At 71.0% G+C, this 56,495-nt stretch carries 49 protein-coding genes and 2 pseudogenes (2 of these 51 cut by a window edge); 16 read left to right on the forward strand and 35 right to left on the reverse strand.

Annotated features, from left to right (window positions below; all coding sequences use genetic code 11):
* On the forward strand, nucleotides 1–153 hold the 3' end of the coding sequence (locus ACFQVC_RS22270) for a DUF3533 domain-containing protein (RefSeq protein WP_381832942.1). Its footprint begins 948 nt before the window's first position; 153 of the gene's 1,101 nt are visible here — the last part of the coding sequence; the start codon falls outside the window, past its left edge; its stop codon occupies nucleotides 151–153.
* Nucleotides 150–812: an acetate uptake transporter gene (locus ACFQVC_RS22275; protein WP_381832945.1), complete on the forward strand. Its 663-nt coding sequence runs from the start codon at nucleotides 150–152 to the stop codon at nucleotides 810–812. Before ACFQVC_RS22270 ends, ACFQVC_RS22275 begins: the two co-directional genes overlap by 4 nt.
* 60 nt (nucleotides 813–872) lie before the next feature.
* On the opposite strand, the gene adhE is transcribed toward ACFQVC_RS22275, so the two are convergent.
* The 6 genes from adhE to ACFQVC_RS22305 form a co-directional block, all read right to left on the reverse strand.
* The gene (gene adhE / locus ACFQVC_RS22280; protein WP_381832949.1) at nucleotides 873–3,494 is read right to left on the reverse strand and encodes a bifunctional acetaldehyde-CoA/alcohol dehydrogenase; all 2,622 of its coding nucleotides are present in this window, start codon (nucleotides 3,492–3,494) and stop codon (nucleotides 873–875) included.
* Between the two features lie 268 nt (nucleotides 3,495–3,762).
* Nucleotides 3,763–4,845 (reverse strand): S1 family peptidase, encoded by a 1,083-nt coding sequence (locus tag ACFQVC_RS22285; RefSeq protein ID WP_381832952.1) that lies wholly within the window; start codon nucleotides 4,843–4,845, stop codon nucleotides 3,763–3,765.
* Between the two features lie 286 nt (nucleotides 4,846–5,131).
* Nucleotides 5,132–6,124, reverse strand: coding sequence for a slipin family protein (locus tag ACFQVC_RS22290; protein WP_381833173.1), 993 nt, complete (start codon nucleotides 6,122–6,124; stop codon nucleotides 5,132–5,134).
* A gap of 174 nt (nucleotides 6,125–6,298) precedes the next feature.
* Nucleotides 6,299–7,201, reverse strand: a complete 903-nt coding sequence (locus ACFQVC_RS22295) for a S1 family peptidase (protein ID WP_381832955.1) — start codon at nucleotides 7,199–7,201, stop codon at nucleotides 6,299–6,301.
* Nucleotides 7,202–7,519: 318 nt separating this feature from the next.
* Nucleotides 7,520–8,353: a DUF1684 domain-containing protein gene (locus ACFQVC_RS22300; protein ID WP_381832958.1), complete on the reverse strand. Its 834-nt coding sequence runs from the start codon at nucleotides 8,351–8,353 to the stop codon at nucleotides 7,520–7,522.
* Nucleotides 8,354–8,470: 117 nt separating this feature from the next.
* Nucleotides 8,471–9,697 carry a DUF5685 family protein gene (locus tag ACFQVC_RS22305; RefSeq protein WP_381832961.1) on the reverse strand — a complete coding sequence of 409 codons (1,227 nt, stop codon included), beginning with the start codon at nucleotides 9,695–9,697 and terminating at the stop codon, nucleotides 8,471–8,473.
* 276 nt (nucleotides 9,698–9,973) lie between these two features.
* Between ACFQVC_RS22305 and ACFQVC_RS22310 the strand changes: the two genes are divergently transcribed.
* On the forward strand, nucleotides 9,974–10,420 hold the full coding sequence (locus ACFQVC_RS22310) for a cell division protein SepF (RefSeq protein WP_381832964.1): 447 nt from the start codon (nucleotides 9,974–9,976) through the stop codon (nucleotides 10,418–10,420).
* A gap of 12 nt (nucleotides 10,421–10,432) precedes the next feature.
* Here ACFQVC_RS22310 and ACFQVC_RS22315 read toward each other — a convergent pair whose 3' ends face one another.
* Nucleotides 10,433–11,623, reverse strand: a complete 1,191-nt coding sequence (locus ACFQVC_RS22315; RefSeq protein WP_381832967.1) for an acyl-CoA dehydrogenase family protein — start codon at nucleotides 11,621–11,623, stop codon at nucleotides 10,433–10,435.
* Nucleotides 11,624–11,786: 163 nt separating this feature from the next.
* Entirely contained in the window at nucleotides 11,787–13,520 is a 1,734-nt protein-coding gene (locus tag ACFQVC_RS22320) for an MFS transporter (RefSeq protein WP_381832970.1), read from the reverse strand.
* A 227-nt stretch (nucleotides 13,521–13,747) separates the two neighbouring features.
* Here ACFQVC_RS22320 and ACFQVC_RS22325 point away from each other — a divergent pair, with 227 nt between their 5' ends.
* Nucleotides 13,748–14,905, forward strand: a complete 1,158-nt coding sequence (locus ACFQVC_RS22325; protein WP_381832973.1) for a hypothetical protein — start codon at nucleotides 13,748–13,750, stop codon at nucleotides 14,903–14,905.
* 308 nt (nucleotides 14,906–15,213) lie between these two features.
* On the forward strand, nucleotides 15,214–16,242 hold the full coding sequence (locus ACFQVC_RS22330) for a phosphatase PAP2 family protein (RefSeq protein WP_381832976.1): 1,029 nt from the start codon (nucleotides 15,214–15,216) through the stop codon (nucleotides 16,240–16,242).
* Nucleotides 16,243–16,362: 120 nt separating this feature from the next.
* Here ACFQVC_RS22330 and ACFQVC_RS22335 read toward each other — a convergent pair whose 3' ends face one another.
* Nucleotides 16,363–16,578, reverse strand: coding sequence for an I78 family peptidase inhibitor (locus ACFQVC_RS22335; protein ID WP_381832979.1), 216 nt, complete (start codon nucleotides 16,576–16,578; stop codon nucleotides 16,363–16,365).
* A 417-nt stretch (nucleotides 16,579–16,995) separates the two neighbouring features.
* On the opposite strand from ACFQVC_RS22335, the pseudogene ctaD reads away from it, so the two are divergent.
* Nucleotides 16,996–18,687 (forward strand): annotated as a pseudogene (gene ctaD, locus ACFQVC_RS22340) (aa3-type cytochrome oxidase subunit I); the annotation flags it as partial.
* Here the strand turns inward: ctaD and ACFQVC_RS22345 are convergent.
* The 5 genes from ACFQVC_RS22345 to ACFQVC_RS22365 all read right to left on the reverse strand — a co-directional run bounded on the left by ACFQVC_RS22345 (nucleotide 18,569) and on the right by ACFQVC_RS22365 (nucleotide 23,948).
* Entirely contained in the window at nucleotides 18,569–19,612 is a 1,044-nt protein-coding gene (locus tag ACFQVC_RS22345; protein WP_381832981.1) for a helix-turn-helix transcriptional regulator, read from the reverse strand. The pseudogene ctaD and the gene ACFQVC_RS22345 overlap by 119 nt on opposite strands.
* 141 nt (nucleotides 19,613–19,753) lie before the next feature.
* Complete coding sequence (locus ACFQVC_RS22350) at nucleotides 19,754–20,590, reverse strand: hypothetical protein (protein WP_381832984.1); 837 nt, start codon at nucleotides 20,588–20,590, stop codon at nucleotides 19,754–19,756.
* Nucleotides 20,587–21,849 (reverse strand): glycosyltransferase family 4 protein, encoded by a 1,263-nt coding sequence (locus ACFQVC_RS22355; protein ID WP_381832987.1) that lies wholly within the window; start codon nucleotides 21,847–21,849, stop codon nucleotides 20,587–20,589. Before ACFQVC_RS22355 ends, ACFQVC_RS22350 begins: the two co-directional genes overlap by 4 nt.
* Before the next feature lie 225 nt (nucleotides 21,850–22,074).
* Nucleotides 22,075–23,394, reverse strand: a complete 1,320-nt coding sequence (locus tag ACFQVC_RS22360) for an ABC transporter substrate-binding protein (protein ID WP_381832990.1) — start codon at nucleotides 23,392–23,394, stop codon at nucleotides 22,075–22,077.
* Entirely contained in the window at nucleotides 23,394–23,948 is a 555-nt protein-coding gene (locus ACFQVC_RS22365) for an MTB12 C-terminal domain-containing protein (RefSeq protein ID WP_381833176.1), read from the reverse strand. The genes ACFQVC_RS22360 and ACFQVC_RS22365 overlap by 1 nt, the downstream gene beginning before the upstream one ends.
* A 141-nt stretch (nucleotides 23,949–24,089) precedes the next feature.
* Between ACFQVC_RS22365 and ACFQVC_RS22370 the strand changes: the two are divergent.
* From ACFQVC_RS22370 to ACFQVC_RS22380, 3 genes and pseudogenes are all read left to right on the forward strand, one after another.
* A pseudogene (locus ACFQVC_RS22370) lies at nucleotides 24,090–24,557 on the forward strand (hypothetical protein); the annotation flags it as partial.
* A gap of 163 nt (nucleotides 24,558–24,720) precedes the next feature.
* Nucleotides 24,721–27,450, forward strand: a complete 2,730-nt coding sequence (locus ACFQVC_RS22375) for an ABC transporter permease subunit (RefSeq protein WP_381832993.1) — start codon at nucleotides 24,721–24,723, stop codon at nucleotides 27,448–27,450.
* The gene (locus tag ACFQVC_RS22380; RefSeq protein ID WP_381832996.1) at nucleotides 27,447–28,169 is read left to right on the forward strand and encodes an ABC transporter ATP-binding protein; all 723 of its coding nucleotides are present in this window, start codon (nucleotides 27,447–27,449) and stop codon (nucleotides 28,167–28,169) included. The genes ACFQVC_RS22375 and ACFQVC_RS22380 overlap by 4 nt, the downstream gene beginning before the upstream one ends.
* On the opposite strand, the gene ACFQVC_RS22385 is transcribed toward ACFQVC_RS22380, so the two are convergent.
* Nucleotides 28,120–28,701: a transglycosylase family protein gene (locus ACFQVC_RS22385; protein ID WP_381832999.1), complete on the reverse strand. Its 582-nt coding sequence runs from the start codon at nucleotides 28,699–28,701 to the stop codon at nucleotides 28,120–28,122. The two genes, ACFQVC_RS22380 and ACFQVC_RS22385, sit on opposite strands and share 50 nt — an antisense overlap.
* A gap of 208 nt (nucleotides 28,702–28,909) precedes the next feature.
* Nucleotides 28,910–29,536 carry a LysM peptidoglycan-binding domain-containing protein gene (locus tag ACFQVC_RS22390; RefSeq protein ID WP_381833002.1) on the reverse strand — a complete coding sequence of 209 codons (627 nt, stop codon included), beginning with the start codon at nucleotides 29,534–29,536 and terminating at the stop codon, nucleotides 28,910–28,912.
* Nucleotides 29,537–30,061: 525 nt separating this feature from the next.
* Here ACFQVC_RS22390 and ACFQVC_RS22395 point away from each other — a divergent pair.
* Both ACFQVC_RS22395 and ACFQVC_RS22400 read left to right on the forward strand, forming a co-directional pair.
* Entirely contained in the window at nucleotides 30,062–30,853 is a 792-nt protein-coding gene (locus ACFQVC_RS22395) for a hypothetical protein (protein WP_381833004.1), read from the forward strand.
* 119 nt (nucleotides 30,854–30,972) lie between these two features.
* Nucleotides 30,973–31,257 carry a hypothetical protein gene (locus ACFQVC_RS22400; protein WP_381833007.1) on the forward strand — a complete coding sequence of 95 codons (285 nt, stop codon included), beginning with the start codon at nucleotides 30,973–30,975 and terminating at the stop codon, nucleotides 31,255–31,257.
* Between the two features lie 138 nt (nucleotides 31,258–31,395).
* On the opposite strand, the gene der is transcribed toward ACFQVC_RS22400, so the two are convergent.
* The 6 genes from der to ACFQVC_RS22430 form a co-directional block, all read right to left on the reverse strand.
* Complete coding sequence (gene der, locus ACFQVC_RS22405) at nucleotides 31,396–32,898, reverse strand: ribosome biogenesis GTPase Der (RefSeq protein ID WP_381833009.1); 1,503 nt, start codon at nucleotides 32,896–32,898, stop codon at nucleotides 31,396–31,398.
* A gap of 40 nt (nucleotides 32,899–32,938) precedes the next feature.
* On the reverse strand, nucleotides 32,939–33,637 hold the full coding sequence (locus tag ACFQVC_RS22410) for a lysophospholipid acyltransferase family protein (RefSeq protein WP_381833012.1): 699 nt from the start codon (nucleotides 33,635–33,637) through the stop codon (nucleotides 32,939–32,941).
* The gene (gene cmk / locus ACFQVC_RS22415) at nucleotides 33,595–34,290 is read right to left on the reverse strand and encodes a (d)CMP kinase (RefSeq protein ID WP_381833015.1); all 696 of its coding nucleotides are present in this window, start codon (nucleotides 34,288–34,290) and stop codon (nucleotides 33,595–33,597) included. The genes ACFQVC_RS22410 and cmk overlap by 43 nt, the downstream gene beginning before the upstream one ends.
* Before the next feature lie 221 nt (nucleotides 34,291–34,511).
* On the reverse strand, nucleotides 34,512–35,597 hold the full coding sequence (locus ACFQVC_RS22420; RefSeq protein ID WP_381833018.1) for a prephenate dehydrogenase: 1,086 nt from the start codon (nucleotides 35,595–35,597) through the stop codon (nucleotides 34,512–34,514).
* Complete coding sequence (gene aroH, locus ACFQVC_RS22425; protein ID WP_381833021.1) at nucleotides 35,594–35,956, reverse strand: chorismate mutase; 363 nt, start codon at nucleotides 35,954–35,956, stop codon at nucleotides 35,594–35,596. The genes ACFQVC_RS22420 and aroH overlap by 4 nt, the downstream gene beginning before the upstream one ends.
* A gap of 119 nt (nucleotides 35,957–36,075) precedes the next feature.
* On the reverse strand, nucleotides 36,076–36,534 hold the full coding sequence (locus ACFQVC_RS22430; protein WP_465270598.1) for a YidB family protein: 459 nt from the start codon (nucleotides 36,532–36,534) through the stop codon (nucleotides 36,076–36,078).
* A 199-nt stretch (nucleotides 36,535–36,733) separates the two neighbouring features.
* Between ACFQVC_RS22430 and ACFQVC_RS22435 the strand changes: the two genes are divergently transcribed.
* Genes ACFQVC_RS22435 through ACFQVC_RS22450 form a run of 4 tightly spaced genes read left to right on the forward strand, consistent with a single transcriptional unit; the run spans nucleotide 36,734 to nucleotide 39,293 of the window.
* A complete protein-coding gene (locus ACFQVC_RS22435) occupies nucleotides 36,734–37,411 on the forward strand; it encodes a hypothetical protein (RefSeq protein WP_381833027.1) in 678 nt (225 codons plus the stop codon).
* A 17-nt stretch (nucleotides 37,412–37,428) separates the two neighbouring features.
* Nucleotides 37,429–38,025 (forward strand): DUF6529 family protein, encoded by a 597-nt coding sequence (locus ACFQVC_RS22440; protein WP_381833030.1) that lies wholly within the window; start codon nucleotides 37,429–37,431, stop codon nucleotides 38,023–38,025.
* A complete protein-coding gene (locus ACFQVC_RS22445) occupies nucleotides 38,022–38,537 on the forward strand; it encodes a Rieske (2Fe-2S) protein (protein ID WP_381833033.1) in 516 nt (171 codons plus the stop codon). The genes ACFQVC_RS22440 and ACFQVC_RS22445 overlap by 4 nt, the downstream gene beginning before the upstream one ends.
* A 24-nt stretch (nucleotides 38,538–38,561) precedes the next feature.
* On the forward strand, nucleotides 38,562–39,293 hold the full coding sequence (locus ACFQVC_RS22450; protein WP_381833035.1) for a nucleotidyltransferase domain-containing protein: 732 nt from the start codon (nucleotides 38,562–38,564) through the stop codon (nucleotides 39,291–39,293).
* A gap of 28 nt (nucleotides 39,294–39,321) precedes the next feature.
* Here the strand turns inward: ACFQVC_RS22450 and ACFQVC_RS22455 are convergent, their stop codons facing one another.
* The 12 genes from ACFQVC_RS22455 to ACFQVC_RS22510 all read right to left on the reverse strand — a co-directional run bounded on the left by ACFQVC_RS22455 (nucleotide 39,322) and on the right by ACFQVC_RS22510 (nucleotide 53,135).
* Nucleotides 39,322–40,143 (reverse strand): nucleotidyltransferase domain-containing protein, encoded by an 822-nt coding sequence (locus tag ACFQVC_RS22455; protein ID WP_381833038.1) that lies wholly within the window; start codon nucleotides 40,141–40,143, stop codon nucleotides 39,322–39,324.
* Nucleotides 40,144–40,157: 14 nt separating this feature from the next.
* Nucleotides 40,158–41,162, reverse strand: a complete 1,005-nt coding sequence (locus ACFQVC_RS22460; protein WP_381833041.1) for an ADP-ribosylglycohydrolase family protein — start codon at nucleotides 41,160–41,162, stop codon at nucleotides 40,158–40,160.
* A complete protein-coding gene (locus ACFQVC_RS22465) occupies nucleotides 41,162–41,881 on the reverse strand; it encodes an NUDIX hydrolase (protein ID WP_381833044.1) in 720 nt (239 codons plus the stop codon). Before ACFQVC_RS22465 ends, ACFQVC_RS22460 begins: the two co-directional genes overlap by 1 nt.
* A gap of 106 nt (nucleotides 41,882–41,987) precedes the next feature.
* Nucleotides 41,988–43,103: a pseudouridine synthase gene (locus tag ACFQVC_RS22470; protein WP_381833047.1), complete on the reverse strand. Its 1,116-nt coding sequence runs from the start codon at nucleotides 43,101–43,103 to the stop codon at nucleotides 41,988–41,990.
* An 11-nt stretch (nucleotides 43,104–43,114) separates the two neighbouring features.
* Nucleotides 43,115–43,798 (reverse strand): SMC-Scp complex subunit ScpB, encoded by a 684-nt coding sequence (gene scpB, locus ACFQVC_RS22475; RefSeq protein ID WP_381833050.1) that lies wholly within the window; start codon nucleotides 43,796–43,798, stop codon nucleotides 43,115–43,117.
* Entirely contained in the window at nucleotides 43,795–44,973 is a 1,179-nt protein-coding gene (locus ACFQVC_RS22480) for a segregation and condensation protein A (protein WP_381833053.1), read from the reverse strand. Before ACFQVC_RS22480 ends, scpB begins: the two co-directional genes overlap by 4 nt.
* A gap of 85 nt (nucleotides 44,974–45,058) precedes the next feature.
* A complete protein-coding gene (locus ACFQVC_RS22485; protein ID WP_381833056.1) occupies nucleotides 45,059–45,670 on the reverse strand; it encodes a hypothetical protein in 612 nt (203 codons plus the stop codon).
* The gene (locus ACFQVC_RS22490; protein ID WP_381833059.1) at nucleotides 45,655–46,809 is read right to left on the reverse strand and encodes a ParA family protein; all 1,155 of its coding nucleotides are present in this window, start codon (nucleotides 46,807–46,809) and stop codon (nucleotides 45,655–45,657) included. The genes ACFQVC_RS22485 and ACFQVC_RS22490 overlap by 16 nt, the downstream gene beginning before the upstream one ends.
* 377 nt (nucleotides 46,810–47,186) lie before the next feature.
* Nucleotides 47,187–48,302 carry an alanine dehydrogenase gene (gene ald / locus ACFQVC_RS22495; RefSeq protein ID WP_381833062.1) on the reverse strand — a complete coding sequence of 372 codons (1,116 nt, stop codon included), beginning with the start codon at nucleotides 48,300–48,302 and terminating at the stop codon, nucleotides 47,187–47,189.
* Nucleotides 48,303–48,447: 145 nt separating this feature from the next.
* Nucleotides 48,448–50,544, reverse strand: coding sequence for a tetratricopeptide repeat protein (locus ACFQVC_RS22500; RefSeq protein ID WP_381833065.1), 2,097 nt, complete (start codon nucleotides 50,542–50,544; stop codon nucleotides 48,448–48,450).
* A 206-nt stretch (nucleotides 50,545–50,750) separates the two neighbouring features.
* Nucleotides 50,751–51,377: an NUDIX domain-containing protein gene (locus tag ACFQVC_RS22505; protein ID WP_381833068.1), complete on the reverse strand. Its 627-nt coding sequence runs from the start codon at nucleotides 51,375–51,377 to the stop codon at nucleotides 50,751–50,753.
* A gap of 96 nt (nucleotides 51,378–51,473) precedes the next feature.
* Nucleotides 51,474–53,135, reverse strand: a complete 1,662-nt coding sequence (locus ACFQVC_RS22510) for a CTP synthase (protein ID WP_381833071.1) — start codon at nucleotides 53,133–53,135, stop codon at nucleotides 51,474–51,476.
* Between the two features lie 414 nt (nucleotides 53,136–53,549).
* Between ACFQVC_RS22510 and ACFQVC_RS22515 the strand changes: the two genes are divergently transcribed.
* On the forward strand, nucleotides 53,550–55,376 hold the full coding sequence (locus ACFQVC_RS22515; protein ID WP_381833074.1) for a glycoside hydrolase family 15 protein: 1,827 nt from the start codon (nucleotides 53,550–53,552) through the stop codon (nucleotides 55,374–55,376).
* Here ACFQVC_RS22515 and ACFQVC_RS22520 read toward each other — a convergent pair.
* On the reverse strand, nucleotides 55,373–56,495 hold the 3' portion of the coding sequence (locus tag ACFQVC_RS22520) for a flavin monoamine oxidase family protein (RefSeq protein WP_381833076.1). The gene runs 494 nt beyond the window's last position; only the last 1,123 of its 1,617 coding nucleotides appear in the window; the start codon falls outside the window, past its right edge; it ends in the stop codon at nucleotides 55,373–55,375. The two genes, ACFQVC_RS22515 and ACFQVC_RS22520, sit on opposite strands and share 4 nt — an antisense overlap.

Raw genomic sequence — 56,495 nt, forward strand, 5'->3', positions numbered from 1 at the left:
AACGGCGCCGGCGGCCCGTTCCTGATCCTGGCGGCCTGGGCGGTGGGCGCGGCGGCGGTCACGCTCGTCCTGTCCTTTCTGCGCCAGGACAAAAAGGCCCTGGACGACCGGCTCACCGAGGCGGCGACGGCTCCGAGGAGGGACCCCTCATGAACCTCCTCAACCGCTCGGGTCCCATCGCCCAGGCGCTCTCCGTCAAACGGATGGAGCCCTCGGCCCAGGCCCAGCTCGGACCGCTCGGCCTCACCGGCTTCATCGTGGTCACGATGATCGCCACGGGCATCGACGCCGGCGTCTTCCCGGAAAAGCTGCTGCACTCCGTGCTGCCCATGGTCGGCTTCTTCATCGGCGGCCTGGCCCAGCTTCTCGCCGGTCTCTTCCAGGCACAGCGCGGTGACACCTGGCACGCCACGGTCTTCGGCGGCTTCGGTCTGTTCTGGATGGCGAAGGCACTGATGCTCCAGTGGGTGCTCCCCGGCCTCGACCCGTCCCTGCGCGGCGACACGATGGGCCTGTTCACCCTCCCCTGGGTCTTCGTGGTCTTCGTCCTGTGGCTGGCCACCTTCCGTATCCATGTGGCCCTGCTCTTCACCTTCACCTGCGTACTGATCGTCTTCATCGCGATGACCTGCAACGGCTTCACGGGCAGCGTCGGCTGGAACCGCGTCGCGGGCTGGGCGGGCCTGTGTGCGGCAGCCGGCGCGCTGTATCTCCTGGCAGGCCAGGTCCTCGCCTCCACCTGGGGCCGCAACGTCCTCCCCATGGGCCGCTTCATCGCCCCGGCCCTGCACGAGGAGCACCCGGAGCCGTAATAAGAAGGGCCCGCCCGGCGCGGACGAATCCGCACCGGACGGGCCCCAGCCCTCAAAGAGCTACGCGGCCTCGGCGGGCGCCCCCTCCACGTTCCCGTAGTACGCCTGCCGCATCAGCTGCTGCATGTCGTCGATCATCGGCATCCGCGGGTTCGCGGGCGCACACTGATCGGCGTAGGCGTTCATCGCCTGCTGCGGCAGAGCCGCGATGAAGGCCGCCTCGTCGACACCCTCCTCGGCGAAGGACGAAGGAATCCCGCACCGCGACCGCAGCTCCTCGACGGCCCTGGCGTACGACTCGACTCCCTCTTCCGGCGTGCCCGCCTTCAGGCCCAGCATCTTCGCGATCTCCTGGAACCGCTCAGGCGCCCGGTACACCTCGGCCTTCGGCCACGGCGTGGCCTTGTGCGAGACGGTGCCGTTGTGCCGGATGACATGCGGCAGGAGCAGCGCGTTGGTGCGGCCGTGGGCGACATGGAAGGTGTTGCCCAGGGTGTGCGCCATGGCGTGCACCAGCCCGAGGAAGGCATTGGCGAAGGCCATACCCGCCACCGTCGAGGCGTTGTGCATCTTCTCGCGCGCCTCGGGGTCGTTCGCCCCGTCGACGACGCACCGCTCCAGGTTCTCGAAGATCAGCTTGATGGCCTGCAGGCAGAGGCCGTCGGTGTAGTCGTTGGAGTACGCGGAGACATACGCCTCGGTGGCGTGCGTCAGGGCGTCGAAGCCGGAGTCCGCGGTCACCTTCGCCGGGAGCCCCATCGGAAGGACCGGGTCGACGATCGCGACGTTCGGGGTGAGCGCGTAGTCGGCGAGCGGGTACTTCTGCGCGGCCTCCGGGTCGGAGATGACCGCGAAGGGGGTGACCTCCGAGCCCGTGCCCGAGGTGGTCGGGATGGCCACCATCTGCGCCTTCTTGCCGAGCGCCGGGAACTTGAAGGCGCGCTTGCGGACGTCGAAGAACTTCTCCTTCGTGTCCGCGAACTCGACCTCGGGGTGCTCGTACATCAGCCACATGATCTTCGCCGCGTCCATCGGCGAGCCACCGCCGAGGCCGATGATGGTGTCGGGCTGGAAGTCCCGCATCATCGCGGCGCCGGCCCGCACGGTGGCGAGTTCCGGGTTGGGCTCGACGTTGTCGATGATCTGCAGCACGACGCCCTGTTCGCGCGACTGCAGGATGTCGACGGCCTTCTGCACGAAGCCGAGGGTCGACATGGTCTTGTCGGTGACGATCGTGACCCGCTTGATGCCGTCCATCTCACCGAGGTAGCGGATGGAGTTGCGCTCGAAGTAGATCTTCGGCGGGACCTTGAACCACTGCATGTTGTTGTTGCGCCGTCCGATCCGCTTGACGTTGATCAGGTTGACCGCGGTGACGTTGTTCGACACCGAGTTGTGGCCGTAGGAGCCGCAGCCGAGAGTCAGCGAGGGCATGAAGGCGTTGTAGACATCGCCGATGCCGCCGAAGGTCGAGGGCGAGTTGGCGATGACGCGGATCGCCTTGACCCGCTTGCCGAACTCCTCGACGAGCTTCTCGTCCTCGGCGTGGATGGCGGCCGAGTGGCCGAGGCCGTGGAACTCGACCATCCGCGCGGCCAGTTCGATGCCGAGCTCGGTGGATCCCGCCTTCAGGGCGGCAAGCACCGGGGAGAGCTTCTCGCGGGTCAGCGGCTCGTTGTCGCCGACCTCGGCGCACTCGGCGAGCAGGATCGAGGTGTCCTCGGGCACGGAGAACCCGGCCTGCTCGGCGATCCACTGCGGGGACTTGCCCACGACGGCGGCGTTGAGCTTGGCGCCCGCACAGTTCTCGGCGTACGCGCTGGTGCCGAAGACGAAGTTCTCCAGCTGGGTCTTCTCGGCGCCCGAAACCACGTACGCGCCAAGGCGCTTGAACTCCTCGATGCCCTTCGCGTACACCTCCTCGTCGAGGATGACGGCCTGCTCGGAGGCGCAGATCATGCCGTTGTCGAAGGCCTTCGACAGCACGATGTCGTGGATGGCGCGCTGCAGCTTGGCGCTCTTGTGGACATACGCGGGCACGTTGCCCGCGCCGACGCCGAGGGCCGGCTTGCCGCACGAGTAGGCGGCCTTGACCATCGCGTTGCCGCCGGTGGCGAGGATGGTGGAGACGCCGGTGTGGTTCATCAGGAAGCCGGTGGCCTCCATCGACGGCTGTTCGATCCACTGCACGCAGTTCTCCGGGGCACCGGCCTCGATCGCGGCGTCGCGCACGATCCGGGCGGCCTCTGCGGAGCACTCCTGTGCGCTCGGGTGGAAGGCGAAGATGATCGGGTTACGGGTCTTCAGGGCGATGAGGGCCTTGAAGATCGTGGTCGAAGTCGGGTTGGTCACCGGGGTCATGGCGCAGACGACACCGACCGGCTCGGCGATCTCGGTGATGCCGTTGAGCTCGTCGCGGGCGATGACTCCGGCCGTCTTCAGGCCGCGCATCGAGTTGACGACATGCTCACAGGCGAACAGGTTCTTGACGGCCTTGTCCTCGAAGAGGCCGCGCCCGGTCTCCTCGACGGCGAGCTTCGCGAGCTCGCCGTGCCGGCTGAGAGCCGCGAGCGAGGCCTTCTTGACGATGTGATCGACCTGCTCCTGGTCATACGTCTCGAACAGATCGAGGGACTTCAGCGCCCCTTGGACGAGTCCGTCCACCATCTCCTGGGCCTGCATGGCAACGTCTCCTTCAGCGCGGTTGCGACCTTTTTCGCTCACGAATTAATTGCACACCCGGAGCGCGCCGAGAAGATGCCGATAAGGGCCCCATCCGCAGGGAAAGAAGTCCCTTCAAGATCCAGTAGCGGCTACAGAAAGCCGCTCTGACCTGCAGGAACATCGAGGGCCAGAAGTCCCTTGCGAGCTTGTGAAAACTTTCACAAGAAATTCGAAAAAGCTCGGCCCACCGAGGTGGGCCGAGCCTTCAAGCGGGAAAAAGAGTGCCTCAGCCGATCTCCGCCCCGAAGGCCTCGAGGGCCTCGGGCACCGGCTGGAAGAAGGTCTCGCCGCCCGAGGAGCAGTCACCGCTGCCGCCGGAGGTCAGACCGAGCGCGGTGTCGCCCGCGAAGAGCGCGCCGCCGCTGTCGCCGGGCTCGGCGCAGACATCGGTCTGGATGAGGCCGTTGACGACATCGCCGCCGCCGTAGTCGACCGTGGCGTCAAGGCCGGTGACCTTGCCGTCGTGCAGCTGCGTGGTGGAGCCGCTGCGCTGCACCTCCTGGCCGACCGTGGCGTCGCCCGCCTTGGCGATGGCCTGCGTCGAGCCGTTGTAGAGGTTGACCTCGCTGGGATGCGCGGTGTCGCCGGTGTACTTGACGATGCCGTAGTCGTTGTCCGGGAAGCTGGAGCCGGCGTTCTCGCCGATGACGGCGCCGCCCTGCTCCTCGGACCAGCTCTGGATGGACTCGGTGCAGTGGCCCGCGGTCAGGAAGTGCGGCTCACCGCCCACGGTGACGTTGAAGCCGAGCGAGCAGCGCCCGGTGCCGCCCCAGATGGCGTCGCCACCCGCGATGAACCGCTTGAACTCACCCTTGGAGCGCTTCAGTTCGACCTGGGAGCCGAGCGCGTCGGCGGCCTTGGTGAGCTTGCTGAGCGCGGCGCCCTTCACGGTGCGGTCGGCGGTGACGACGACCTTGTTGCTCGTGGGGTCGATGACCCAGGAGACGCCCTTGGTGCTGGCCTTCTCGATCAGGTCGCTGCGGGTGCTCTTCAGCTTCGCCATCGAGTGCTCGACGACCTTGGCCTTGGCGCCGGCCTGCTCGACGGCGTCGGCCGCCTTCTGGTCCAGGACGTTCACGACGAGCGCCTTGGACTTCGCGTCGTAGTAAGCACCAGCGGCGTCCGCACCGAGGTCCTTGCCGAGGGTGCCGCCGAGCTTTCCGGCCGCGGCCGCGGTGAGGCTCTTGAGTTCGGGGGTGGGAGCGTCGCTCGCGTTGGCGGTCTGGAAGGTGACACCCGCGGCGACGAGGGCGGCGATGCCCGCACCTGCTACGGCGACACGGCGCTTAGGTATGCGTCGGTGCTTCAACTTACGTCCTCCTGTGGGGGGTCGGACCCGGATCGGTGGGGTTCACCGGGCCCTGAAGGCGTATACGGGCACAGAAGCGGCGTAGCCGACGTAAAGCCACAAGTCGCGTCCATGCCAACGGGTGACAGCCACTATTCCCAGCTTCACAGGGGGCACACAAGGTCGACTTCAGGACGCGCACTCGACAACCACGTGGCGCCCCCGAGCCGTTCACGAACGCGCTCCCGCCAAGTCGGCTCCCCCGGTGAACACCCCGTGCGAACGAACGGTCGGCAGCGGGTGAGGACTAGTCCTGTCTTGAATTCGCCCCCGGGGTGCCGGATTCCGCCGTCCCCGCGCCGAATTCCGAAGGCGCCGCGCCGGATTCCGGCACGCCCGCGCCCCGCTGAAGCTGCTGCTGCACTTGCTGGAGCGCCGCCTGCAGCACCGCCTGTGTCTCCGGCACCCGCGGCGTCACCGGTGTCCGCTGCGCGCCTTGCTCCTGCTCCGCCTCCGGCGTATACGAGGTTTGCGAGGCATGCGGTGTCGCCCGCTCCAGGAACCGGAGCAGCTCCACCGGGAAGGGCAGCACCAGAGTCGAGTTCTTCTCCGCGGCCACCGCCACCACGGTCTGCAGCAGCCGCAGTTGCAGCGCCGCGGGCTCGTCCGCCATCTGGTGCGCGGCCTCGGCCAGCTTCTTCGAGGCCTGCAGCTCGGCGTCGGCGTTGATGATCCGGGCCCGGCGCTCCCGGTCGGCCTCCGCCTGCCGGGCCATCGACCGCTTCATCGTCTCGGGCAGCGACACATCCTTGATCTCCACCCGGTCGATCTGCACACCCCAGCCCACCGCCGGGCTGTCGATCATCAACTCGAGCCCCTGGTTGAGCTTTTCGCGGTTGGACAGCAGGTCGTCCAGATCGCTCTTGCCGATGATCGACCGCAGCGAGGTCTGCGCCATCTGGGAGACCGCGAACCGGTAGTCCTCCACGTTCACGACCGCCTTGTCCGCCTCGACCACCTTGAAGTACACGACGGCGTCGACCCGTACGGTCACGTTGTCCCGCGTGATGCCCTCCTGGGCGGGCACCGGCATCGTCACGATCTGCAGATTGACCTTACGGAGCCGGTCCACGCCGGGCACGATCATCGTGAACCCGGGCCCGCGCAGGCTCGACCGCAGCCGGCCGAGCCGGAACACCACACCCCGTTCGTACTGTTTGACGACCCTCGCCGCCGCCATCACATAGACCACGCCGGCGGCCGCCACCGACACTCCCGCCGTCACCAGCTCCTCGACCATCACGGCCCCCCAGGGTCCGAATTGGGCGTGTTATTCGACGGTAGCCCTGTTTGCCGGTCAAGGGGGAGCCCCCGCCCGGGAGTTCGGGCGGGGGCTCGAAGGTCCGGGACCATTGAGCGGCGCGACCGGCCACGACGCACCCGCGGATGATGCACCGGACTTCCCGCGGAGCGCTTAGTAGACGCTGACCCCGTACGCGCTCAGGGCCTCCCTGACGGGCTGGAAGAAGGTCGTGCCGCCGGAGGAGCAGTTGCCGCTGCCGCCGGAGGTCAGGCCGATGGCCCGGGTGCCGGAGTAGAGCGGACCGCCGGAGTCGCCGGGCTCGGCACAGACATTGGTCCTGATCATGCCGTAGACGACATCGCCGCCGCCGTAGTTGACCGTGGCGTTGAGGCCCGTGACCCGGCCGCTGTGGGTGCCGGTGGTGGAGCCGCGGCGGGTGACGGCCATATTGACCGTGGCGTCGGCCGCGCTGGTGATGTCCTGGCCGCCGACGGTGCCGGGCTTGCTGATCGAGGTGTTGGAGTAGCGGACCAGGCCGTAGTCGTTGCCCGGGAAGCTGGAGCCCGCGGTCGGGCCGAGGACGGTGGTGCGCCCGGAGTTGGCGTACCAGGTGCCGGCGCCGTCGGTGCAGTGACCGGCCGTCACGAAGTAGCTGGTGCCGCTGCTGTTGCGGACGTTGAAGCCGAGGGAACAGCGCCACTGGGACGCGTAGATGGCGTCGCCACCGGATATCAGCTTGCTGAACTTGCCGGGGGTGCGCTCGATCTTGAGGGCGCCGGCGTTGGCGCCCGCCGCGCGCTTGATCTCGTTGATCTCGGCCTGGGAGACGGTGCTGTCCGCCGTCACCAGGAGGCGGTTCGTCTTCGGGTCGATGTTCCAGGCGGTGCCGGCCACATCGGCCTTGAGCACGGCACCGCTCGCCTTGGTGAGCTGGGCGGTGCTGTAGGTCGTGACCTCGTCCGCAGCGGCAGTGGGGGCGGCGAGGGCGCCAGCGGCCACGAGACCACCGGCCGCCGCCATCAGCGAAGCCCGTCTCGCGAAACCACTGCGGGGGGTGATGCGCTTGTTCCTCACTTGGCGTTCCTCCGAGGGGAATCGGGGGCCCGCCTGGAGAAAGCGGGCCCGTGAGGCGCAGCCAGGGGGGAACGTCCGAATTCCGGATACGTTGTGCCCCTGACAAGCGCTGCTCGGAGTATTTGGGCCCCGCCGTGACGGCACAAGAGCGCCTTTCGGTCGTCTGCACGCGCACACGCGTCTACCCCGGCGGCTGGTGCGTCGCGGTGTTCCGCGGGTGCCGCCGGGGTTGATCGACACGGGTGTGACGTATGGGAGCGCCGTGGGGTTCCCGGCCCGACTGACGGCGCCCTGAGGGGAGTTCGCGGCCCGGGGCGCTCAGGCCGTGGCCGGGTTCCGCTCCCCCGCCTCGACCGCGACGTCCAGGGTGTTCCCCGGCGGCGGCAGCGGGCACAGGAAGTGATCCGTGAAGGCGCACGGCGGCAGCAGCGCCCGGTTGAAGTCGACGTTCACCCGGCCGTCCCCGTCGGGCGCGGCGGGCCGCAGAAAGCGGAAGCGATAGCTGCCGCGCACGCTGCTCGCGTCGGCGAACACCGCCCACAAGGACCCGTCCGCCTCGACCGTCACCTGCAGCGTGTGCTCCACCCCGGCCAGGGTGAAGGCCAGTTCACCGCCGAGCCCGAGCCCGCGCTCCTTGCCGTCGGCGTTCGGCACCCGGACGGTGCTCTCCTTCGCGTACGGGGTGAACCGCCCCGGCACCGCGAAGTCCGCGTCGTACGGCGTGGCCTCGATACCGCGGAAGGCCGCCCGCGCAGGCGCCGCCGGGTCGAAGTCGCGTACCGCCCACAGACCTTCGCGGCGCAGCACCACGAACCGCCGCTCCCCGAGTCCGGCCCTGGCTCCGGCCACCGGCCCGGTGTCGGCGCCGAGCCGTACCTCGCACTCGAAGGGCACCCCGTCGAGGGTGAGCCCATCGGCCGCCGTCGCCGTCAGTACGACCGCTTCGCCCGCGTCTGCCCAGTGCCCGGGAATGGCCGGAAGTTGGCCTTCCGGATATTCCGCGAGCCAGTACGTGCCCCGCAGGGCCGGCGGCCCGTAAGGACCCGACACGGCCTCGGTCCGCTGCTCATGCCAGCGCCGCCACTCCTGCGCGGCGTCGGCGACGCCCTCGGCGTCCACGGCGCCCTCGGTGTCCACGGCGTCACTCGCCATCACTTCTCGGCCCTTCCCGCTCGCCCCCGCTGTCCGGTCGGTGAGCAAGCAGCCGTACCCCGCTATTCCCGGACCGGGACGCACGAGGGCCGTTCACGGCCCGGCGGTCAGCGGGACTCAGCAGTCACAACCGCAGTCGCAGTCGCAGCAGCCGCCGTCACTCCCGCCCTCGCCGCTGCCGCCACAGCAGTTGGGGCAGCAGCTGGAACAGTTGGAGCAGCAGTCGCACCAGCCGCAGCAGTCGTTGCAGAGCCCTTCCTTGCGCTCCCGGCTCCAGGGGTCCTCATGGCTGCCGCAGCACAACTGGCAGGTACAGGCGAGCCCCGCCCACACCAGACACCCGGCGATCAGCCCGCGCCGGCCACGCCGCGGCGGCTCGGGCGGCCCCGGCGGCGGCCCATGCGGTCCATACGGCCCACCAGGCCCGGGTGCATAAGGCGCGCCGGGGCCGGGCGGACCGTGAGGACCCGGCTGCTGATGCGCGCACGTACCCGTACCGAAGGCCCGGTCGACCGAGCGCGGCAGTTCGTGCACGAGCAGCGTGTGCGCGAGCCGGGCGTCGGTGAACTCGGCGTCCCGCAGCGCGAGACGCATTCCGTGCAGTGCGTCGTCCGCGAGCCGCCGGGCCTCGGCGAGCGAAGTCCCGGTCGCCGTCAGGGGGTTCCACGCACCGGACGCCGCGTCGGCCTCGCGGTCCTCCACGGCGTCGAGGAGGTGCGCGAGCCGCCCGAAGAGCCGCCCCGCCTCGGCGAGCGGCGCCGCGTTGGCCGGCCGTCCGGCGAGGTACGCGGTGTGCGCGAAGGCGGCGGCGGTCGCCGTCTCGGTCGGCTCGGTCACCGTGAGGAGCGGGGTGCCTGGCCCCGCCAGGGCCTCGATCCCGCCCTGCCGGTCCACCGCGTCGAGGAGCACCGCGGTGTCGAACCCGACCGCCGTGCCGGTGCGCGCCCCGGCCTTGTCCCAGCTCCGCGCCACCTTCCGCGCGGCCGCCGCCACCGGCCGCCGGGCAAGCAGCCCGTCCCGGTCCGCCACGTGATCGCGCACCTTGGCCGAGGCGAGCACGAGCGAGACCGCCGCCGCGAGCCGCGCTCCCTCGCCCTGCGCCACCGAGGCGCTGCGCATTCCGCGCAGCGGACAGGGCCCCGCGGTGCGGCGTCCGGCGGTGCCGCGCTCGGCCTGAGCCTCCGTCAGAACCGAGATGAGCAGCCCGTCGTAGTTGGTCACCACCCGCGCGAACTGACCGTGGTCACCGCGCAGCGCGAGACACAGCCCGCACAAATGCGCCATCCACTGCGCCGTGAGCCCTTCCCCGAGCCGGTGACTGCAGGGCCTGACGATGCCGAACACGACGGTTCCCCCGTGAATCGCTGATCCGTTGCGCCCGCATCGTAGCGAGCGCGCTGATCATCTCGACACGCCCGCCGTCACCCATACGCCTCGACAAATCATATTTCACTCACTGTCAGCAGCCGTACACGGCAATGCCCTTGGAGAATGGGGGTACGTTGTGCACCAGTACCGTCACGAAACCCCCGCGCGGCGACTATCCACTTGGCGTCGCATCCGCATCATGGACGACCATAGGGGTGCGGACAGCAGGAACCGCTGCGAGAGGAGGCGTCCATGGGATCGGTGCGCAAGGCGAGTGCCTGGCTTGGCCTCGTCGACGACAACGATGACGAGCGTTACTACGACGGCTATGAAGACGAGGCGGCCGAGGGCCCCGAGTCCGGTGACGCCTGGGTGACCGACCCGCGGGTGCGGGTGGCCACCGAGCAGGCGGAGGAGAAGGGCCGCCGGATCGGCACGATCGCCCCGGACGGCTTCCGGGACGCGCGTGGCATCGGCGAGCTGTTCCGGGACGGGGTCCCGGTCATCATGAACCTCACGGCCATGGACCCCGCCGACGCCAAGCGCGTGGTGGACTTCGCGGCCGGGCTGACCTTCGGCCTGCGCGGCTCCATCGAGCGCGTGGCCAACCGGGTCTTCCTGCTCACCCCCGCCGACACCCGGATCGTCAACGGCGAGGCGGCGGGCCGGCCTTCGGACGGCTTTTTCAATCAGAGCTAGCGGCAGGGCCGCTCACCGGAACGCGTCGAGCCCGGTGAGCGCCTTGCCGAGCACCAGCTGATGCATCTCGACGGTGCCCTCGTAGGTGAGCACCGATTCGAGGTTCGTCGCGTGCCGCATCACGGGGTATTCGAGCGAGATGCCGTTGGCCCCGAGGATGGTCCGCGAGGTGCGGCAGATCTCGATGGCCTCTCGTACGTTGTTGAGCTTGCCGAAGCTGACCTGCTCGGGCCGCAGCCGGCCCGCGTCCAGGCGGCGCCCCAAGTGGTGGGCGAGCAGGATGCCCTTGTGCAGTTCGAGCGCCATGTCGGCGAGCTTGGCCTGGGTGAGCTGGAAGCCGCCGATGGGCCGGCCGAACTGCTCACGCGTCTTCGCATAGCCGACCGCCGCCTCGAAGCATGAGCGGGCGGCACCCATCGCGCCCCAGACAATGCCGTAGCGAGCGTGGCTCAGACAGCTGAGCGGGCCGCGCAGACCGGTGACTTCGGGCAGTACCGCGTCGGCGGGGAGCCGGACTTCGTCGAGGACGAGTTCGCTGGTGACCGAGGCGCGCAGGGACCACTTGTGCTTGATCTCGGGGGCGGAGAAACCCGCGCTGTCGGTCGGGACGACAAAGCCCCTGATGCCCTCGTCGGTCTGTGCCCAGACGACCGCAACCCCGGCGACCGAGCCATTGGTGATCCACATCTTGCGGCCGGTGAGCACCCAGTCGGTGCCGTCCTTCTTCGCGTAGGTCCGCATCGCGGCCGGGTCGGAGCCGTGGTCGGGCTCGGTCAGACCGAAGCAGCCGATGGTCTCGCCGGCGGCCATACCGGGCAGCCAGTGCTGCTTCTGCTCCTCGGAGCCGAACCTCCAGATCGCGTACATCGCGAGGGAGCCCTGCACGGAGACCAGGGAGCGGATGCCGGAGTCGGCGGCCTCCAGCTCCAGGCAGGCGAGGCCGTACTGGACGGCGCTCGCGCCCGCGCAGCCGTAGCCCGTCAGGGACATGCCGAGGGCGCCGAGTCCGCCGAGTTCACGGGCCAGTTCACGGACCTGGGGCAGTTCGCCGCGCTCGTACCAGTCGGCGATGTCCGGCAGCACCCGGTCCGCGGCCCAGGTGCGCACGGTGCTGCGGATCGCGAGGTCCTCGGGGTCGAGCAGATCGTCGATGCCGAGGGGGTCGGTGGGGTCGAACGGCGGCAGGGCAGTGCGGGATGACATGACGGAGCCTCCGGGACACGGCGCGAAAAACTAGCAGTGGTAGTTACGGCGTGACGCCGACGTTACGGGCCAGTGTCCCGCGCGTCCAGAGCCGCCCGTGGGCGCTTCGACCGGAGCGTGGCGGTGATGAAGAAAGAAGCCGGAGGACTCGGCGCGGACGGATTCAGCCCGAGGACTCGGCGCAGACCGTCTCGCGGTCACGGGCCGAGGGTCCGGGGATCGCGCCGTTCTCCGTGGCGCCCTCCACAGCCTGGGCCTGGCCGTCTTCCGTGGGCGCGCCCTCGGTGGTCTCGCCGCCCTCGGTGGCCTCGCCGTCAAGGGACGGTGCCGGGCAGTCCATGGCGCGGGGCAGCTTCAGTGCGGCGAGGGCCCCGATCAGGAGCAGTCCCGCACTGGCGAGCAGCGTGACGTGCAGGCCGTGCACGAAGGAGTCACGGGCCGCGCTGCGCAGGGCCTCGCTCGCGGGGGCGTCGAGGCGGTTCGCGACCTCATAGGCCTCGCCCAGGGAGTGCCGGGCCGCTTCGACCGCGCGTTCCGGGACGCCGGGCACCGAGGAGAGGGCGGGTCCGTAGGCGGCGTTCATGACGCTGCCGATGAAGGCGATGCCTATGCCGCTGCCCAGTTGGTAGGAGGTCTCGCCGATCGCCGCGGCACCGCCGGCCTGGCCCTGGGTGACCTCGCTGAGCATCGACTCGTACGCGCCGAACAGCGTGGTCTGCAGTCCGAAGCCGAGCAGCACGAAGCCGACGAGGAGCAGCGCGAGGTTGTCCTTGTGACCCATGAACGTGAGCGTGAGGACGGCGACGGCGGTCAGACAGAAGCCGAGCGAGACCATCAGACGCGGGCCGAGACGCGGCAGGATCGAGGAGCCGGTGAGACCGCCCGCCATGGCGGCGAGGGTCAGCGGCACCATCCGGAGGCCGGTTTCGAGCGGCGAGAGTCCGAGCACCAGCTGCAGATACTGCGCGGCGATCAGCATCAGGCCGACCAGGGCGAGCATCGCCAGGATGATGCAGCTGACCGAGGTGCCGAAGGCGGGCCGGGAGAAGAGCGTGAGGTCGACCAGGGGATGCTTGCGCCGGCGCTGTCTGCGGACGAAGCCGATCAGGAGTGCGACGCCGAGCAGCAGCGGCACGACGGTCATCCCGCTGAGCACGCCTTCGCCGCCGCCCGCGCGCTTGATGCCGAGCACCACACCGAACAGACCGCCCGCGGCCATCAGCGCGCCCACCACGTCCCACGGACCGTCGCGGTCGCCGGTCGACTCGGGCAGCAGCCAGCGGCCGACCAGGAGACTGGCGAACATCAGCGGGATGTTGATCAGGAAGACCGCGCCCCACCAGAAGTGCTCGAGCAGAAAGCCGCCGAGCAGCGGTCCCGCGGCGGCGCCCACGGCGGCCACGGCGCTCCAGATGCCGATGGCCAGGGCGCGCTCGCGCCGGTCGGGAAAGACCTGGCGGACGATCGAGAGGGTCGCGGGCATGATCATCGCGCCGCCGAGGCCGAGCAGGGCGCGGGCGGCGATGAGGATCTGCGGGTCGTGCGCGAGCGCCGCCATGGCGGAGGCGACGCCGAAGAAGCCGTAGCCGAGCAGGAGCACCTTGCGGCGGCCGACACGGTCGCCGAGGGTGCCGAAGAGGATCAGGAGCGAGGCGCAGACCAGCGGATAGGAGTCGACGATCCACAGCAGCTGGATCGGCCCCGGCTTGAGGTCCTCGGTGACCGCGGGCACGGCGACGTGCAGGACGGTCGAGTCGATGGCGACGATCGCGAGACTGACGCACAGGACGATGAGGATGACCCAGCGGTTGGCACCTTCGGGGCGCCCGATGCCCGCTCGCTCCAGAAACCGGGATGCCGAAGGCCGCGCCGAAGCAGCCGTGGTCGTCCCGGACATCTGCGTACCTCCCAGTGATCCCGTACTCAAGCGACCGGCGGGGCAGGCGCCTCCAGGACCCGACCGCGCGTACGAGTGAGCAGCCAGCGTACGCGAGTTCACAGCTGAGGTGGGTGTCCCACCTCTCACGTAACTGAACGACGCACTGTGGCGTACGCCACGCCCTCCCCCTGCGATGACGACCGCCGGGGGGTATCCGGTTCCACGCGCCGCCCATAATCGAGCCCGTGACCGATCTTGATCAACGGGTTCCGACCGACCGACTCGCTCCGGTGCGGACCGCTCTGCGCCGGGCCGCCCCCGCGCTGCTCGCCTATGCGGGGGTGCGAGCTCTCGGCCTCGCCGTGCTCGCGGTGTGGTCGGCGGCGAACGGCAAGAGCGCGCACCAGCTGCTCACCGCGCGCTGGGACTCGCTCTGGTACACGCGGGTCGCCGACTTCGGCTACGGCTGGGAGGTGCGCCTGCCCGACGGCGGCGTCCACTCCAATCTGGCGTTCTTTCCGCTCCTGCCCTGGCTGGAGCGGGCGGTGTCGGCGGTCAGCCCGCTGTCGTACGCCGACGCGGGTCTCGTGGTGGCCTGGCTCGCCTCCCTCGCGGCGGCCCTCGGGATCTTCCTGATCTCCGAGCGGCTCCACGGCCGCAGGGCCGGGATCTGCGCCGTCGCCCTGTGGGCGGTGCTGCCGGTCGGCATCGTGCAGTCGATGGCCTACAGCGAGTCGCTGTTCACGGCCCTCGCGGCCTGGGCGCTGTACGCGGTGCTGCGCGAGCGCTGGGTGTGGGCCGGCCTCTTCGCCTCGCTCGCCGGGCTGACCCGGCCCGTGGGAGCCGCGGTGGTGGCGGCGGTCTGGGTGGCGGCGGTGGCCTTCTTCGTACGGGAGAGGCGCGCGCCCTGGCGCATGGTGCTCGGGGTCGTGCTCGCCCCGCTCGGGGCCGCGGCCTATGTGCTGTGGGTCGGGCAGAGGACCGGCGGCGGGCTCTTCGGGTATCTGGATGTGCAGGCGCAGTGGGGCAATGGCTTCGACGGGGGCCTGGCCTTCGCGCAGTTCATCGGCGAGAAGCTCACCTCCTTCCCGTCCGCCCTGGCCGGGGTCGGGCTGATCGTCGGAGTCGCCCTTGTGATCTGGCTGTACGTGCTGTGCGTACGCCGGGGCCAGCCGCTGCCCCTGCTCGTCTACTGCGGGATCGTCGTCGCGCTTGCTCTGTGCGCTTCGGGGTACTTCGGCTCGAAGCCGCGGCTGCTGCTGCCCGCCTTCCCGCTGCTGCTGCCCCTCGCGGTGGCCCTCGCCCGGCTGCGTAACTCCAGGTCGGCGGCGGTGCTCGGGACGGTGGCGGTGGCCTCGGCGGTGTACGGGGCGTTCTGGCTGAACGGATCGGGCCCGCCGTGACCGGCGACGGGAGCGGTGGGTTCCGGCCGTGATCGCCGCGGTCCGGCCGTGATCGCTCCGTGATCCGGTGTGCGGTCCGGCTCCACGATGGTGGAATGGAAAATTCCATGCCAGCTGACGGTGAACGAATTCAGACGGCACCTAAAAATGCTGTGAGTATTGATCAGTGGAATTGGGGCCCAAGGTCATCCGGGTTTACCGAAACGTCGGGAATAAAGTCCGCCCTGAGATCAATGCCACATCACATCGTCATCACAAAGCCACCGATTCGGCCTAGTGCCCCGCTCACTCGCTGTAGCGTCGATTGAGTGCGTACCGAACGAAACCTCACCCGTCTGGACCGGCTCTTTGCCCGGCTAGACCGGGAACCCGAACGGCCGGCGGGCCTGGATGTGCCCCGCATGAGCCCACACAGGATCGTGCTGCTCGGCTCGACCCTGGTCTTCTACCTGCTCATTGTCGTGGCCGTCATCAACACCTCCTGGCTGGTCCGGCTCGACTGGCAGCTGATGTTCTTCCGGCCTTACCAGCAGTGGCCGGAGGTGCACGCCTTCATCGACTACTACGTGGTGCTCGGCCAGCGCGGCCCCACCGCAGTGATGGTCACGGCCTGGCTCGGCTGGCGCTCCTGGCGGCAGCACACGCTGCGGCCGCTCCTGATGCTCGGCACCTCGCTGCTGCTGCTCAACATCACGGTGGGCGCCGCGAAGCTCAGCATGGGCCGCCTCGGTCCGCACTACGCCACCACCATCGGCTCCAACGAGATGTGGCTGACCGGCGACATATTCCCTTCGGGCCACACCGCCAACGCCGTGGTGACCTGGGGCATCCTCGCCTACCTCGCCTCCACCGCCCGCACCCGCCGCTATCTGTCGGCGGTCTCCGCCGTGGTCGCGCTCGGCGTCGGCCTGAGCACGGTCTATCTCGGCACGCACTGGCTGAGCGACGTCCTGCTCGGCTGGGCCGCGGGTCTCCTGATCCTGCTCGCGCTGCCCTGGTTCGAGCCGCTGATCACCCGGGCCGAGGCGTGGATCCTCGCCCAGCGCGACCGGCTGCTCTCGCAGTACCGCCGCACCACCCCGGTGTCCGCACCGGCCGGCGCCCCGGCCCTGTTCCCGCAGCGCGCCCCCGCCGAGGGCACCTCCCCGGCGCGTGAGCCGGTCGGCGCGGGACACACCGCACGGAACACCGGACACCTCGGCCAGCGCGGCCACGCGGTGCGCACGGAGCGCGCGCCGGCCACCCCGGTCGGCGGCGGCAGCCGCAGGGCCGCGCACGCGGACAGCGGCGCCCGCGTCGGCCGCTCCACCCCGGCCAGCCCGGTGACGGGCGGCTGACCCAAGGACCGCGGGGGCGGTACGCACAACTTTCCCCGCACGCAAAGGCCCCGATTCCCTTGTGGAACCGGGGCCTTCGCCTATGTTCCGGCTGCGTGACCGGGCCTGTCGGCCTGCCTGTCAGCCCTTCCAGCAGCGGGTCACGGTGTCGTCGCTGACCTCGAAGTTGAGCCGCCCCGCGAGGTATTCCATGGTGATGATCGTGCCCGGCGGCAGCGACCTGACGGTCGACCAGCCGCGCTCGCGGGCCAGCCGCTCGGCGCCCGCGGCATCGAGTCCGACGTACGACTCGGGGGCGTCCTGGGGCTCTGCGGGGGGTGTCGGTATAGGTGCCATACGGCCACCGTAGGCCGGGAGAAGGGGCCGGGGAAAGCTTCGGAGAAATCGGACAGTACGCGGATACCGAGGGTCACGCGTCCCTCATGGGTCACGCTTGTGTCACAGGATCGCCACACGCGTTTGCTGATTCTCGCTTCACACGTACGAGCGGTTCCGAATTCCCGCAGAAGCAGGCCACATACGCATACCGGGCACGGCAATTCAACGTCCGCGGTGTCGAAGATCCATTCCTTGATTTTCCGATTCCGGGAGCCTGCCGGAGTTTTGACGGGGCGTATGGAATTCACTGACTCCCCGCACAATCCGCACGACAGGGGGAAACTCCGCCGCGTACGCCCTCTGTTGGAGCCGGGGGCTCCGCGAGCATCATGGCCTGTGCCCGGAGCCCAAGCCGTGAGAAGCGAGGGAGCAGCGATGGGGACGGATACCGCGCAGACGGCCGCACAGCCGGAACGGATACGGCGGCCCGGGCGCGTGATCGTGGACTGGCTGACCACCACCGATCACAAGAAGATCGGCCACCTCTATCTGATCACTTCGTTCGGCTTCTTCCTCGTGGCCGGAGTGATGGCCCTGATGATGCGCGCCGAACTGGCCCGCCCGGGGCTGCAGCTGATGAGCAACAACGAGTTCAACCAGGCGTTCACGCTGCACGGCACGATCATGCTGCTGCTGTTCGCGACGCCGACCTTCGCGGGCTTCGCCAACGAGATCATGCCGCTGCAGATCGGCGCGCCCGATGTGGCCTTCCCCCGGCTGAACATGCTCTCGTACTGGCTGTTCCTCTTCGGCGGCCTCATCGTGCTCGGCTCCCTGCTCGTGCCCGAGGGCCCGGCCAACTTCGGCTGGTTCGCGTACGCGCCGCTCAACAGCCTGGAGCGGTCCCCCGGTATCGGCGCCGATATGTGGATCATGGGGCTCGCGCTCTCCGGGTTCGGCACGATCCTCGGCGCGGTGAACTTCCTGACCACCATCATCGGGATGCGGGCGCCCGGGATGACGATGTTCCGGATGCCGGTCTTCACCTGGAACGTGCTGTTCACATCGATCCTGATCCTGATCGCGTTCCCGGTGCTCGCCGCGGCGCTGCTCGTCCTGGAGGCGGACCGCAGGTTCCACTCCATGGTCTTCGAGGCGGAGTTCGGCGGTGCGCTGCTCTGGCAGCATCTGTTCTGGTTCTTCGGGCATCCGGAGGTCTACATCATCGCGCTGCCGTTCTTCGGCATCATCACGGAGATCATCCCGGTGTTCAGCCGGAAGCCGATCTTCGGCTACATGATGCTGGTCGGCGCGACCATGGCCATCACCGGTCTGTCGGTGGTCGTGTGGGCGCACCACATGTTCGCCACCGGCGCGGTGCTGCTGCCGTTCTTCTCGTTCATGTCGTTCCTGATCGCGGTGCCGACCGGGGTGAAGTTCTTCAACTGGACCGGCACCATGCTCAAGGGCTCGCTGTCCTTCGAGACCCCGATGCTGTGGGCGGTCGGCTTCCTGGTCTCGTTCCTGTTCGGCGGGCTCACCGGGGTGATCCTGGCGTCGCCGCCGCTCGACTTCCACGTCACCGACTCGTACTTCGTCGTGGCGCACTTCCACTACGTCGTGTTCGGCACCGTCGTCTTCGCGACGTTCGGCGGATTCTTCTTCTGGTGGCCCAAGTTCACCGGCAAGATGCTCGACGAGCGGCTCGGCAAGATCCAGTTCTGGACGCTGTTCGTCGGCTTCCACACCACGTTCCTGGTGCAGCACTGGCTGGGCGCCGAGGGCATGCCGCGGCGGTACGCGGACTACCTGGCGGCCGACGGCTTCACGGTGCTCAACACCGTCTCGTCGATCGGGGCGTTTCTGCTCGGCCTGTCCACGCTCCCGTTCCTCTACAACGTCTGGAAGACCGCCAAGTACGGCGAGAAGGTCGAGATGGACGACCCCTGGGGGTACGGCAGGTCCCTGGAGTGGGCGACGTCCTGCCCGCCGCCGCGGCACAACTTCCTCACGCTGCCCCGGATCCGCTCCGAGTCCCCGGCGTTCGATCTGCACCATCCCGAGTACGCGGCGATCCAGCGGGAGAGTCAGCCCGTTCCAGAGCCCGGGAGAGGCGGTCACGGGCCGACCTGAGGTGCTCGGTCAGCTCCGAAGGCTCCAGAACCTCAAACTCCAGGCCCAGGAGCATCACATGGATCACCATCACGTCCAGGCTCCCGGCGCCGGTGCGCAGCAGGCAGCTGTTCGCGCTCTCCGGCTCCAGGGTGCCGGTCGAGGGTGAGATCTCCGCGGCGGCCTCCTCCTTCGGCACGAAGAGCCGGATCACGGCCTCTTCGGCGTAGACCCGCCGCGAGACGCCCTCGGAGACATAGGCGGCCAGGTCCGCGGCGGGCGGGGTGCGGGGCGCGAAGCGCGGGCCGTGCGGTGGCCTGGGGGTGATCCGGTCGGCGCGGAACGTACGCCAGTCGTCCCGGTCCAGATCCCAGGCGACCAGGTACCAGCGGCGCTCGGTGCACACCAGGCGGTGCGGCTCGACGGTGCGGCGGGTGGCCGCGCCGGCGTGGTCGCGGTACTCGAAGCGCAGCCGCTCGCTGTCCCGGCACAGGTGGGCGAGTTCGGTGAGGACCTCGGGGTCGACGGCGGCGCCCTGAGGGCCGCGCAGCATCGGCACCGTGAAGGCGTTGAGCGCCCCGACGCGGCGGCGCAGACGGTTCGGCAGCACCTGCTCCAGCTTGGCCAGGGCCCGCACCGAGGTCTCCCCGATGCCTTCGATGCCCTGCCCGGCGGCGGTGCGCAGGCCGACGGCGACGGCCACGGCCTCCTCGTCGTCGAGCAGCAGGGGCGGCATCTCGGCGCCCACGCCCAGCTGGTAGCCGCCGCCGGTGCCCGGGGACGCGTGCACCGGGTAGCCCAGTTCGCGCAGCCGGTCCACGTCGCGGCGCACGGTGCGCGGAGTGACGCCGAGCCGCTCCGCGAGGTCCGGTCCCGACCATTCGCGGTGGGCCTGCAGCAGCGAGAGCAGGCGCAGGAGTCGTGCCGAGGTCTCCAACATACGGCCGAGTCTGCCAGCGGTTGCGGACAGGTACGGTCCGCGGGGCCCGCGGGATGCGGGCCCGGCCCGCGCGGTCGGGCGCGGGCCCCGCCCCCGGGATGCGGGCCCGGCCCGCGCCGTCGGGCGCGGGCCCCGCCCCTGTCAGCCGGTGGCCGTGACGCGTACCGACAGGTCGTTGTCGCGTGTGTAGTACGGCTGGACCGTTGTCCCCCCGACCTCGACGGCCGGGTAGGTGAAGATCGCCTTCTTGTCCGCCACGTCGTCGAGGAGGCGTCCTATCCGGGCCGCGGGGCCGTCCTGGCCCGCGGGCCGCAGCCACAGGTCCCACACCCCGGGCTTCTCGGCGAGCTCGGCGTACGCCGCCGTGAAACCGAAGTCGGCGCCGTCGGCGGTGACTTCCGCGCGGTGCACGAGGGCGGCGTCGGTGCGGCTGCGCAGCTCGGCGTACGCGTCCGTGGTGAGCGGGGTGCCGAACACCCGGCCGCCGACCGTCAACGCCTCGTCCGCGATGAGCAGTTCACCGGCCTCGGCGTGCGGGGCCCGATGCCAGGCGCGCACCGTGAGGTTGCCGTGCTTGGTGGCGTACGGGATCCGCACCGCGGTGTGCGGGCGGGTGCCGCTCGGCATCCGGTCGACGAGCGAGCGCAGATCGTTGACGCCGGGGACCAGGCGCTGCGGTTCCCCGTCGCCGTGGTCGACGTAGACGTCCCAGCGGCCCTCGGCGAGTTCGACGCTGCTGGGCAGGACGGCGCGCAGCCGGCCGTCGGCAGCCGGGGTGAGCGGCAGCCTGGTCTCGTCACCCACGCCCTCGTCGCCCTTGTCCCGCAGCCGGAGCAGCAGATGGGCGGCGCCGGGCCGGCACAGATCGGCGAGGTCGAAGGTGAGTCCGCCCGCGGAGTCGGCGACACAGTCGGCCTTCGGCAGCACGGAGAGCTCCTCGACCATGTCTCCGGTGGGCGGCGGCAGCACAGCGGTCATGCGGTACGTCCCTTTCTCAGGGCGGAGCGCCCCGCGTCCCTGATCGCGTAGGCGCCGCCGAGCAGGGCGCCGCGGGTGCGGTGCAGCGAGCCGCGCACCCTGCCGACGGCGCCGGCACGAGCGGTCAGGTCGGTGAACAGCGATTCGTAGCGCTCCGCGATCCGGGAGGGGTCGAAGCGCTCGGAGCCCTTGAGCGCGGCGGAGGCCATCCGGCCGCGCAGATCGTCGTTGTTGATCAGTTCCAGGAGTCCGCCGGAGATGGCGTCCACATCGCCGACGGGTACGAGGCGGCCGTCGACGCCGTTGTCGATGATCTCGCCGGGGCCGTGCGGGCAGTCCGTGGAGACCACGGGCAGGCCGCAGCGCATCGCCTCGACGATGGTCATGCCGAACGACTCCAGGCTGGAGGTGACCGCGGCGATCGAGCCCTTGGCCCACTCCGGGTCGATGGGGTGGGCGGGCCCCATCAGGAACACATGGTTGTAAAGGCCGAGTTCATCGATGAGCCGACGCAGCTGGTCCTTCTGCTTGCCGCCGCCGTAGATCCGAAGCCGCCAGTCGGGCCGCTCGGCGCGCACCTTGTCGAAGGCTCTGACCAGCAGGTCGTAGCGCTTGACCGGGGCGAGCCTGCCGGCAGCGACGACCCACTTGGCGGTGCCGTCGGCGGGCGCCACCTCGGGCGCGGGCACCGGGTTGGCCATGGCGTGCACGCGGACACCGGGCAGCCGCATCTTCCCGTGGTAGGCGCGGGCGTCGGCCTCGGTCGTCGTGGTCAGGGCGTCGAGGCGCGGGTAGGCGCCGCGCAGCTGGGCACGCAGCGCCTTGGAGTGGCTGTCGAGCGTGAGGTGCTCCTGGCCCACGCGCAGCGGGCCGCGCCTGGTCTGGCGCGCGAGGTGCACATTGAGGCCGGGGCGGGTACCCACCACCACATCGGCGTCGACGGTCGCAAGGTGGTCGGCGATGCGGCGGTCGGTGAGCGCGTTGTACTGGTGGTAGCGGCCTTCGGCGCGCGGGAAGACCGCTGCCGGACGCAGATAGTCCGGGTCCTGGCCCTCGTAACCCGGTGTCCCCTTGCGGATGTCGACCAGGTGCCTCACCCGGACCCGCGGATCGACGTGGAAGACCGGCTCCTCCCGGTGTCTGAGCACCGAGACGATCTCCACGTCGTGCTGCTCCGCGAGCGTGTTGGCAAGGTTGTAGGTCGTCCGGATCGTCCCCCCGATTCCGTACGCGTTGTGTATCAGGAAAGAGATATGCATGCGTCCCCGTATCCCACGCTTCCCCGCGGACAGTCATGTCTCGTCCGCCTACCGCAGGGTTAGACCGGGACCCGGTGCCAATGGTTGGCCACCATGACCGTGTTGTTCCCGAACAGTTGCGCCATTGGTAGGTGAAATCGGGAACCCGAGGCAAGCCTGATGCATCAGGGGCAGTAAGGGCGTAACGGAGAGCTTGACCGAGGGTGAACACCAGGAGCCGTTCGCTCAGGGTTCGTACGCCAGCTGCGGTACCCGGAAGCAGTTGTCGTTCATGTCCCCGCCCTGGGTCACCCAGCCTCTGCCGTCAAGCCAGCGGGCCGCGGACACACAGGTTCTGCGGGTCTTCGGCGGCTCGGCGAGCCGGTCGAAGACGACCGGCACGAGCAGACCCCGGGCGCTGTAAGGCTTGTCGCGCTCCATGTAACGGTCCACGCACGCGCGCGTGATGGCGGTTCCGCGCCGCGCACAGGAAGTGGCCGCGTCCGTGAACCACATGGCGGCCGCCCACCCTTCGAGGGCCCACTGCGACAGCGGCCCGCCGTCCTTCATGGCGGTACGGAACGCACGTACTTCCCTGTCGTCGCTGTCGTCGTAGTCGTCGTAGTCGTCGTAGTTGTGGCTCGAACCCGTCACCCACAGGGCGTTGCGGCAGCGCGGCGCGTCCTTGTAGTCATCGGCGACCGTGGAGGTCCAGTTCTGTGCGTTGGTGACCTTCGCGGTGACCTTCGCGCCCACCTCGTCCATGGCCTTGCACAGCTGGGCGTTGCCATGGGTGTCCATCGCGTCGAAGACGAGGTCGGCGCCCTGTTCCTTCAAGTCGGCGGCCGCGGCGCGGAAGTTGGGCAGGGCGAAGTCGACCTGCTCGGTGACGACCTCGTAGCCCTCGGCCTTCAGGCCCCGTGTGACCAGCCGGGCGTAGGCGGCGGACGCGGACTGGTTGTAGGAGATGACGGCGGCGGTACGGGCGCCGTGCTCGCGCTTGAAGTAGCGGTACACCTCGGTGCCGCCGTACTGCCTGCCGTCCCAGCCGGGCTTGCCGCCCTTGCGCGGGGCGAGGCTGCCGTAGATCGAGTACAGATGCGGATACGTGTCGTACGCGGGCCCGATCGGCTGTCCTCCGATGTCGGGCACACCGGCCGCCGAGACCCGCGGGGCACCCGCGTAGTCCAGGACGGTGGTGCCGACGAGCGCGACGACCTTCTGCTCGTCGACCAGCTTGTGCACGCACTCGTTGTTGCCGACGCCGCTGCCGCCGTCGTCGCAGGTGCGCACCTCGACCTTGCGGCCGGCGATACCGCCGCGCGCGTTCAGCCGCTCGAAGTACGCCTTGGCGCCGTCCCGCGGCCCCGTGAAGGCCTCGCCTCCGACCGGGCTGGTCGCACTGGAGACGATCCCGACGCGCAGCGGCTCCTGTTGCGCGGACGGCACGGGCCCGCTCGGCCGGTCCGTGAAGTCGCTCTCCGGAAGACGGCTGCCGCAGGCCGTGCCCACCAGCAGGAGCAGGCCCGCGGCCAGAACCTCGGCGGGCCTGGCCCGGCGGTTCATCAGCAGCCCGGACCCGGTGATTCATTGCCGCTCAACTGCACCAGCGAGCACAGCGTCTTGACCGACACCTTCCAGTCGCCGTCCTGCTCGACCGCGACGCCGGAGGCGCTGGGCATGACGGTGGCTTCTTTCAGGGAGAGCGAGTACGTGACGTCCGCCTCGTCGGCCGAGGTGAACTCCACCTTCGAGACCTTCGCCGTGACCTGCTCGCCGCGCTCGTCGCCGCTGAAGGACTTGAGGACCGCACGCATCTCGGTGCCGTTCTCCAGGAGGGCTTCCTTGTCCTTCATCTCCACGCGCGGGTCGAAGAACTTCTCCCAGTTCTCCTTGATCTCCTTCTCCGCCGCGCCCGCGTCCCTGGGGCTGCTCGGCGACGGATCGGCGGGTGCGCTCGCCGTCTTCTCCGCGGTCGGCCTGGGCGGTGGTGTCCCGTCGCCGCCGCCGCTGTCGTCCCCGCACCCCGTGGCGGCCGCGCCCGTCACCAGGACCGCGGCGGCCGCCCACGCCGCAATCCGTGTCCTGCCCCGCCTGTTGCCGCCGCTGCCGAGCACCATCTGGCTCACCGCCGGTATTCGTCCGGGCCGTGACGGCCCGGTGCTTTCAGGGTCAGCTTCCAGAAGGCATAGTGCTAGCGATCGGTTGACATGAACAGACATGCACAGAGACGCACCGTCAGAGATCCTCAGGGAGCCCGGATGCGGACCGCACGACTGCGCACTGTCCACCCGTTGCTCTGGGCCGCATCGGCCGCCCTCACGCTCGGCGCCGTGCTGTGCGTGACCGGCTGGTACGGAGTCTCCGGTGAGCGCTTCGCCGAGCGGCAGGTGCCCTATCTCGCCTCCTGCACCCTGCCCGGGGCCGCTCTGATCGTCGCCGGTGCGGTCCTTCTCGTGGGCAGCCGCAACGCCCTTGCCACCGCGCGCGTGCAGGAGCTTTACGAGTTGCTCGTGGCAGCGGACCCGGGCGCCGACGATCCCGCCAAGGAAACCGCTGCCGCGCCGGTGGCCATCAGCGGCGACCTGCGGCAGGTGCCGGGCGGCACCCTGTACCACCGCGCCGACTGCCCCCTCGTCGCGGGCAAGCCGGAGGCCGTACCGGCCGACGCGCACGCGCGCGTGGACGGCGGCCTCGCCCCCTGCCCGATCTGCGAACCCGGGGCCGCGGCACAGGAGTCGGGGACCCGGGCGCACGAGTCCGCACCCGTGGCACACGAGTCCGGGTCCCGGACACAGCAATCCGGGCCCGGTGCACGCGAGTCCGGGCCCGGGGCGCGCGAGTCCGGGCCCGGGGTGCAGGAGTCCGGCGAGGCGGCCTCGGAGTCCTGACGTGGCCTCCCTGACGTACGACCTCACCCTCGCCGGGCTCGCGGTCGGCAGCGCGGCCGCGCTCACCGGCATCGGACTGATCGTCACCTATCGCGCCACCGGCGTGCTCAACCTCGCGCACGGCGCGGTCGCCATGGTCTGCGCCTACCTGCTGCGCCAGCTCACCGTCGAATGGGGCCTGCCGCTGTGGCTCGCGGCGGCGCTCACGCTGCTCGTCGTGGCCCCCGGCATCGGACTCGCCCTGGAACGCGCCGTGTTCCGGCCCCTGGCCGTGCTCGGCGGCGACCCGGCGCAGACCCTGGTGGCCTCTCTCGGGGTGTTCATCCTTCTCGTCGGCGGCGCCGCCCTGATGTGGGGACAGGGCGCCCGCGCGGATGCGCCCCAGCTGCTCGGCACCGAGCCCTGGGGACACCTCGCCGTGACCCTCGCCCTCGCGGCCGGTGTGTGGGCGGTGATCCGCTGGACTCGGTTCGGCGGCGAGCTGCGGGCCGTCGTCGACAACCGCCGCCTGGCCGTGCTCGGCGGTATCGACGCCGACCGGGTGGCCGCCGCCGGCTGGGCGTTCGGCTCGTTCACGGCCGGCCTCACGGGCGTGTTGCTCGCGCCCTACGTCCGCCTCGACCCGTACGGCCTGCCCCTGCTCGTCATGGAAGTGATGGCGGTCGCGGTGGGCGCGGCGATGAGCAGCCTGCCGATCGCGGTGACCGTGGCCATCGGAATCGGTGTGGTCCAGAGCCAGTTGACCCGGCTGCACCCCTCGGGCTGGGGCGAGCCGCTGATCCAGGCCGTGGGCGCGAACCTCTTCGTGGTGGCGCTGCTGGTGTCCGCCCTTGTGCTCCCCGGTGTGGGCGGGCGCGACGCGCTGCCCCGCACCGCCACCGCGCGCGTGCCGACCCCGCCGGGCGCCTGGATCGCCGCCGGTGTCCTGTTCCTGCTGCCGCTCGGCTTCGCGGGCTCTGACCTGCATACGGCGGTGCAGGTGCCGGCGCTCGCCGTGGTGCTGCTCTCCCTGGTCGTCGTCACGGGCAGGGGCGGCCAGATCTCCCTCGGGCAGGCGGCGTACGCGGGGCTCGGCGCCCTCTTCACGGCGCTGCTCGCGGCCGGCCGCTTCCCGGGCCTGCCCGCCATGCCGCTGCTCGTCGCGCTCGGCGTCGCGGTGCTCCTGGTCGCGCCGCTCGGCCTCCTGACGGGGTGGCCCGCGATCGGCCGCCACGGCCTGGCGCTCGCCCTCGCCACCTTCGCGGTCGGGGTGGGCGTGAGCCGGTTCGTGTTCGCGCAGCCGTACGCCACTTCGGGGCTCGGCCTCGGCCGGCCCGCGGGCTTCGGCGGCGACCGCGCCTACTACCTGCTCGAACTCACCCTGCTCGCCGGGGCGTTGCTGGCCGTCGCCGCGCTTCGCCGGGGCCGCACGGGCCGGGCGCTCGCGGCGATGCGGGACCACGAGTCCGGCGCGGCGGCCGCCGGGGTGCCGGTGCCGCTCCTGAAGGTCGCGGCCTTCGTGGCGGGCGCCGCCCTGGCCGCGCTCGGCGGCGGCATGCTCGCCATGGGGGTGCGCGCCTTCGACCCGGCGGCGTTCGACCCGGTGCGCGGACTGCTCTGGTTCGCCGCCGTCGTGGTGCTCGGCGCGGACTCCCTGCTGGGCGCCCTGGCGGCGGCGGCGCTCCTGGTGGGCCTGGACGCGGGGACACGCGGCGGAGTCGCGGCCGCTGTGATCGGCGTACTCGCGGTGCTCATCGGCCGCTTCCCCGGCGGCCCCTACGAGGCGCTGCGCACGACGGCGGCACGTCTGCGCCTGCCCCGCGCGCAGCGCCTTTCGCCTCTGGGGGCACGGGTCGCGGCCCGACTGCGGGTGGCGGCGGGGCCGGTGGGGCACCCGGCACCCGCGGGCGGGGGAAGGCCGAGGCCGATGCACGGGACCGCGCACCGCTCCGCACCGGCGCCCCGCCCCACAGGACCGGCCGTGCGCACACACCCCCGCACCCCGCTCACCGCCCGCGAACTCACCGTCCGCTACGGCGAGTTCACCGCGCTCGACGGAGTCGACCTGGCCGTGCCCGCCGGCCGGATCACAGCGGTGGTCGGGCCGAACGGTGCGGGCAAGAGCACCCTGTTCCACTGCCTGGCCGGCACGCTGCGGCCGGACGCGGGCCGGGTGGAGTTCGACGGGCGCGACATCACCGCCTGCCCGGCCCATGCGCGCACCCGGCTCGGAGTGGCCCGCACCTTCCAGCAGCTCGCCGTCTTCCCGACACTGACCGTCGCCGAGAATGTCCGCGTCGGCGCCGAGCAGGGCCGGGTGCGCGACGCCGCGGCGGTACGCAGGACGCTCACGCTGCTCGGCCTCGACGGGCCCGTGGCACACCGTCCCGCCGCGGATCTGCCCACCGGCACCCTGCGCCGCGTGGAGCTCGCCCGTGCCCTCGCGGGCGGCCCCCACGTACTGCTTCTCGACGAGCCCGCGGCAGGCCTGGACGCCGCCGAAGTGGCCGTCCTGGCCACGGTGTTGAAGGCCCTCGCCGCGGACGGCACGGCCCTGCTGATCGTCGAGCACGACCTGGACCTGGTGGACCGCCTCGCCGACACCGTCCATGCGATGGCCGCGGGCCGCATCGTCGCCTCCGGGCCACCGGAACAGGTCCTGGACGCGCTCGACGCCGCGACCACCGCCGTACACGACGGGCCCCACGCGTCCGATGTCTCCGACGTCTCCGAAAAGGCGGCGGGCCCATGAGCGCCGAGCTGGAACTGCGGCACGCGCGCGTGCGGTATGGCCCCCTGGAGGCGCTGCACGGCGTCTCCCTGGCCGCCGCACACCCCGGCGTGACCGTCCTCCTCGGCCGCAACGGCTCGGGGCGTACGACGGTACTGCGGGCCCTCGCGGGCACGGTGCCGCTCTCCGGAGGCGCCGTCGTGTGGCGCGGCGAGGACGTGACCCGGCTCGCGGCCCACGACCGGGCCCGCCGCGGCATCGCCTTCGTCCCCGACCGGCAGGCGGTGTTCGGCTCCCTCACGGTGGCCGAGAACCTGGAACTCGCCGAGCCGCACGGCGAGTTCGACGGCGCCCTGGACGCCTACCCCGAGCTGCGCCCGCTCCTCGGGCGCCGCGCGGGCACCCTCTCCGGCGGCGAGCAGCGGATGCTGGCCCTGTCCCGCGCCCTGCTGTCGCACGCGCGCGTGGTGCTTGTCGACGAACCGGGCCAGGGCATGTCGGCGGCCGTGGCGGCCCGGACATACGCACTGCTCTCGGTGCTGCCCGCGACGGTGGTGCTCGCCGAGCAGCGACTCCCCCCGCCCCTGCGCCACTCCCCCGCCCACCGCCCCGTCGTCGTCCACGAACTACAACGCGGGGCAGTGGTGTTCAGCGGCGAGGCGGGGGAACTCCCGGCACCCGACGGCCGGGCTACACCTGGCGCCCGACGCCCGGGATCATCAGCATCGTGCCCACGTTGAGCCGGTTCGGGTGGTCGCCGATCATCAGGCGGTTGGCCTTGTAGAGCGCGTACCAGCCGCCCTTGATCTTGTAGCGCAGGGCGATCGAGCTGAGCGTCTCGCCGGGCTTGACGGTGTGGATACGGCCGTCGGGCCGCACCTTCTTGGAGCAGATCGGCCACGCCTCCCAGCCCTGGGTGCTCAGCACCTCCTCGGCGACCTTGATCTGCTCCTCGCGGGTGGCGAGGTCGGCGCGCGGCGCGTACTTGAGGCCGCCGTGCTCCTCCCAGGTCGGCTGCCAGAACTGCAGCCCGCCGTAGTAGTCGTTGCCTGTGTTGGTGTCCCAGCGGCCGCTGCTCTCACACTCGGCGAGACACGTCCAGGGGGACTTTCCGGCGGAGCACGAGTAGCTGACCACGTTCGGCGCAGCCCCCGGACCTGCGGCGGAGCCGGCGGCCGGAGCGGGTGGCGGCGGGGCGGCGGAGGCGGTCAGCGGGATGAGTGAGAGGACGGCCGCGAGCAGGGCAACGAACCAGACACGGGTGTTCGACATCGCGTCACGCTATTCAGCCGGGACCCGGCCGGCCGAGTGCCGCGCCCCGGCACCGACGAGCCCCACCCGGTCGGGCGACCGGGCGGGGCGATGTCGGGCCACACGTGCGGCCCATCAGCGGAACTGATCCATGGAACCGATCAGGGAGGCTGATTCAGTGGAGCTGATTCAGTGGAGCTGATCCAGTGGAGCTGATCAGAGGGGCCGATCAGAGGTCGAGCCGCTGCCCGGGCAGGATCAGGTTCGGGTCGCCGCCGATGACCGACTCATTGGCGGCGAAGACGGCACGCCAACTGGTGCCGTGCCGCGCGGCGATGGAGCTCAGGGTGTCTCCCGGCTTCACCGTGTAGTCGCCGCGGGACGCGCCCCGGCCGGTACGGCTCTCGCCGCGCCGGGGTTCGGCCGCTCGGGGAGCGGCCTCGGGAGTCGCTTTGGGAGCGGCCTTGGGGGCAGCCTTGGGTGCCGCGGCCGCGGGTGCGCCGCCGTACGCGCCCGCACGCGCCGAACAGGTGGGCCACGCGCCCCAGCCCTGTCCGCGCTGGACCTTGGTGGCGACGGCTATCTGCTGCGCCCTGCTGGCCCGGTCAGCGGTGGCCGCGTAGGCCCCGCCGCCGTACGCGCGCCAGGTCGAGGCGGAGAACTGCAGTCCGCCGTAGTAGCCGTTGCCGGTGTTGATGTGCCAGTTTCCGCCGCTCTCGCACTGCGCGATGCGGTCCCATACTCCGCCGTCCGCCGCCGAGGCCTGACCGGTGGCGGCGAACAGACCCAGCGGGGCGAGGAGTACGGCCCCGGCGAGTACTGCTGTCTCACGACTGCACTTGGGACGTGCGGACATGAATTTCCCTCTCGGAGGACCCGGGCTCCCCCGGAGCGGCGCGGGTCCCGCGCGTCCGGCGCGGGGTGATCCGTGCCGCCCCGTCCGCCGGAGGTGGTGGTGCGAAGAGCTGGCTTGGTGCGACCGGCGGACGTACCCGAGCGGTGCTCGCTGCACACGGCGCTGGAATCTAGAGACCCTCTCGCCCTGATATCAACCAACTCCTAGTCATTCCAGGCCAGTTGCCGGTTACCCGGGGTATCGTCGAGTTTCGGACACCCACTTGATTCCTTGATTTCGTCATTTGTCGACCCATCACCCAGCCGATCTGTGACACACCTCACCCACTCAACTTGCATGCGTTCAGCAGGAGTTGGCATGGAGTGACGGATTCCGCCGGGACTCTCACGCTCCGCTTCGGATGGTTCGATTCCGTTCGCCTTCTCGCGTGACTTGCGCCACTGGTCGTCCGTTGAGCCTTTTACGGGCCGGGACCCGCCCGGCCCGGCGACGCACCGAATGACGCCCGAATTCCTAGGAGCACCCGTGCAGCGCATGCTCGACGTCAGCGACGACGTACGCGCCGAGATCGGCGACGAAGAAGCCGACCGGCTGCTCGCCGGCGACAACTCCCCGGGCAGCTACGACTGCACCTCCTGCCGCACCCCCGGTGACCCGGAGCAGGAGCGCACCAGCACCGTGCTGTTCGTCGGCGACGAGACCGCGGTCCTCGCCTTCGCCCACGCGACCTGTCTGCCCTCGCAGGTGGTCAAGGTCGCCGAGGAGCACCTGCAGGGCGCCGTGCGCTCGATCACCGGCGACGCCGAGGAGAGCCCGGCCGACAGCGCCTCGGCCCCCCGCCCCCAGCAGGCCGTGCTCGGCGTCACCAGCGGGCTCGTGCTGCTCGCGGGCGAGCTGCACCCGGCCCTGGTGGTGGAGCCGACGGGCCCGATCGCGCGCCCCGGCGCGACCGGCGGCGGCGACGACTTCCTGCCGCTCCTCATCGAGCAGGGCTTCCAGCCGCTCTCCGAAGTGCAGGAGGTCCCGGCCCCGCTCCCCGGCTGGTCCGTGCTGCTCGCCATGGGACGGCTGCACGCCGTGCTCCAGCCCGGCTCCGGCGGCGGCACCGCGGTCGCCTGGTGGCAGGCGCACCAGCCGCTGCAGGTGACCGAGAGCTGGCGGGCCGCGGCGAACAAGCTGCGTACCGTCCTCGTCTTCGCCGCCCCCGTCGGCTCCATCGGCCGCCAGCCGCGCGAGGACCTGCTGCGCGGGGCCCTGGACAAGGCGGCGGCCGACGGCCGGCTCGTGGCGGCGGCGATGCCGCTCGCCGGCACATGAGCGGCTCCGGGCAGGTCGGGGGCCTGATGGATCGGGGTACGCACCGCATCCGATCAGGCCCCCTGGTCGTTGGCACATACGTGCCGTCCTACGACCCCTCCCGCCACCACATCCCCTCGATGCGCCCCGCGAAGGACGCCTCCGCAGGCCGTTCGGCCACCCCGATCTACGACGAGCTCTACTCCGAGTGGCGCAGGTCCTTCAAGGCCCTGCCGGGCGACCGCAGCGGCGAGGAGGACCTGGGGTTCACGGCCTTCGGCACCGGTCCCTACGGACACGGCGCCCATCCCCCGCACACCGGGCACAGCACCCCGCCGGGCCCCTGGTACCCGGACGGCCGCCAGCACCACCAGGGACACCGCCCCCAGGCCGCCCTGCCACCCGTCCCACGCCGCGAGCACTGAGCGCTCCGCGGGGTTTCCGGTACTCCGTCTACGGCTGCGTCGTGGCTGGTCGCGCAGTTTTGCGGGCACCAGCGCACAAGAGAGCGGTACGTCGCCGGGGACCCGGCCACGTACCGCTCAACTGTCTTACTGCGTCAGCTACTTCTTGCGGCCGCGCTTCTCGCGCACGCGCACCGAGATGTGGATCGGGGTGCCCTCGAAGCCGAACTCCTCGCGCAGGCGGCGCTCGACGTACCGCCGGTAGCCGTGCTCGATGAAGCCGGAGGCGAAGAGCACGAACCGCGGCGGCTTGGTGCCCGCCTGGGTGCCGAAGAGGATACGGGGCTGCTTGCCGCCGCGGATCGGGTGCGGGTGCGAGGCGACCAGCTCGCCGAGGAAGGCGTTGAGCCGTCCGGTCGGCACGCGCGTCTCCCAGCCCTCCAGGGCCGTCTCGATCGCCGGGACCAGCTTCTCCATGTGCCGCCCGGTGCGCGCCGAGACATTGACCCGCGGCGCCCACGCCACCTGGCCGAGCTCGGTCTCGATCTCGCGCTCCAGGTAGTAGCGGCGCTCCTCGTCGAGGGTGTCCCACTTGTTGTACGCGACGACGATGGCGCGGCCCGCCTCGACGGCCATGGTGACGATGCGCTGGTCCTGGATGCTGATGGACTCGCTGGCGTCGATCAGGATGACCGCGACCTCGGCCTTCTCGACCGCCGCCGCGGTGCGCAGGGACGCGTAGTAGTCCGCGCCCTGCTGCAGGTGGACGCGCTTGCGGATACCCGCCGTGTCCACGAACTTCCAGGTGATGCCGCCGAGTTCGATGAGCTCGTCGACCGGGTCGCGGGTGGTGCCCGCCAGTTCGTTGACGACGACGCGGTCCTCCTTCGCCACCTGGTTCAGGAGCGAGGACTTGCCGACGTTCGGACGGCCGATCAGCGCGATCCGGCGCGGACCGCCGATCCCGGTGCCGCCGAAGGACTCACGGGGCGCCTCGGGCAGCGCCTCAAGGACGGCGTCCAGCATGTCGCCGGTGCCGCGGCCGTGCAGCGACGAGACGGGGTGCGGCTCACCGATGCCGAGCGCCCACAGGGCGGTGGCGTCGGCCTCGCCGCTCGGTCCGTCGACCTTGTTGGCGCAGAGCACCACCGGCTTCCCGGCGCGGCGCAGCAGCTTCACGACGGCCTCGTCGGTGTCGGTGACGCCGACCGTGGAGTCCACCACGAAGACCACGGCGTCGGCCGCCTCGATCGCGTACTCGGCCTGGGCGGCCACGGACGCGTCGATGCCGAGGACGTCCTGCTCCCAGCCGCCGGTGTCGACGACCTTGAAGCGGCGGCCGGCCCACTCGGCCTCGTAGGTGACACGGTCACGGGTGACGCCCGGCTTGTCCTCCACGACGGCCTCGCGGCGGCCGATGATGCGGTTCACCAGGGTCGACTTGCCGACATTGGGGCGGCCGACGACGGCGAGCACGGGCAGCGGGCCGTGCCCGGCCTCCCCGATCGCGCCCTCGACCTCGTCGAGGTCGAAGCCCTCTTCCGCGGCGAGCTCCATGAACTCCGCGTACTCGGCATCGCCAAGCGCTCCGTGCTCGTGCTCGTCCGAGCCGTCGGAGTGGATCTGGTCGTTCATGAAGTCCGTACCTCTGTCATCAGTCATCGATGGACCGCAGTTCACGGTCCACTACTCAAAGTCTCGCTCAGCGCCCGGTCAGGCGCCTGGCGTTTTCCAGGTGGCCGGTGAGCCGCTCCTGGATGCGCACGGTCGCCTCGTCCAGCACCTTGCGCGTACGCCGTCCGCTGCCGTCCCCCGCCTCGAAGGCGTCGCCGAAGACGACGTCGACCCTGCTGCGCAGCGGTGGCAGCCCTCGTATCAACCGTCCCTGCCGCTCTCCGCTTCCCAGCACCGCGACCGGCACGATCGGCGCCCCGCTGCGCACCGCGAAGTACGCGAGCCCCGCGCGCAGCGACGCGAAGTCGCCCTCGCCCCGGGTGCCCTCCGGGAAGATGCCGAGCACACCACCGGCGTCGAGGACACCGAGAGCGCGAGTGATCGCCGAGCGGTCGGTGGTGTCACGGTCCACCTTCAGCTGCCCGATCCCCCGCAGAAACGGGTCGAGCGGCCCCACGAACGCCTCCTTCTTGATGAGGAAGTGCACGGGGCGCGGCGCGGTGCCCATCAGCATGGGGCCGTCGAGATTGTGGGCGTGGTTGACGGCGAGGATGGCCGGGCCGCTCGCGGGCACCCGCCAGGCGCCGAGCACCCGGGGGTTCCACAGGCCGTACATGAGGCCGACACCGATCCGGCGGCCGACCTCCGCGCCCCTCTCGGAGGCACCTGCCTCGGACGGCGAGGTCACTTCGCGGCCCGCTTCTCCTCGATGAGGGTGACGACACACTCGATGACCTGCTTCAGGGTGAGCTCGGTGGTGTCCACCTCGACGGCGTCGTCCGCCTTGGCCAGCGGTGAGGTCTTGCGCCCGGAGTCGGCCGCGTCCCGCTTGATGAGCGCTTCCCTGGTCGCCGCCACGTCGACGCCCTTCAGCTCCCCGCTGCGGCGGGCGGCGCGGGCCTCGGGCGAGGCGGTGAGGAAGATCTTCAGGTCGGCGTCGGGCAGCACGGTCGTACCGATGTCACGGCCCTCGACCACGATGCCGCGCTGCGCGCTCTTGGCGATGGAGCGCTGCAGCTCGGTGATCCGGGTACGCACCTCGGGCACCGCGCTGACCGCGCTGACCTTGGAGGTGACCTCCTGGGTACGGATGGGCCCGGCGACGTCCGTGCCGTCGACCGTGATGGTCGGTGCGGACGGGTCGGTGCCGGAGACGATCTCCGGCTTGCCCGCAGCGGCGGCGATGGCGGACGGGTCGGTGACGTCGATGCCGTTGCTCACCATCCACCAGGTGATCGCGCGGTACTGGGCGCCGGTGTCCAGGTAGCTGAGCCCGAGCTGGGCGGCGACGGACTTCGAGGTGCTCGACTTGCCCGTGCCGGAGGGGCCGTCGATGGCGACGATCACTGCTGCCGGGGCGGCGTTTGCGGCGGTTTCCACGGGGGACGGACACCTTTCTCAGGGCACGGGGCAGGGAGGCGGGCGCAAGAACGCCCCGCACAAGGTTACTGGCTCAGGAACGAGCTCCTTACGGCCCGTCGCCCGAGACGCTTGTGACGACGGACGCCACCCGTGGCGGCGACCCGTGCGGCGGGAGTTCACGCGGCTTTTCCGCCGGTGGCACGACCGGTCCCGCCGCCGCCAGGGCGGCCTGCCCGCCGCTACTGCCGGATCGACCAGCCCCGCTCCCGCAGCGCGGCCGTCAGGACGGGGGCCGCCGACGGCTCGACCGTCAGCTGGATATGGCCCGCCTGCTGTCCCGTCGCGTGCTCGATGCGGACGTCCTCGATATTGACGCCCGCGGCGCCCGCGTCCGCGAAGATCCGCGCGAGCTGGCCCGGCTGGTCGTCGATGAGGACGGCCACGACCTCGTACGCCACCGGCGCCGAACCGTGCTTGCCGGGCACCCGCACCTGGCCCGCGTTGCCCCGGCGCAGCACCTTCTCGATACCGTCGGCGCCGTCCTTGCGCTTGTCCTCGTCCGACGACTGCAGCGCACGCAGCGCCCGCACCGTCTCGTCCAGGTCGCTGGAGACCTCGGCGAGCAGATCGGCGACGGGGCCGGGGTTGGCAGAGAGGATGTCGATCCACATCCGCGGGTCGGACGCGGCGATCCGCGTGACATCGCGGATGCCCTGGCCGCACAGGCGTACCGCCGTCTCCTCGGCATGCTCCAGACGGGCCGCGACCATGCTGGAGACCAGGTGCGGCATGTGCGAGACGAGGGCGACGGCACGGTCGTGGGCATCGGCGTCCATGACGACCGGTACGGCGCGGCAGAGCGCGACCAGTTCCAGGGCGAGGTTGAGGACCTCGGTGTCGGTCTCCCGGGTCGGCGTGAGCACCCAGGGGCGGCCCTCGAAGAGGTCGGCGGTCGCGGCGAGCGGCCCGGAGCGCTCACGGCCCGACATCGGGTGCGTGCCGATGTACGCGGTCAGGTCGAGGCCGAGGGCCTCCAGCTCGCGGCGCGGCCCGCCCTTGACGCTGGCCACGTCGATGTAGCCGCGGGCGGCACCGCGCGCCATCAGACCGGCCAGGGTGGCGGCCACATGGGCGGGCGGCACGGCGACCACGGCGAGCTCGACGGATCCCTCGGGCGCGCTGTCCGTGCCGGCGCCGAGCGCGGCGGCGGTACGGGCCTGCTCCGGGTCGTGGTCGGCGAGATGGACGGTGACCCCACGGCTCGCCAGGGCCAGGGCGGCGGAGGTGCCGATCAGGCCGGTTCCGATGACGAGGGCGGTTCTCACTGGGCGATGTCCTTGCGGAGTGCGGCCGCGGCACCGAGGTAGACGTGCGCCACCTCGGACCTGGGCCGGTCGGACTCGATATGGGCGAGGACGCGTACGACCCGGGGCATGGCGCCCTCGATGTCGAGCTCCTGGGCGCAGATCAGCGGTACGTCGGTGATGCCGAGCTTGCGGGCCGCGGCGGCCGGGAAGTCGCTGTGCAGATCCGGGGTGGCCGTGAACCAGAGGCTGATCAGGTCGTCCTGCGTCAGGCCGTTGCGCTCGATGAGGGCGGTGAGCAGCTCGCCCACCTGCTCCTCCATGTGTCCGGCCGCGTCCCGTTCCAACTGGACGGCACCCCGTACCGCTCGTACCGCCACGCTGCCGCTCCTTGCCTGCCGAGCTGTCGAAACCTGCACGGACCAGGGTAGTCAGCCCGGGGCGCACGGGTGCGCGGCGCCCGTCTGCCGAGACGGACGCCGCGCGACACCGTGGGGGCTCAGAGCTGCTGCTGCCTGATGATGTCCTCGAGGGAGGCGGTGGGCACCTGGCCCTGGGGGGTCAGCTTGTCCACGACCTGCGGCAGCTGCTGGGCGACCTGGTCGGCGACCTCGTCACGGCTGACGCCCGCCCCGGTGGCCACCTTGTCCAGGGTCTCGTCGGGGACGGCCTGCTTGACCTGGTCGGGGCTGAGCGGCTGGTTGTCACCGGTGCCGACCCAGGAGTCCAGCTGCTTCTGGTCCACCAGACCGGACTTCGTGATCATCTCCAGGAGTCCGCCCAGGGGGTTGCTCGCGCCGCCCTGCGCCGCCCCACCGGCTCCGCCGCCGCCGAGGACCGACTGCAGCAGGCTGCCGAGGATGTTGGCGCCGCCTCCGGCCGCACCGGCTCCGGCGGAACCGCCCTGGCCGCCGCCGAGGAGGCCGCCGAGAAGGCTGCCCAGATCGTTACCCGCCATGGTCATGCCTTTCGCAGAGTGTGGCCGGGGCCCGGCGGGGGGGCCGGGCACCTCAGACAGTTCAAATGTCACCTGATCCACCACGTGCCGCCACTTGGCACAGCGGCAACGGCCCGCCCCGCCCCTGGACGCCGCGACCGGTGTCCGCTTGCATGGAGGGTCCGGCACCTGCCGCGCACCGGCCTCGGGGGAGGCACGTATGAAGCGCTCGGGACCCCTTGTGACGCTGCTCGCCGGGCTGCTCCTCGCCCTGTTCATGCTGACGCTCAACGCGACGACGGGGACGGGGCGTTCGTCGTACGGACACGAGGGCGGAGGCGGAGGCGGAGGCGGATCCGGCTCGCCCGCCCCGAGCAGCGCCGCCCCCACGAGCCGGGCGCCCGAGACCAGCGCACCGCCCACGAAGACCCCGCCCGCCGACGCCGACTACGCGGGCCGCACCGACGACGGCTCCTCTGCCGTGGCCATCACCGTGCGGGACGGCAAGGCGGTGGCGTACTTCTGCGACGGCCGCGACCGCGAGTCCTGGCTCAAGGGTGACGTCGAGGACGACGGCTCGATGCGGCTCACCGGCAAGAACGGCGCCACGCTCGACGGCACCCTGCGCGGCAAGCGCGTCACGGGCAGCGCCGTCGTCGGCAAGCGTTCCTACGGCTTCACGGCGGACCGGGCGATCAAGCCGTCCGGGCTCTACCGCGCGACGCAGGAGGTGCGGGGCGCCGAGGTCGACGGCGGCTGGATCGTCCTGCCCTCCGGACAGCAGGTCGGCATCCTCAAACGGGACGGCAGGCCCGCGCCGGCGCCCGCGATCGAGCCGCGCACAGGAGCCGTCACCGTCGACGGCGAACGCCTCACGGCCCGCCCCGTCACCCCCTGAAGGAGGCAGGTGCCCCGATGAGTGTGGATCCCAACGCCGCCACCCAGGACTTCCCCTCACCGGCCCGGGGCGTGGCCGAACGCCCGCGCGCCGCCCGCTTCCTGGTGCCCGCCCTGGTCGCCGCCGCGGTGGCGGTCGGGCTCGGCGCCTACGGCACGGTGCACGGCCCCGCGGGCACGGCCTTCAACCTGGCCGGGTTCAGCAGCGCCAGCGCGGTGAAGGCCTGGCTCGGCACCGCCGCGTTCGCCTTCGCCGTCGTGCAGTCCGGCTCGGCGCTCGCGATGTACGGGCGGCTGCCGGGGGTGCGGTCCAGGCCCTGGATGGCGGCCGTGCACCGGTGGTCGGGGCGGGCCGCGTTCCTGCTCGCGGTGCCGGTGGCGGTGCACTGCCTGTACGCCCTGGGCTACCAGTCGTACGACACCAGGGTCCTGTGGCACTCGCTGCTCGGCTGCTTCTTCTTCGGTGCCTTCAGCGCCAAGATGCTCCTGCTGCGCACCGAACGGCTGCCCGCCTGGCTGCTGCCGATCGTGGGCGGTCTGGTTTTCACGGCCCTCACGGTGGTCTGGCTGACCTCGGCCCTGTGGTTCTTCCGCACGTTCGGAGTGACGACATGACGACTTCCGCGGGCCGTGACCGCGGCCGTGCCGGGCCGCGGCGCCGCACCGTGCTCACCGCGGGCGCGGTCACGGCCGGCGCGGCGCTGACGGGGTGCGCGGAGTACGGCGACGAGGACGGGCCCGCCGGGTCCGCCGGGCCCGCCGAGCCGCCGCCCGCGACGAAGGAACAGCCGGACACGGCCACGCCGGCGCCGGACGAAGGCGGCCAACAGCCCTCCGGCGGCGAGGAGTTGGCGGACACCGCCGACATCCCCGTCGGCGGCGGCAAGGTCTTCAAGGACCGCGAGGTCGTCGTCGTACAGCCCGAGGAGGGCACGTTCAAGGCGTTCTCGGCGGTCTGCACGCACCAGGGCTGCATCGTCGCGGAGGTCTCCGACGGCACGATCAACTGCACCTGCCACGGCAGCAGATACCGCGTCGCCGACGCCTCGGTCGCGGGCGGCCCGGCTCCGCGCCCGCTCCCGCCCCGCAAGATCACGGTGACGGGGAAATCCATCCGCCTGACGTGAGGCACTCGCGTACGCTCCGCTCCCATGCACCACGAAGCGCCCGCCGCGCGACCTGTGGACCTGGTCCGCGACCACACCGTGTACTCCTGTGTGATGGGCTCACGCGCCTTCGGCCTGGCCACGGAGGACAGCGACACCGACCGGCGCGGTGTCTACCTCGCGCCCACGCCGCTGTTCTGGCGGTTCGAGAAGCCGCCGACGCATGTGGAGGGCCCGCTCGACGAGCAGTTCTCCTGGGAGCTGGAGCGCTTCTGCGAGCTCGCCCTGCGCGCCAACCCCAATGTCCTGGAGTGTCTGCACTCCCCGATCGTGGAGCGCGTGGACGATACGGGCCGTGAACTCCTCGCGCTGCGCGGCGCGTTCCTGTCCCGCAAGGCCCATGAGACCTTCGCCCGTTACGCACTCGGCCAGCGCAAGAAGCTCGACGCGGACGTACGCAAGCACGGCGCCCCGCGCTGGAAGCACGCCATGCATCTGCTGCGCCTCCTGATGAGCTGCCGCGACCTGCTGCGCACCGGCGAGCTGGTGATCGACGTCGGCGACGCCCGCGGCGAACTGCTCGCGGTGAAGCGCGGCGAGGTGTCCTGGGCCGAGGTCGAGTCCCGGATGAACCGCCTGGCCGACGAGGCCGACGCGGCGGCCGGCACCACCCCGCTCCCCGCCGAACCCGACACCGCGCGGGTGGCGGATTTCCTGTACCGGGTACGCCGCGCGTCGGCCCTCGGGCAGCCGGGGCACTGCTCGCCCCTCGGCTAGGCGATCCCTCTCAGCCCTCTACGCCCACTCAGCCCCCCCCCCGCTGAGCGAGCCGCACCCGCACCAAGAAGTCGTGCAGCGCCTCGTACCCGGCGGGCGCGTCCGGCAGCTCCGTCTCCGCCTGCGCGGCGTCTAGGACCGCGTGCAGCGCCTCCACATCGGCCTGCACGCGCGCGTGGTCCACGTCCGCGTCGCCGTGCTCCGCCTCGGCCTTGGCGACGACGAGGTCGGGCAGATACGCGGGGGCCGCCACCGACCCGATGAGCGTGGGCAGATGGGCCTGCACCTCGCCTGAGCGCATCAGATGGATCCCGGTGAGCAGCACCCGGAAGGTGTAGAGCAACGGCTTCAACTCACCGCTCCTCTCGAAAAGCCGCCACTGTGTGGTGGCGAACCCCCGGTAGTGGTGGGCGTGGTGGCCGGTCAGCACGGCGGGCGCGAGCGCGGCCAGCTCCGCGTGCGCGTCCGACGTATGCACCACGAGCGGCGAGAGCAGCTGCTCCAGTACGTAGCCGTTGCGCCGCAGCATCAGGCGGACGAACTTCCGCAGATCGTGCGTGACGAGATCCATCTCGACCCCGTCCCGCTCCCACATCCGCGACCGGGTCTCCTCGGGCTCGTGCAGGCCGACGAGCGCGGCGGCGGGCAGCAGGTGCACGCCGCGCAGATCCACGTCCGAGTCACGGGACGGAAACCCGTACAGGTGCGCGCCGGAGACCGTGGCGAAGAGCACCGGGTCGGGCTGCTCGGCGACGACAGGGGCAAGGTCGATCTCCGGAAGTCCCGCCTGCCGCAACCGCTCCGCCGCCGTCGCGCTCCCCGGCCCCCTCGCCGCCCTCTCGCGCCCCATGCCCCTCTCCGCGCTCACGCGTCCCACGCCTGTCCCAGGGCGAGCAGCTCGTCCCGGTACTCGATGCGCTCCGCCCACTCCTTCGGCCAGGCCCCGGCGCCCAGATGGGCGCCCGCGAAGGCGCCGGCCAGGCAGGCGATGGAGTCGGAGTCGCCCGAGCTGCAGGCGGCCCGGCGGATCGCGGTGAGCGGCTCGTCGGGGAAGAGCAGAAAGCACAACAGGCCGGTGGCGAGCGCCTCTTCGGCGATCCAGCCGGCGCCGGTGGCCAGGCACGGATCGGTCTCCGGGTTGGCGTCCTTGACCGCCGCGGCGAGCCGTTCGAGCACCGCGAGGCACTCGTCCCAGCCGCGCGCGATGAAGTGCTCGGGGCCCGGGTCCTGCGAGCGGGTCCACAGGTCGCCGAGCCAGTGCTCGCGGTAGTGGGTGCGGTTCTCCAGGGCGTACGAGCGCAGCCGTCCGACCAGGCCGAGCGGTTCGGTGCCGGCGGCGAGCAGCCGTACGGCATAGGCCGTCAGGTCACTGGCGGCGAGCGCCGTCGGGTGGCCGTGGGTGAGGGCGGACTGGAGCTGGGCGGCACCGGCCCGCATGTCGTCGCCGAGCCAGGGCATCAGACCGAGCGGCGCGACGCGCATGTTGGCGCCGCAGCCCTTGGAGTGCAGCTGACTGGCGTCCCGCCAGGGCCGCTCCTCGTCGGCGAGGAGTTCGCAGGCGCGGATGCAGGTGGCGCCCGGGGCACGGTTGTTGTCCGGCGACTCGTTCCACGCGACGAACTCCGTGCGCGCCATGTGGGCGAACCGCTCGGGCCCGCACAGGCTGCGCTCCGCCGCCCGCGTCAGGGCACGGCCGAGGGCGAGGGTCATCTGGGTGTCGTCGGTGACCATGGCGGGCGACGGAAGCTCCGTCTCCCGCCAGGGCCCGAACTTGGCGAGGATCGACGGTACGTCGTCGAACTCGGCCGGGAAGCCGAGTGCGTCCCCGAGGGCGAGCCCTATGAGGGATCCGGTGGCGGCACGCTTCATCAGGGTCGTCCTTCGGGTCGCAGGAGGGGCGGGTGCAGGGTGGTGGCGCCGCCCGCGCGGAAGAGGGCGGCGGGCTTGCCGCGGCCGCCGGTGCGCCGCGGCGGTCCGCTGACCGGCTCGACGAAGCCCGGTGTCGCGAGCACCTTGCGCCGGAAATTGGCGGGGTCGACGGCGGAGCCCCACACCGTCTCGTAGACCTGCCGCAGCTCGCCGAGGGTGAACTCCGGCGGGCAGAAGGCGGTGGCGAGCCCGGTGTACTCGAGCTTCGCCCGCACGCGCTCATGGGCGTCGGCGAGAATCCGGTCGTGGTCGAAGGCGAGCCGCCCGACGGACACCAGCGGCAGCCAGTCCGCCCGCGCCGCGTCGCCCCCGCCGCGCGGCTGCGGGGCGTCGGGCACGAGAGCGGCGTACGCGACGGACACGACCCGCATACGGGGATCGCGGCCGGGTTCGCTGTACGTCCGCACCTGCTCCAGATGGAGCCCGGCGACATCCAGCAGGCCGGTCTCTTCGGCGAGTTCACGCCGGGCGGCCGTCTCCGCCGACTCCTCGGGCCCCACGAAGCCGCCCGGCAGCGCCCTTCGCCCCGCATACGGCTCCTGCCCGCGCTCCACGAGCAACACCTGCAGCACGTCCTCGCGGAGCGTGAAGACGGCCAGGTCGACGGTGACGGCGAACGGCTCGTAGGCGTACTTGTCATAGCCCTGCACGCACTCCACCCCCCTCTCTTTAAAGTCACGATGACTATAAAGAGAGGGGGGTGGTCGGCACAACCCTTTACCGAGCGGGCGGGACGGGAGATCGCCCGCCGGATGGGGACGGGGCCTAGAGGTCGACCTCGCGCATCAGCATCCCGACCTCGGTGTTGGACAGCCTGCGCAGCCAGCCCGACTTCTGGTCGCCGAGCGTGATCGGTCCGAAGGAGACCCGGACCAGCTTGTCGCACGGGAACCCGGCCTCGGCGAGCATGCGCCGCACGATGTGCTTGCGCCCCTCGTGGAGGGTCACCTCGACCAGGTAGTTCTTGCCGGTCTGCTCGACGACGCGGAAGTGGTCCGCTCGCGCGTACCCGTCCTCCAGCTGGATCCCGTCCTTGAGCTGCTTGCCCAGGTCGCGCGGGATCGGCCCGACGATGTGCGCGAGGTAGGTCTTCTTCACGCCGTACTTCGGGTGCGTCAGGCGGTGCGCCAGCTCACCGTGGTTGGTGAGCAGGATGACGCCCTCGGTCTCGGTGTCGAGCCGCCCGACGTGGAAGAGCCGCGTCTCACGGTTCTGCACATAGTCGCCGAGGCACTGGCGCCCCTCCGGGTCCTCCATGGTGGAGACGACACCGGCGGGCTTGTTCAGCGAGAAGAACTGGTACGACTGCGTGGCCACGGTCAGGCCGTCGACCTTGATCTCGTCCTTCTCCGGGTCGACGCGCAGGCCCTGCTCGAGCACGATCTCGCCGTTGACCTCGACCCGTGCCTCGTCGACCAGCTCCTCGCAGGCACGCCGCGAGCCGTAGCCCGCCCGCGCGAGCACCTTCTGCAGCCGCTCGCCCTCCTGCTCGGCGCCGGGGAAGGTCTTCGGGAGCTTGATGTCCTTCTTGCCCGCGTACCGGTCGCGGTTGCGCTCCTCGGTCCGCGTCTCGTACTCGCGCGAACGCGAGGGCGCCGACCGGCCGCCGGAGCGCTGCCCCTGCTTGGGGCCGCCCTTCGCGCCGCCGCGCGCCGAGGCACCGCGGCCCGACTTCGGGCCCTCCTGCGAGGCGCCGGGGCCTACGTCGTAGCGCCGCTCCTCCGGGCGCGGCCGCTTCGGACGGCCGCCCTGCTTGTCATCGCGGCTGTTACCGGCACCCCGGTAATTGCCGCGGCCACCGCTGCTGCTCCGGCCGCCGCTGTTGCCACCACGGCTCCCGCCGTTGTTTCCGCTGCTGTTCCTGCCGTTGCTGCTTCGCATCAAAGTTCCGTCTAGTCGTCTGCGTGCTCGATACCCGGAGCATCGGGTGCGTCCGGATCGAACGACGGAACGCCTTCCTGCGTATCGCCCTCGATCGCGTCCGCCTCGGGGAGGAAGGGCGCGAGCTCCGGGAGCTCGTCCAGGCCGCGCAGGCCCATTCGCTCAAGGAAGTAGTTCGTCGTCCTGTACAGGATCGCACCTGTTTCGGGTTCCGCGCCCGCCTCCTCCACCAGACCGCGCTGCAGCAGGGTCCGCATGACGCCGTCGCAGTTCACCCCGCGCACGGCCGAGACCCGGGAACGGCTGACCGGCTGGCGGTACGCGACGACGGCCAGGGTCTCCAGGGCCGCCTGGGTGAGCCGGGCCTGCTGCCCGTCGAGCACGAAACCCTCGACGGCGGCGGCGTACTCGGGCCGCGTGTAGAACCGCCAGCCCCCGGCCACGAGCCGCAGCTCGAAGCCCCTGCCCTGCACGGTGTACTCGTCGGCCAGCGCACGCAGCGCGTCGGCGACCTCGCGCGGGCGCCGTTCCAGCACCTTCGCCAGGTGCTCCACGGTGGCGGGCTCGTCGACGACCATGAGAACCGCTTCGAGGGCGGGCTTCAGATCGAGCGCGGCGACATCGCTCAGCTCCGCGGCGTCGGCCTCATGGCCCTGCGCCGCCTGCCCCTCGGCATACCCCTGCTCGACACTCATGCGCTGCCCTCCGCATCGCCTTCGGAAGTCCTGTCGTCCGGCCCGTCATCCCGTCCGTCGTCCGGCCCGCCGGAGTCCCCGCCGCCCGACCGGCCCTGCGCCCCTGATGCCCCCGATGCCTCCGGCACCTCAGGCGGCCGGTCGAACTCGTCGGTGACCTGCGGCTCGGCGCCCTCGCCCCCGGTCCAGCGCACGGTCAGCTCGCCGAGCGCCTCCTCCTGGTCCATCTCCACGGCCTTCTCCCGGTACAGCTCCAGGAGCGCGAGGAAGCGGGCGACCACGGTGAGGGTGTCGGGGGCGTCCTCGACCAGGCCGCGGAAGCTGGCCTCCCCCAGCTCCCGCAGCCGCGCCACGACCACCTCTGCCTGCTCGCGTACGGACACCAGCGGGGCGTGGATGTGGTCGACGTACACCTGCGGCTTGGGCTTGGGCTGCATGGCCTTCACGGCCAGCTTGGCGAACCCCTCGGCGCCGATGCTGATGACGACCTCGGGCAGCAGCTCCGCGTGGTGCGGCTCGAGGCCCACGGTCCGCGGATACCGCCGTGCCTCCTCGTCGAGACGCCGGCTGAAGATATCGGCGATCTGCTTGTACGCGCGGTACTGCAGCAGCCGCGCGAAGAGCAGGTCACGCGCCTCCAGAAGCGCGAGATCCCCCTCGTCCTCGACCTCCGCCGCTGGCAGCAGCCGGGCGGCCTTGAGGTCGAGGAGCGTGGCGGCCACGACGAGGAATTCGGTGGTCTGGTCGAGATCCCAGTCGGTCCCCATGGCGCGGATGTGCGCCATGAACTCATCGGTGACCTTGGACAGGGCGACCTCGGTGACATCCAGCTTGTGCTTCGAGATCAGCTGGAGCAGCAGATCGAAGGGCCCCTCGAAGTTGGCGAGACGGACCTTGAACCGCCCGTCGTCGGGCTCACCCTCTTCGCGGGGCTCGGTCTCGGTCTCGGGCCCAGGCTCCGGCTCCGTACGCGCCTGCTCCGGTACGCCGGAGCCGGTGGCCGCCGGAGCCTCGGGCTCCGGTTCCGGGCCCTGCTCCGTCTCGGCGGGCACCGCCACTGGCTCAGCGGGCACCGCCACCGGCTCGGGCGCGGGATCCACCGGCGCCGGAGCGGCACCGGGCCCACGACCCAAACTGCGGCGGGCCTTGGCGGCGGGTCCATCAGTCGTCGGCATCGCGGTCCAGGAAGCAGGGGAAACGTACAGCTCGTACGAACGGGCAGGTTATCGTCCCTGCCGCCCCACCCGGGGACCCGGCGTGTCAGCGCCCGCGCAGCCGCCGTACGAGAATGCTCGCGTCACCGCGCGATTCGAGGTCCGCGAGCACGACGGCGACGGCCTCGCGCACGATCCGCCCGCGGTCCACCGCGAGGCCGTGCTCACCGCGCAGAACGAGCCGCGCGTGCTCGAGGTCCATCAGCTCCTCGGCGGACACATACACCGTGATCTTCTCGTCGTGCCGCTCGCGCCCGCTCGGCCGGCGCCCGGAGCCCCGGCCGCGCCGCCGCGTGGACTGTCCCGCGGCCGCGCCGTCCTGCGACTGCCGGCGGCCGGAGCGCTCGTCCTGCTTCTCGCTCTCCGCGCCCCGGCTGCGGTGTTCGCCCGACTCCGCCTCCGCGGCGGTGTGTTCGGCGCTCTCCCCGCTGTCGTCGGTCCCCTTCGGGGCGGTGGTGGCCGCACCCGAAGTGCCCGCCGCGGCGCCCTCGCCGGACCCCGCGGCGGCCGCCGCGTCGCTCTCGCCCGCCGGAGCCGGCACCCGCGCCTCACCGTTCGCCTGGCGGCGGCCGGTCTTGGGCGACGACGCCTGCAGCGCCATTCCCCCGGTGGTACGGAACAGTTCGTCGGCCCCGGGCAGACTCACTCGGCGTGACACCGGGCGAGCACCTCCCTGGCGAGCTGGCGATAGGCGGCGGCGCCAACGGAGTTGGAGGCATACGTCGTGATCGGCTCACCGGCGACCGTGGTCTCCGGGAAGCGGACCGTCCGCCCGATCACCGTGTGGTACACGTGATCGTCGAAGGCCTCGACCACGCGCGCGAGGACCTCGCGGCTGTGCACCGTGCGCGAGTCGTACATCGTCGCGAGGATGCCGTCGAGCTCCAGGTCCGGGTTGAGACGTTCCTGCACCTTCTCGATCGTCTCGGTGAGCAGCGCCACACCGCGCAGCGCGAAGAACTCGCACTCCAGCGGAACGATCACCTTGTGCGCGGCGGTGAGCGCGTTCACCGTGAGCAGACCGAGCGAGGGCTGGCAGTCGATCACGATGTAGTCGTAGTCCTGCATCAGCGGCTTCAACGCCCGCTGCAGCGTGGACTCACGGGCGACCTCGCTGACCAACTGCACTTCCGCGGCCGAGAGGTCGATATTGCTCGGCAGCAAGTCCATGTTGGGCACGGCGGTCTTGAGGAGCACCTCGTCGGCCGCCATGCCCCGCTCCATGAGCAGGTTGTAGACGGTGAGGTCGAGCTCCATCGGGTTCACACCGAGACCGACCGAGAGCGCGCCCTGCGGGTCGAAGTCGACCAGGAGGACCCGGCGTCCGTACTCCGCGAGCGCGGCGCCCAGGTTGATGGTCGACGTGGTCTTGCCCACGCCGCCCTTCTGGTTGCACATCGCGATGATCTTCGCGGGGCCGTGGTCGGTCAGCGGGCCCGGGATCGGGAAGTACGGCAGCGGGCGCCCCGTCGGGCCGATCCGCTCGCGGCGCTGGCGGGCAGCGTCCGGGGCGAGCGTCGCCGCGTATTCGGGGTCGGGCTCGTACTCGGCGTCGGGGTCGTAGAAATGCCCCTCGGGCAACTCGTCGTAGTCGGCGAAACGGGTGGGGTTCTCGCCACTTGGGTCGCCGGCCATGGCGTTCACTTGATGGCCATCCATGCTCTGGTGGGCTGAAAGCGTCGACTGCGGACGCTGCGTCGCTTGCGTGCGCGGTGTGTTCTGGCGGTCGGCAAAGGTGCGGACAGCGACGGAGCCGACAGCTTCGAGCCCCGCGGAGCCCGGTCCCTGCTCAGGCATTCCTGGTTGACCACCCCCGGGAGTAAATGTCGACTCATTCACAAGTCGTCTTACCTCCTTGGTGACCAGGAAACTTCTAGATAGGTCAGCGTGGCACCATGCCGACGGTTGGCGACTCTATGGCGTGTCACCGGTCCGCAGCAACACAATCCGCCGGACCCGGCCCGATGTGTCGGCATCCGAACACCCCTGTGTCAAGGGTGCGAGGCGCCCTCCGGGGTTGTTTCGCGGGTGTGCGAAACGGTTAAAGAGTTACGTTCGAGGCGAGTTGATCGAGCCTCGCAAAGTGACCCGATACACATGCGGCCGGACCTTGGCGGGCAAGGTCCGGCCGCTTGCGCGAGGTTGACGTCGCGCGTTGACGAAGCGCGCTCGACTCAGCCGAGCAGCGTGCTCAGTTCGACGTGCTCCATGCCGTGCGCCTCGGCGACGGGACCGTAAGTCACCTGGCCGTCATGGGTGTTGAGGCCGAGCGCGAGCGCCGGGTCACGGCGCAGCGCCTCCACCCAGCCGCGGTTGGCGAGCTCCACGATGTAGGGCAGCGTCGCGTTGGTGAGCGCGTACGTGGAGGTGTTGGGCACGGCGCCGGGCATGTTGGCGACGCAGTAGAAGACCGAGTTGTGGACCTTGAAGGTCGGCTCGGCGTGCGTGGTCGGACGGGAGTCCTCGAAGCAGCCGCCCTGGTCGATCGCAATGTCGACAAGAACACTTCCCGGCTTCATGCGCGAGACGAGCTCGTTGGTGACCAGCTTCGGGGCCTTGGCGCCCGGGATGAGCACCGCGCCGATGACGAGGTCGGCGTCGAGGACGGCCTTCTCCAGCTCGTACGCGTTGGAGACGATCGCGCGCACCTTGGTGCCGAACACCTTGTCGGCCTCGCGCAGCTTGTTGATGTCCTTGTCGAGCAGGGTCACGTGGAAGCCCATGCCGACGGCGATCTGTGTGGCGTTCCAGCCGGAGACACCGCCGCCGATGACGACGGCCTTGCCCGGGTGGGTGCCGGGGACGCCGCCGGGCAGCACGCCGCGGCCGCCGTTGAAGGCCATCAGGCTGTAGGCGCCGACCTGCGGGGCGAGCCGGCCCGCGACCTCGGACATCGGGGCGAGCAGCGGCAGGGCGCGGTTCGCGGTCTCGACCGTCTCGTAGGCGATGGCCGTGGTGCCCGACTCCAGGAGGGCGTCGGTGCACTCCTTGGAGGCGGCCAGGTGCAGGTAGGTGAAGAGCGTCTGGTCCTTGCGCAGGCGGTGGTACTCCTCCGCGATCGGCTCCTTGACCTTCAGGAGCAGGTCGGCGGCGGCCCAGACCTCGTCGGCGGTGGGCAGGATCTTCGCACCCGCGGCGACGTACTCGTCGTCCGTGATCGAGGAGCCGGCGCCGGCGTTCTGCTCGATGACGACCTGGTGGCCGTGGCGCACCAGCTCGTGCACACCGGCGGGGGTGATCGCCACCCGGAACTCGTTGTTCTTGACCTCGCGGGGGATGCCGACCTTCATCGTCGATCACGGTCCTTGGCTCAGGGGATGTTTCAGGCAATGACAGACATACCCGTATGCACTGCGGCGCAACGGGAGACACCACGGAAGTACGCGGCGGACCCAGTCTAATGAAGGATATTCAGCTGTCTAGCCTTTCAATGCATCAACCTTCTTGAGATGCACTGCGGATTTCGTAGGCGGAGCGTCCGGCTCCGTCGGCTTCTGTCAGCTCTGTGCCAAGCATGCGCTCCGCGGCGGCGCGATGCAGGCCCGCGGACGCGGGGTCGCCGAGCCGGTCGAGAGTGTCGGCCAGGCGCAGCTGCAGCGCCGCCTGCAGCCGTACGTCCTGCGCCTGCCGCGCCCACTCGACGGCTTCCCTGCAGGTACGCAGTGACTCCTCGGGCCGTCCCGCGTACTCCTGCACCCGGGCCATCTCGCTCAACGCCCTTGCGTAGGCCGGGATTTCACCGGCCTTGCGGTAGCCCGCGACGGCGGAGCGCCAGTGCCGCAGCGCCTCGCCGTAGCGGCCGGCGTAGGTGTGGGCGGTGCCGATCCGGCCGTAGAGACGGGCGGCGTCCAGCTTCTCGTCGCGGGTGAGCCGCTCGCTCAGGGCCCGTCCGAACCAGTCGGCGGCCCGCTGCCAGTCGCCCAGTTCCTGGTAGGCGCCGCCCACGGATTCCATGGCCCGCCCGGTGGCGTACGGATCCTTCGCCTTGCGCGCCGCGACCAGGGCGGCCCGGTAGCGGGCGAGCGCTTCCTGGGTGCGGCCGGTCTCGGCGTCCAGGTCCCCGAGGTTGAGCAGCGCGGCCGCCTGCTCGCGGGGCAGCTCACGGCGCTCGGCGACGTCGAGCACGAGCCGGTGGATGCCGTACAGCTCCGGAGCGGCCGCAGCGGTGCCGCGGTGGGCCACCAGGGCCCGGGTCAGCGCGGCCATCAGCCGTCGCGCCAGGGTGTCGAGGTCCCCGTCGGCGACCGCGAGCCGGGCCGAGGCGAGCAGCGCGGCCTGCCGGATACGCAGCCAGTCCGACGCGGCGCGGGGGTTCGGGAACCGCAGGGCGCGTGGCAGCCCGGCGAGCTTCTTGCGGGCGGGCGAACCCTCGGGCTCGGTGACCGCCCGGCAGGACTGCAGCAGCCGCACCGTGCGCTCCAGCATCCTGGCCCGCGCGAGCTGCACCTCCGCAGGCCGGTCCTGGACCTCGGTCAGGGCCCGCAGGAGCGGCTGCAGACAGCCCGGCACCTCGTACTGCGGCAGCGGCGAGTCGACACGGCGCAGCAGGCCGAGCTCCGTGAAGTCCTCCAGGGTGGTGGCGGCGGCCGAGACCGAGCACCCGGCGAGCGCGGAGGCGGTGTGCGGGTCGGCGAGACCCGCGGGGGCCAGGGAGAGCAGTCGCAGTATCCGCGCGGCGGGCCCGGGCAGCCCGTCGTACACGAACCGGAAGACCCGTGCCAGGCAGCCCGGCGCGCCCTTGCCGCCGCCGCTCTCGTCCTCCGGCAGGTTGTGCAGCTGCTTGGCGAGCTCGGCGACGGAGGCCTTGGGGCGGGCGGCCAGCCAGCCGCCCGCGAGGACGAGGGCCGCGGGCTGGTGGGCGCACTGCTCGGCGAGGTTCTCGGCGGCGCGCGGGTCGACCGTGATGCGCACGGAGCCGGTGTAGCCGCTGAGCAGTTCGAGGGCCGACTTCGTGTCGAGCCCGCCGAGCGTGCACGGGCGCACGTCGGAGATCCCGGTCAGCGGCCCCTGCGAGGTCACGAGGAGCAGGCACTTGGGGGCATCGGGGAGCAGCGGCTCGACCTGCTCGGCGTCGGCCGCGCCGTCGAGCAGCAACAGCACCCGGCGTACGGAGAGCGCTTCGCGCAGCTGCTCGGCCAGCTCGTCCTCGGCCGCCCCGGGTGCCACCGGGACCCCGAGTGCGCCCAGGAGCTCGCGGGCGGTGCGCTCGGTCGGCACCGGCTCGCCGTCCGGCTCGGTGAGCCGGGCGCGCAGGACGCCGTCGCAGTAGTCGTCGGCGAGGCGCTCGGCGAGCTCTTCGGCGAGTGCGGTACGGCCCGATCCCGGGCGCCCGGCGATGAGCAGCACGCGTGCGCGTGCCGGTGCGCGTCCCGAGAGGGTGTCGAGTCCGGTGCGCGCGATATCGGCGCGCAACTCCTTCAACTCCCTTTGCCGCCCGACGAATTCGGGGGCCCCCGTATGCCGCACCATTCCTGGTGCGGAGGCCTCCGCCGTGGGCGAAGAGGCCTGGGTGTCCACCGCCTGATCCGTCACGGGCCACGCTCCCGTCCAGCTGCGCACAGGGCCCGCCCGCGGCTGCGGTACGGGGAATTCCGAGCGTAGTTCACGCTCTGCGACGAACCGGGTGGAGCAGGGCGGACAGGTCCCCCGATCGGATCAGGAGATGGTCACACCGGCGGTGATCAAGGAGCGGGTGCCGGGGCCCGTTCCTGGGCGGGCCCGGCATCCACGGCGGCCTGTCAGGCCTCGAAGGGCCGCGCGGGCCAGGGCGCCTCGGCCGGGCGCAGCGCGTCGAGGCCGTCGCCCTGCTGGGCGGCCACCAGCGAGAGCACGCCCACGACCAGGCAGTTGTTGTGGAGCTCGCCGCCGAGCACACCGCGGACAAGCTCGTCGAGCGGCACCCGCTTGAGCTCCATGTCGGCCTCTTCCTCGGAGACCTCGAAACGCTCGCCCTCGGCCTCCGACAGATCGCGGGCGAGGAAGATCCGCACCGCCTCGTCGCAACCGCCGGGAGTGGTGAAGACATCGGTGAGGACCCGCCAGTCCTCGGCCTTCACGTGCGCCTCCTCGTACAGCTCGCGCTGGGCCGCGTGCAGCGGGTTCTCACCGGGCACGTCGAGCAGCCCGGCCGGGATCTCCCACAGCTTGTGGCGCACGGGGTGGCGGTACTGGCGGATGACCAGGACGCGGCCGAGATCGTCCAGGGCGAGGACGGCGACCGAGCCGGGGTGGACCTGGTAGTCACGGCGCGCGACCGTTCCGCCGGGCATGACCACGTCGTCGGTGCGGACGCTGGTCTTGTTGCCGACGAACGGGGTCGCGGTGGCCTTGATCTGCCACTCCTCGGCGGTGTCCTTGAGCGTCATGACGGAACGTCCTCCCACAGGCCCGAAAGCACATACACAGAAACCGGGGTACGCGCCTCAAAAGGCCCGTACCCCGGCAACCGTATCGCCTGGGTGTTACTTGCCCTTCTTGCCCGCCTGCTGGCGCTCGACGGCCGCCTTGGCCAGGCCCGCGAAGAGCGGGTGGGGGCGGGTCGGGCGGGAGCGCAGCTCGGGGTGCGCCTGGGTGGCCACCAGGTAGGGGTGCACCTCGCGCGGGTACTCGACGTACTCGACGAGCTTGTTGTCCGGGGACGTGCCGGAGAAGACCAGGCCGGCCCGCTTCTCCAGCTCCGCGCGGTAGGAGTTGTTGACCTCGTAGCGGTGGCGGTGGCGCTCCTCGACGTACTCCTTGCCGTCGTACGTCTCGCGCACGATGGAGCCCTCGGCGAGCTTCGCCGGGTACATGCCCAGGCGCATGGTGCCGCCCATGTCGCCGTCACCGGCCACGATGTCGAGCTGCTCGGCCATGGTGGAGATCACCGGGTGCGCGGTCGCGGCGTCGAACTCGGTGGAGTTGGCCTCGGGGATGTCCGCGAGGTTGCGGGCCGCCTCGATCACGATGCACTGCAGGCCGAGGCAGAGGCCGAGCAGCGGGATCTTGTTCTCGCGGGCGTAGGTGATGGCGCCGACCTTGCCGTTCACCCCGCGGTCGCCGAAGCCGCCGGGGATGCAGATCGCGTCCACGTCGGCCAGCTGCTTCTTGGCGCCGGCCGGGGTCTTGCAGTCGTCGGACGTGACCCACTTGACCTTGACCCGCGCCTTGTTGGCGAAGCCGCCCGCGCGCAGCGCCTCGGTGACCGAGAGATAGGCGTCGGGCAGGTCGATGTACTTGCCGACCAGCGCGATGGTGACCTCGTGGTCGGGGTTGTGCACCCGGTCCAGAAGGTCGTCCCACTGCGTCCAGTTCACATCGCGGAACGGGAGGTCCAGCTTGCGGACGACGTACGCGTCCAGGCCCTCGGTGTGCAGCACCTTCGGGATGTCGTAGATCGACTTGGCGTCGATGGCGGCGACGACCGCGGCCTCGTCGACATCGCACATCAGCGAGATCTTGCGCTTGATCGACGCCGGTACGTCACGGTCGGCGCGCAGCACGATGGCGTCCGGCTGGATGCCGATGTTCCGCAGGGCGGCGACCGAGTGCTGGGTCGGCTTGGTCTTCAGCTCACCGGACGGGCCGATGTAGGGCAGCAGCGAGATGTGCACCACGAAGACGTTGTCCCGGCCCACCTCGTGGCGGACCTGGCGGACCGTCTCCAGGAACGGCAGCGACTCGATGTCGCCGACCGTGCCGCCGACCTCCGTGATCACGACGTCCACGTCGTCGGTGGCCATGCGGCGGATGCGGTGCTTGATCTCGTTGGTGATGTGCGGGATGACCTGCACGGTGTCACCCAGGTACTCGCCGCGCCGCTCCTTGGCGATCACCTGCGAGTAGACCTGGCCGGTGGTGACGTTGGCCGAGCCGTCGAGGTCGACGTCGAGGAAGCGCTCGTAGTGGCCGATGTCCAGGTCGGTCTCGGCGCCGTCGTTGGTGACGAACACCTCACCGTGCTGGAACGGGTTCATGGTGCCGGGGTCGACGTTCAGATACGGGTCGAGCTTCTGCATCGTGACCCGCAGGCCCCGCGCCTTGAGAAGCGCACCCAGGCTGGAGGCGGTCAGGCCCTTGCCGAGGGAGGAGGCGACACCCCCGGTGACGAAGATGTGCTTGGTCGTCGTGGCTTTGGGCGGCATGGCCAAGAGGGGGCTCCCGTGGTCGCGAGGTGGTGGTGCGTACCGGCGTCCGGCCCGGAATTACTGGGATTCCGGGGTGGCTGCCGTCGCTGCGGTTCGGGGGTCTTGCACCCACCGGTCCACGGGCTACCAGGGTATCAGCGACGCGGCGAGGTCGCTTCCGGCCACGCAGCGCACCCTGGAATGCACCGTCCGTGGCCGCGCCCCGTGTTTGCCGCGCGAGACTCACTCGGCGGCCACCCGTTCGGCTCAAACTGATTGCCGCGACCCTCGCGCGGATCACTAGGGTGCGTCGTATCCTGCTCGGACGTTCGCTGCCGAGCCGGGCCGGAACACGGCACCACCCCCGCCCGACCGGAATTCCAAGCTCGTCAACGACCCTTGACTGCAGTGCAAGCGCCCCGCGGGGCGGACGTGGCCGTTCGACTGGAGATGTACGTGGCCGGGCGCATCGAGGATTACGCACTCATCGGCGATATGCAGACCGCGGCGTTGGTCTGCAGGGACGGCACGGCTGACTGGTTGTGCCTGCCGCGATTCGACTCGCACGCCGTTTTCGCCGGACTGCTCGGGACCGAGGAGCACGGCTTCTGGAGGCTCGGGCCGGCGCACGGCGCCGACTCCGCGCCACCGAAGGCCGACCGCAGGACGTATCGCGGCGACTCCCTGGTGCTGGAGTCCGAGTGGGACACCCCACGCGGCACCGTCCGTGTGACGGACTTCATGCCGCCGCGCAACCACGCGCCCCAACTCATCAGGATCGTCGAGGGGGTGAGCGGCCGGGTGCCCATGCGCTCCGCACTGCGGATGCGCTTCAGCTACGGCCGTATCACTCCGTGGGTGCACAAGGTCGACGGCCGCACCGTGGCGGTGGCGGGTCCCGACTCCGTATGGCTCGACACGTCGGCCGAGACCTACGGCAAGGACCTGACCACGTACTCGGACTTCACCGTCGCCCCCGGTGACCGGGTGGCCTTCACCATCAGCTGGGAGGCCTCGCACAAGAGCCCGCCGCCGGTGCAGGACCCCGAGGCCGCCCTGGCCGCGACCGTGGACTTCTGGCGCGACTGGGTCGAGCAGTGCACGTATCACGGGCCCTACCGCGAAGCGGTCGTACGCTCGCTGATCACGCTCAAGGCGCTGACGTACGCGCCGACCGGCGGCATCGTCGCGGCGCCGACCACCTCGCTGCCGGAGGAGATCGGCGGCGTACGCAACTGGGACTACCGCTTCACATGGCTGCGGGACGCGGCCATCACGCTGTCCTCGCTGCTGCGCACCGGTTACCGCGAAGAGGCCCGCGCCTGGCGTGAATGGCTGCTGCGCGCGGTCGCGGGCGACCCCGACAACCTGCAGATCATGTACGGCATCGCGGGCGAAAGGGAGTTGGGCGAGAGCGAGCTCGACTGGCTTCCCGGATACGAGGGTTCGCAGCCCGTGCGCGTCGGCAACGGCGCCGCGCACCAGCTGCAGCTCGATGTCTACGGCGAGGTCACCGAGGCCCTGCACCTGGCCCATATGACGGGCCTGGCCCGCAGTGACTACGCCTCGCTGCTGCAGCTCAAGCTGATCCGCTACCTGGAGACCCACTGGGACCAGCCCGACGAGGGCATCTGGGAAGTGCGCGGCCCGCGCCGTCACTTCGTGCACTCCAAGGTGATGGCCTGGGTCGCCGTCGACCGCACGATCAAGCTGATCGAGTCGGGTGACGCGGACGGTCCGATCGAGAAGTGGCGCGACCTGCGCGACGACATCCACCGCGATGTGTGCGAGAAGGGCTACGACCCGGAGCGCAACACCTTCACGCAGTCCTACGGCTCCAAGGAGCTGGACGCCTCCCTGCTGCTCATCCCGCAGGTGGGCTTCCTGCCGCCGGACGACAAGCGGGTCGTGGGCACCATCGAGGCGATCCAGCGCGAGCTGTCCACGCCGGACGGCTTCGTCCTGCGCTATCCGACCTCCGGTGAGGACGAGGGCGTGGACGGACTCGAAGGCGACGAAGGGGCCTTCCTGGCCTGCTCGTTCTGGCTCGCGGACGACCTGGCGATGATCGGCCGGGTCGACGAGGCCCGCGAGCTCTTCGAGAAGCTGCTGTCCCTGCGCAACGACCTCGGCCTGCTCGCCGAGGAGTGGGACCCGCGGCTGCAGCGCCAGGTCGGCAACTTCCCGCAGGCCTTCAGCCACGTGCCGCTGATCGACACGGCACTGCGGCTGACGGCCTCCGGGGCGTACGGCGGCTAGGCGAGCTTTCCGATCACTTCGCGTGCGGCGCGCTCGCCCTCGGTCGCGCCGCCTTCCATGAACCCCTGGAAGTCGTAGGAGCAGTGTTCACCGCCGATGTGGACATTGCCCTGCGGCGTGCCCTCGTACCCGGCGTAGCGGTGCAGATAGCCCACCGGCCAGTAGGAGTAGGCGCCTTGGGCGTACGGGTTGCGGTGCCAGGCGGAGAGCTGGGCCCTGCCGGTCCACCGTGCTGACGTACCGGGGAAGAAGGCGTCGATGCCGCGCAGTCGCCTTGTCGCCAGGTCGCGGACGTACGGATCGGTCTCGGTGGCGAAGGGGCCCGACGGGGTCAGGGCCTTGGCGAGGCTGCCACTGCCGTACTGGATGAGGATGCCGCCCGTACCCGGCTGAACCTTGGTGGTGTCCCAGGTCTGCTGGACGTCGGAGTCGGTGAAGCACTCCCCCGCCGACACCCCGGGCCAGGGGCCCGTACCGCGCCAAGGGCGGCCGGTGAACTGCATGTTGAGTTTGGTGCAGTGGCCCATGCGGGCGTCGCGCAGCAGTCGTGTCATACGGGGGTCGAACCCGGCCCCGCTCAGGTCGAGTTGCTTCAGGACCGGCAGCGGCAGGCACAGGATCGTGTGGTCGGCGGTGACGGTGCGGGTGGCGCCCGCCTCGGTGAAGGTGAGGGTCTGGGTGCCGTCGGCGCCGGCCTTCAGGGCGGTCAGGGACCAGCCGTGGCGCAGGGTCCCCGCGGGCAGGAACTTCGCGATGGCGCCCGTGAGTTGATCGTTGCCGCCGGTGATGTGGTAGCGCTCGTTGGACAGTCCCCAGACGTTGAAGTGCCCCGGGTTGGGCTGGTAGCCCATCAGCAGGACCAGGGCGAGGGCGGACTGGTCGGAGGTCTCGGCGCCGTACTCGACGTTGTACGCCACGTCGATGAAGCGACCGAGCGGGGCGCTGTGGCCGCCGGGCACGCGCGAGTCGATCCATTCATGGATCGACATATTGTCCAGCGCGGTGCCGGTGGGTGTCGTCCGGTTCCAGTAGACCTCGCCCGACTCCTGCAGATCGCGCCGGAGCGCCTGGTAGACGGCTTTGAAGTCCTCGTCGGCCTGCTCGCGCGGGTAGTACGTG

Source organism: Streptomyces monticola, assembly GCF_042665355.1.
GTDB lineage: Bacteria > Actinomycetota > Actinomycetes > Streptomycetales > Streptomycetaceae > Streptomyces > Streptomyces monticola.

Bases quoted from the DNA above. Each gene is read 5' to 3' on its own strand.
- ACFQVC_RS22380 (WP_381832996.1), top strand. From the start codon at position 27,447: ATGAGCGCCGAGCTGGAACTGCGGCACGCGCGCGTGCGGTATGGCCCC.
- ACFQVC_RS22400 (WP_381833007.1), top strand. From the start codon at position 30,973: ATGCGCCCCGCGAAGGACGCCTCCGCAGGCCGTTCGGCCACCCCGATC.
- ACFQVC_RS22445 (WP_381833033.1), top strand. From the start codon at position 38,022: ATGACGACTTCCGCGGGCCGTGACCGCGGCCGTGCCGGGCCGCGGCGC.
- ACFQVC_RS22450 (WP_381833035.1), top strand. From the start codon at position 38,562: ATGCACCACGAAGCGCCCGCCGCGCGACCTGTGGACCTGGTCCGCGAC.
- ACFQVC_RS22390 (WP_381833002.1), bottom strand. From the start codon at position 29,536: ATGTCCGCACGTCCCAAGTGCAGTCGTGAGACAGCAGTACTCGCCGGG.
- ACFQVC_RS22470 (WP_381833047.1), bottom strand. From the start codon at position 43,103: ATGCGAAGCAGCAACGGCAGGAACAGCAGCGGAAACAACGGCGGGAGC.
- ACFQVC_RS22490 (WP_381833059.1), bottom strand. From the start codon at position 46,809: ATGCCTGAGCAGGGACCGGGCTCCGCGGGGCTCGAAGCTGTCGGCTCC.
- ACFQVC_RS22460 (WP_381833041.1), bottom strand. From the start codon at position 41,162: ATGAAGCGTGCCGCCACCGGATCCCTCATAGGGCTCGCCCTCGGGGAC.
- ACFQVC_RS22385 (WP_381832999.1), bottom strand. From the start codon at position 28,701: ATGTCGAACACCCGTGTCTGGTTCGTTGCCCTGCTCGCGGCCGTCCTC.
- ACFQVC_RS22355 (WP_381832987.1), bottom strand. From the start codon at position 21,849: ATGCATATCTCTTTCCTGATACACAACGCGTACGGAATCGGGGGGACG.
- ACFQVC_RS22320 (WP_381832970.1), bottom strand. From the start codon at position 13,520: ATGTCCGGGACGACCACGGCTGCTTCGGCGCGGCCTTCGGCATCCCGG.
- ald (WP_381833062.1), bottom strand. From the start codon at position 48,302: ATGAAGGTCGGCATCCCCCGCGAGGTCAAGAACAACGAGTTCCGGGTG.
- ACFQVC_RS22335 (WP_381832979.1), bottom strand. From the start codon at position 16,578: ATGGCACCTATACCGACACCCCCCGCAGAGCCCCAGGACGCCCCCGAG.
- ACFQVC_RS22315 (WP_381832967.1), bottom strand. From the start codon at position 11,623: ATGTCATCCCGCACTGCCCTGCCGCCGTTCGACCCCACCGACCCCCTC.
- ACFQVC_RS22455 (WP_381833038.1), bottom strand. From the start codon at position 40,143: ATGGGGCGCGAGAGGGCGGCGAGGGGGCCGGGGAGCGCGACGGCGGCG.
- ACFQVC_RS22345 (WP_381832981.1), bottom strand. From the start codon at position 19,612: ATGTTGGAGACCTCGGCACGACTCCTGCGCCTGCTCTCGCTGCTGCAG.
- adhE (WP_381832949.1), bottom strand. From the start codon at position 3,494: ATGCAGGCCCAGGAGATGGTGGACGGACTCGTCCAAGGGGCGCTGAAG.
- scpB (WP_381833050.1), bottom strand. From the start codon at position 43,798: ATGAGTGTCGAGCAGGGGTATGCCGAGGGGCAGGCGGCGCAGGGCCAT.
- ACFQVC_RS22365 (WP_381833176.1), bottom strand. From the start codon at position 23,948: ATGGTGCTCGGCAGCGGCGGCAACAGGCGGGGCAGGACACGGATTGCG.
- ACFQVC_RS22350 (WP_381832984.1), bottom strand. From the start codon at position 20,590: ATGACCGCTGTGCTGCCGCCGCCCACCGGAGACATGGTCGAGGAGCTC.
- ACFQVC_RS22510 (WP_381833071.1), bottom strand. From the start codon at position 53,135: ATGCCGCCCAAAGCCACGACGACCAAGCACATCTTCGTCACCGGGGGT.
- ACFQVC_RS22290 (WP_381833173.1), bottom strand. From the start codon at position 6,124: ATGGTCGAGGAGCTGGTGACGGCGGGAGTGTCGGTGGCGGCCGCCGGC.
- ACFQVC_RS22300 (WP_381832958.1), bottom strand. From the start codon at position 8,353: ATGGCGAGTGACGCCGTGGACACCGAGGGCGCCGTGGACGCCGAGGGC.
- ACFQVC_RS22440 (WP_381833030.1), top strand. From the start codon at position 37,429: ATGAGTGTGGATCCCAACGCCGCCACCCAGGACTTCCCCTCACCGGCC.
- ACFQVC_RS22505 (WP_381833068.1), bottom strand. From the start codon at position 51,377: ATGACGCTCAAGGACACCGCCGAGGAGTGGCAGATCAAGGCCACCGCG.
- ACFQVC_RS22275 (WP_381832945.1), top strand. From the start codon at position 150: ATGAACCTCCTCAACCGCTCGGGTCCCATCGCCCAGGCGCTCTCCGTC.
- der (WP_381833009.1), bottom strand. From the start codon at position 32,898: ATGACTGATGACAGAGGTACGGACTTCATGAACGACCAGATCCACTCC.
- ACFQVC_RS22430 (WP_465270598.1), bottom strand. From the start codon at position 36,534: ATGGCGGGTAACGATCTGGGCAGCCTTCTCGGCGGCCTCCTCGGCGGC.
- ACFQVC_RS22480 (WP_381833053.1), bottom strand. From the start codon at position 44,973: ATGCCGACGACTGATGGACCCGCCGCCAAGGCCCGCCGCAGTTTGGGT.
- ACFQVC_RS22310 (WP_381832964.1), top strand. From the start codon at position 9,974: ATGGGATCGGTGCGCAAGGCGAGTGCCTGGCTTGGCCTCGTCGACGAC.
- ACFQVC_RS22360 (WP_381832990.1), bottom strand. From the start codon at position 23,394: ATGAACCGCCGGGCCAGGCCCGCCGAGGTTCTGGCCGCGGGCCTGCTC.
- ACFQVC_RS22435 (WP_381833027.1), top strand. From the start codon at position 36,734: ATGAAGCGCTCGGGACCCCTTGTGACGCTGCTCGCCGGGCTGCTCCTC.